Consider the following 57,671-nt stretch of genomic DNA (forward strand, 5'->3'; position numbering starts at 1 on the left):
TTGTGGTGAAACCGTACCACGACGCGGGGGTGAGCCTTTACCGGGTTACTCAGCCACCGCTGTCAGCGCCGGCCGGCTCGTCTCTCTTGTCGGCGCTGCCGGCCTTGTCGGCGCTGCCGGCCTTGTCGGCACCGTCCGCCTTGTCCGAGCCGCTCGCGCTGTTCGCGCTGCCCGGCTTCGGCTGGGCGGCCGCCGCACGCTGGAGCGCGTCCTGCAGATCCGCCTGGGCCTTGCCGTAGGCCGCCCAGTCCTGCTCCTTGAGGGCCGCCTCGCCCTCCGAGTAGGCCTTCTGCGCGTCCGCGATCGCCTTCTTCAGCGCCGCGTCACCGGTGGCCGGCGGCTGGGTGGTGCCCGGCGGCCTGGTGGTGTCCGGCGGCGGGGTGGTGCCGGAGTCCGTCACCCCGAAGACCGCGTTGAGCGCCTCCCCGAGACTGTTCTCGAAGACGGTCTTCGACCCGTACGAGGCGGCGACCTTGCGCAGCAGCGGATAGTTCTGCGTGCCACCCCGCGTGTACACCGGCTCGATGTAGAGGAAGCCCCCCTCCAGCGGCACGGTCAGAAGGTTGCCGTACTCGATGTCGGAGTCGGTCCCCTTCAGGTTTCTCACGAACTCGGCGACGTCGTCGTTGCCGTTGAGCTCACTCTGTACCTGCCCGGGGCCCTTCACCGTGGTGGTGACTCTCAGCAGCCTTATCGTGCCGTAGTCCTTGCTGGCCGCATCGGCGTCCACCGCCATGAACGCCCCGAGGTCGGGCCGCCCCTTCGGGGTGAAGGTCGTCGTCAGCGAGAACTTCTGAGCCTCCTGGTCCGGCATCTTTATGCTCAGGTAGTACGGCGGGACGGCGCCGGACTCCTTGTTGGTCGGGTCGTCCGGGACCTGCCACGCGTCACTGCCGCTGTAGAACTGCGCGGGGTTCGTGACGTGGTAGCGGGTGAGCAGCTCGCGCTGCACCTTGAACAGGTCCTGCGGGTAGCGCAGGTGGTCCATGAGCTCCTGCGGGATGTCCGCCCTGGGCTCCACGGTCCCCGGGAACGCCTTGCGCCAGGTCTTGAGGACCGGGTCCTCGGTGTCCCACTCGTAGAGCTTGACCTTGCCGTCGTAGGCGTCGACGGTGGCCTTCACCGAGTTGCGGATGTAGTTGACCTGGTTCTGCTGGGCGACGACCGCACGCTGGTTGGTGGTCAGCGAGTCGGCCGTGGTGTCACCGAGCGTCGTACGGGAGGCGTACGGGTAGCCGTTGGTGGTGGTGTACGCGTCGACGACCCACTGGATGCGGCCGTTCACCACGGCCGGGTAGGCGTCGCCGTCGATGGTCAGCCACGGGGCGACCGCCTCGACGCGCTCCTTGGGCGTGCGGTTGTAGAGAATCCGCGAGCCCTCGCCGATGGCTCCCGAGTAGAGGATCTGCGGCTCGCTGAACGAGACCGCGTACGCGGCGCGGTTGAACGCGTTGGAGAGACTGACCCCGCTGTCGCCCTTGTAGCTGGTGGTCTTCTCGCCGTCCTCCTCGTAGTCGAGCTCCTTCTGGGGCCCGCCGACGATGGAGTACTGCTCGGTCTTCTCGCCGTAGTAGATCTGCTGCTGGTACTCGGGGAACTCACCCGACGTCGGCAGCCCGGACTCGGTGAAGTCCGGGGAACCCTTCGGGTTCTTGCCCGTCGTCGTGCCCCGGGCCGCGATGGCGCCGTAGCCGTGGGTGTAGGTGAAGTGGTCGTTGATCCAGTTGCGCTTGGGGATGCCTTCGAGGTTGAGCTCGCGCAGACCGATGACCGTGTCCTGGTCCTTGCCTGCGGCGTCCTTGTAGCGGTCGACGTCCAGAGTCTTGGGGAACTGGTAGTAGTTCCTCTTCTGCTGGAGCTGCTGGAAGGCCGGGGAGACGACGTTGGGGTCCATCACCCGGTAGCTGGCGGCGTCGTTCGCGCTGGCGCGCAGCTTGGCGTCGTCGTCCGTCGTGCTCTTGCCGGAGTAGTCGTCGACCTTCGCGTCGTCGATGTCGTACGCGTCACGCGTCGCTTCGATGTTCTTCCGGATGAACGGAGCTTCCTTGGCCTGCTCGTTCGGCTGGACCTGGAACTTCTGCACGATCGCGGGGTACAGCCCGCCGATCAGGATCGCCGAGAGCACCATCAGGCCGAAGCCGATGACCGGGAGCTGCCAGGTGCGGCGCCAGAGCGTCGCGAAGAACAGCACGGCGCAGATCGCGGCGATGCAGAACAGGATGGTCTTCGCCGGCAGATAGGCGTTGGCGTCGACGTACCGCAGGCCCGTCCAGTTGTCCGTGGCCTTGAAGTCGCTGGACTTCACGGCCAGGCCGTACCGGTCGAGCCAGTACGCCACGGCCTTCAGCGAGACGAAGACGCCGAGCAGCACCGAAAGATGGCCGGTGGCTGCGCCCGTCGCCCGCGCTCCGGGGCTGGTGATGCGCAGCCCGCCGTACAGGTAGTGGGTCATCGCGGCGGCGATCAGCGAGAGCACCGTGGCCGCGAAGCCGAAGCCCAGCAGGAAGCGGTACCAGGGCAGATCGAAGGCGTAGAAGGACACGTCCAGATGGAACTGGGGGTCCTTCTGCCCGAACGCCACGCCGTTCACATACATCAGCCAGGTACGCCACTGGCCGGAGGCGGATGCTCCGGCGATCAGACCGACGAGCGCGGTGATCGCGAGCAGCACCCACTTCTTGTGCGGGGCGAGGCTCATCCGGTAGCGGTCCAGGCTCTGCTGTTCCAGCGACATCGCGCTCAGCGGCGGCCGGAGCCGGTGCGCGAGCCAGATGTTCAGGCCGACGGCGACGGCCATCAGCAGTCCGAAGACGAAGAACAGCCCGATCTTGGTCCACAGGGTGGTGGTGAAGACGGATGAATACGCGACCGACCGGTACCACAGCCAGTCAGTCCAGAACCCGGCGAACATGACGAACGCCATGGCGAGAACCGCCAGGACGCCCAATGTCATGAGCAGGGTACGGGCACGCCGGGACGGGCGGCCGACTCTGATCCGTGGCCCGGTCGGGCCTCCGCCGCGGTCCGGCATCTGGAAAGCCAACGTGCGCACCTCGAAGTTCGCGGGTCGTGTGAAGCGGGCCCAGCGATCGTAGAGCCCACCTATGCAACTTACTGAGGCTTTACCTAGTTCCCGCTCCCGGGGCGGAAGGAGGCAGGATATTGGCCATGTCCAACGTTTCCCCCTCAGGCCCCCCGATGGCCGCCAGCCCGCTCACCGTCGCCGTGCTCGAAATCGACGAGTACATCTCCGGCCTCGGCTGGGACCAGCCGGCCCGGCTCTTCGCCCTGGTCGACACCGCCAAGCTGCGGGTCCAGGAGCCCGGTCTCGCCGCCCAGCTCGGCCTGGACAGCTCCGAATCCACGACTGCCGCACTGACCCCCATCGAGCAGGACGAGCTGCCGCCGGGCACCGCCCTGGACGAGTTCCTCGCCACGATCGCCTGGCCCGACGCGGTGATCGGATGCGCGATGACGGTGGAGCGGCTGATGCTGCCGCCGTCCGCCGAGGCCTCCGTGCCCGAGGGGCTCAGCGACGCCCAGCTGACCAAGTGGGTCGCCAAGCACCCGGAGCGTCAGGAGGTGCGGATGACCGTGGCGGTCCTCCGGGACGGTACGCGCGAGTCGGCCGTACGGCTGCGCGCGAAGGACACTCCGAGCGAGGTGCGGACCGGCGCCGGTCTGGTGCCCGGTCTGGCCGACGCGCTGGCCGCGACCTTCGAGGCCTGACCCCCCGGCGTCTCCCCCGCGGGGGGCGCGGTCAGCCTGCCGAACAGCTCGGCAGCCCGGCCGTGTCCCCCGCCTTGATCTTCTCCAGCGACTTCTTCGCGTCGTCGATCGTCTTCACCCTCACCAGCGTGAGTCCGCTCGGGGTGTCGGAGGCTGCGGCCTTGCAGTTCTCGTCCGGCGTCAGGAAGTACCTGGCGCCCGCGTCGCGCGCGCCGACCAGCTTCATGTTGATGCCGCCGATCGGGCCGACCTTGCCCTTGTCGTCGATCGTGCCGGTGCCCGCGATGAACTTGCCGCCCGTGAGCTTGCCGGGGGTCAGCTTGTCGATGATGCCCAGCGAGAACATCAGACCGGCGCTCGGGCCGCCGACATCGGCGAGCTTGATGTCGATCCGGAACGGGAACGTGTGGTCCGTCCCGGCCTGGATGCCGACGATCGCGCGGTCCTCCTTGGGCGCCTTCACGGTGGTGATGACGATCTTCCGGCTGCCCTCGGGCTCCTTGCCCGCCTTCTCGGCGGCCTCCGCCGTCTTGGCCGGGATGACCGTGAAGGTGACCTTCTGGCCGGGGTCGCGGCGGGTGACGAGCTTCGCCACGTCCTCGGGCTGCTCGACGGGCGTGCCGTCGACCTGCTTGATCACGTCGCCGGCGTGCAGCTTGCCCTGGGCGGGACTGTCCTTGACGACCGTGGAGACCACGACGCGCGAGGTCACCGGGATCTTCAGCTCGGTCAGCGCGGCGACCTTGGCGCTCTCCTGGGACTGGCTGAACTCCTCGGCGTTCTCCTGCGTCGACTGCTGCTCGGTCTTGCCGCCGGGGTAGAGCGTGTCGTGCGGCACGACCACGCTGTCGTGGGCCAGCCAGCCGTAGACGGACTCGACGAGATTCATGCTGTAGTCGGCACCGGTGACCCGGACCGTCGTCATGTTGAGGTTGCCGGACGTCGGGTACGTCTTGTGCCCGGAAATCTGCAGGACGGGTTCGCCACCGACCTCGCCGAGGGTGTTCACGGTCGGCCCGGGAGACATCTCCGAATACGGCACTTTGATCAGCACGCCTGCGCAGAGCAGCGCGATGAGGACCAGGGTGGAGGCGAGCATCGTCGCGGTGCGGCGTGGCATGGAACGACAGTACGGGAAGGGTCTGTCAGTGCACCGCCGGGGCCGGTCCGTACGAGGCGGGGATCCGGGCGCGGGCTGTGCCGGAGGGCGTCGGCAGTCGGAGCCGCGATGCGGATTGGCGACTGCGTACGCGCGAGGAGACGTCAGACGATGTCGGAACCGGAGGGCGGCTTCTCCATCGCCTCGCGGAACCTGGCATAGCCGGCGAGTTCGGAGACATCGCCGGTCGTTCGATTGCGGGTGGCCCAGCTTCCCCATATCGCAGCACCGAACGCAGCGAAAAGCGGAATCAGCAACCAGGCAAGTGCTGCCATTACGACCTCCCTACCCATGAGCGACCGCAACTGACCGATCAGCAGATTAACCGTCTGGACAACCAACGCTCACGGCAGGGGTGGGGTTACGCAAATCGGACCGGACGGCCTCCCGTCCGGCTTGCGCTCAGCAGGCGCCGACCCATTCCTCGGTGCCGTCCGAGAAGCGCTGGTGCTTCCAGATCGGGACCTCGTGCTTGAGGTCGTCGATGAGCTTCCGACAAGCCGCGAACGCCTCGGCGCGGTGCGGGCAGGAGACGGCGACGACCACCGCGAGATCGCCCACTTGGAGGTCACCCACCCGGTGGACGGCGGCCAGCGCCCGGACCGGGAAATTCGCGACGGTCTTCTCGGCCACCCGGCGCATCTCGTCCTGCGCCGAGGGGTGGCAGGAGTACCCGAGCGCGCCGACGTCCTGCCCGCCGTCGTGGTTGCGCACCGTGCCGACGAAGAGCGCCGTGCCGCCCGCCGCGTCGTCCCCGACGGCCCGGAAGACCTCGTCGACGGAGAGCGGGGTGTCGCGAATGTCCAGCAGCCGGACGGGGTCGCCCGCCGCCCGCTCGCCGGGGTGGTCATAGGTGGGAGCCATGAGGCCCATGGTGCCGCACTGCGCCGACAAGGCGGAATAGCGTTTTCCACCGGCGGGCCGCCCCTGGCCTTGGAGCCTTCTACAGAAGCTCCCGCTCGGGCGGTCCCCGCCGGTCGGCCCTCAGATGCGGCGGCGGGCCTTGCGGGCGCGGCGGACCAGGGCGGCGGTGCCGAGAAGTGCCACGGTCGCGCCGGCGGCACCGGCCGCGGTGGCGTCCTTGCGGCCGAGACGGCGTCCGGCGACGGTGTGTCTGCCCTCGACCTCTTCGAGGAGCGCGGCGAGCACCTCCTCGTTGGTCCAGGCGGGGCGCCAGCCCACGTCGTGCAGCCGGCTCACACTGACCACCCAGGGATGCATCGTGTACGCCAGATCGCCCGCCGGGGACGGGGTGAGCCCGATCCGGTGCAGCCTGGCAGCGGCGCCCAGGGCCACGGCGGAGGGCAGCTCCATCCGGCGTACGCCGCTGAGCTCCTCGACCTCCTCCTGCTCCAGCCAGCCGTCGCAGCCGACCGCGAACTCGCCGTCGATCTTCTCCAGCGCGGCGTACTCCAGGGCCGTGACCAGGTCGTCGACATGGCAGAACTGCCAGGTCGGACGCGATCCGGCGACGACCAGGAGGCGCGGCGACTCGAAGTAGCGGGTCAGCGCGGTGTCCGTACCGCCGACCAGGACGGTGGGCCGGACCACGGTCACATTGAGTCCGGGGTGGGCGCGGGGCGCACGGCGGCCGAGCCGTTCGATCTCCAGGAGGTCGCCGACGCCGGTGGCCTCCGCCGTGGCGCGCAGCTCGGCGTCCTCGGCGAGCGGGACGTCGTTGTCGGGCAGCGCCCCGTAGACCATCGCCGATGTGCACAGCACGACGCGGTGGACGCCGACGGCCGCGGCGGCCGTCAGCACGGTCTGGGTGCCGCGCACGTTGTAGGCGGTGCGGGCTGCGGGGTCGGTCTCCAGGTCGAGATCGAGTGCGAGATGCACCACGACGTCCGCGCCGCGCAGCTTCTCCGCGATGGCGGGGTCGCGTACGTCGAGGATGTGCCAGGTCGCCTCGGAGACCTCTCCTCGGCGTTCATCGATGGCGATGACCTGCTTGATCTCCTCGGATGCCGCGAGGCGTGCGGTGAGCAGCTCGCCCACGCCCCCTGCCGCTCCGGTGACCGCGACGACGGGGCCACGGTTCCTGGAGCGGCTCTTTTCTGGTTTGTTCTCGGTCGAGGGGGCGGACAGGTTTCGCGCTGCGCGAACCTGAGGATCTGGGGAACTCACCGGGCGTCTCCAGCGGTTGTCTTCAGTACGTACCCGAATGACGCGTGCGTACCAGGTGGCGTCCATCCTGCCGCAGGCCGGGAGCCGGCGGAGCACTGAGGCCCTAAGCGGACTTTTGGTGTCTACGCTGGATGGTGATGTCGGGCAGTCGCCGTCGGTTCGAGCCGGCGGCCCTACGAGCCGAGGAAACCCGTGAGTGACACCCCATTCGGATTCGGCCTTCCGCCGGAGGAGCCGGAGAACGGCGACGAGGGCAAGAAGAAGGACCCCACCGGAGGTGGGCAGGGTTCGGGCGGGCCTGCGAACCCGTTCGGCTTCGGGCCCGGCGCGGGCGGGGACAACCCGTTCGCGGCGATGTTCGGCACGATGAACCCCAATGACCTGGGCGCCGCCTTCCAGCAGCTCGGCCAGATGCTGAGCTACGAGGGCGGTCCCGTGAACTGGGACATGGCCAAGCAGATCGCCCGCCAGACGGTCTCGCAGGGCACGCCGGACGGCACGAAGGACGCCAGTGTCGGCCCGTCCGAGCGGTCCGCGGTGGACGAGGCGCTGCGCCTGGCCGATCTCTGGCTGGACGGCGTGACGTCGCTGCCCTCCGGTTCGGTCTCGACCGTGGCGTGGAGCCGTGCGGAGTGGGTCGAGGCGTCTCTTCCGGCCTGGCAGAAGCTGGTCGACCCGGTGGCGGAGCGCGTCGGTCTCGCGATGGGCGATGTGCTGCCTGAGGAGATGCAGGCGATGGCCGGCCCGCTGATCGGCATGATGCGGTCGATGGGTGGCGCCATGTTCGGCCAGCAGATCGGGCAGGCCGTCGGGGTGCTCGCGGGCGAGGTGGTCGGTTCGACCGACATCGGCCTGCCGCTGGGCCCGGCGGGCAAGGCCGCGCTGCTGCCGCTGAACGTGGAGCGGTTCGGCAAGGACCTCAGCGTGCCGCAGGACGAGGTGCGGCTGTATCTCGCGCTGCGCGAGGCCGCGCACCAGCGCCTCTTCGCCCACGTTCCGTGGCTGCGCTCGCATCTCTTCGGTGCCGTCGAGGGCTATGCGCGCGGCATCAAGGTCGACACCAGCAAGCTGGAGGACGTGGTCGGCCAGTTCGACCCGTCGCAGCCCGAGCAGCTCCAGGACGCCCTTCAGCAGGGCATGTTCCAGCCGGAGGACACCCCGGAGCAGAAGGCCGCCCTGGCCCGGCTGGAGACGGCTCTCGCGCTGGTCGAAGGCTGGGTGGACGCCGTGGTGCACGAGGCCGCGAAGTCCCGTCTGACCTCGGCGGACGCGCTGCGCGAGACGATGCGCAGGCGCCGCGCCTCCGGCGGTCCCGCCGAGCAGACCTTCGCCACGCTCATCGGCCTCCAGCTGCGCCCGCGGCGGCTGCGTGACGCCTCGCGTCTGTGGGCCTCGCTCACCGACGCGCGCGGTCTGGACGGGCGCGACGCCCTGTGGGAGCACCCCGACATGCTGCCCACGGCCCAGGACCTGGACGATCCGGACGGCTTCGTGCACCACGAGCAGCTGGACTTCTCCGAGCTGGACAAGATGCTCGGCGAGGCCGCGAAGGGCTCGCAGAAGCCCGCCGCGGACGCGGACGACAAGGGCCCGGCCGGCAGCGCGGAGGCCGAGGACCGCGAGGACGACGGCAAGGGCGACAGCGACCGGTGAGCCTGCACGACGACGCCGTTCTCGTCCTTAAGGGGTACGAGAGCCCGGACCCGGCCCAGAGTGAGCTGCGCCAGGGCTACCTCGACCATCTGGCACAGCACCCCGACGGCATGTGGAAGGCCTGCGGGGCAGGCCATCTGACGGCCAGCGCGCTGGTCGTCGACCCGGAGCGCGGCCGGGTGCTGCTCACTCTGCACCGCAAGCTTCGGATGTGGCTCCAGATGGGCGGTCACTGCGAGCCGCAGGACGAGTCGCTCGCCGCCGCGGCGCTGCGGGAGGCGACCGAGGAGTCCGGCATCGCCGGTCTGACCCTGCTCGGTGGCGGCCCGGTGAGGCTGGACCGCCACCCGATCCCCGCGCCCTGCCACTGGCACCTGGACGTGCAGTACGCGGCGCTGGCGCCCTCCGGGGCGACGGAGCAGATCAGCGAGGAGTCGCTGGACCTGCGCTGGTTCGCCTACGACGAGGTCGCCTCGGTGGCCGACACCTCGGTCGTACGGCTGATGGAGCGGACCCGCGCCGAGCTGGAGCGGCGCCGGTAGGAACGGCCCGCGGCACGGGTGAGGGGCGGTCTCCGCGGAGACCGCCCCTCACCCGTGCTCGTCATGTCGGTGCTCGGTGGTTCAGTTCCAGGAGTTGTTCTGGTTCTGACCGTGGGCGCCCTGCTGGCCCATGCCGAACTGGGCGCGGGCGCCCTGGCCGATCTCGTGGTTCTGCGGGGGCAGCACCTCGCTCGGCTGCACCAGGGCGAAGCCCTGGCCGAGGAAGCTGAGCTCCCAGCCCTCGCCGGTGTTCCCGCGACGCCGCCAGACGCCCGAGGAGTGCGTCTGGGCCTGCATCTGCACCCGCAGCGAGCTGGACCAGGCGACGATCGCGTCGGCGTCGGCGTTGACGTACTTGTCCGGCGTGACCTGCATCATCAGCGGCTGGCCGGAGGTCATCAGGGCGACCTTGCCGGTGCCGGAGATGTTGAGCTGGTACTTCCCGGTGCCCGAGATGCCGTACTGGCTGTCCACCGCGATGACCTCGGTGTGCAGCGAGGAGTCCAGCGCCAGGACATAGGCGCTGTCCACCGTGATGCCGTCGTGGTCGACGTCCACGACGTGGATGTACTGCGCGAGGTTGGCGAGGTAGACGGTGCCCTGCCCGGAGCAGCGCATCAGGTCGAGGCCCTCACCGGTGCTCGCGCGGGCGCGGCGCTGTCCGTGCGACTGGTACTCGCCGTCGAACTCCATCAGTCCCTGGTACGCGACCATGGCGCCCTTGCGGGCGAGGACGTCGTCGTGGCCGGTCAGCGAGACCCGCAGGAGCTGCGGGTTCTGGACGGTGTACCGGTCCTGGGACTGCTGTTCGGTGTAGCTGAAGAGCGGACTCTGCATGGTGTGTTCTCCTCCCCCGTCAGTTCCGGACCCGCAGGCGGTCGGTACTGTCCTCGCTCGGCTGTACGACGACGATGCCCTGGCCGGAGAACGCCATCTGGTACGCCTCGCCGCTGCCCCGCCCGATGAGCGAGGAGGCCTTGAAGCTGCGCTTGCCCTTCACCTTGAGGTTCGGGGACCACGCCACGAGGGCGTCCGGGTCGACGTAGGTCTCGTCCTCGCCACGTCCGCAGTCGACGACGATCGGTGTGCCGCGCGAGGTGATCGCGACCCAGCCGGTGCCCGAGATGCAGACGTTCCACAGGCCCTGGCCGGCGAACTTGGCGAGGCCCTTGACGCGCTCCACGCCCCAGGTGAGATGCCCGTCGAAGGCCAGGACGTTGGTGCCGTTGACCGAGAGGGAGTCGTTGTTGAGGTTGATGACGATCACATCGGCGCCGTAGTCGGCGAGGTAGAGCAGTCCGTCGCCGGAGCACTTCATGATCGGTGCGCCCTCGCCGGTGATCCACTGGGAGGCGATCTGCCGGACGGCGGGCGGGTTGGGTTCGTACTGGATGAAGCCCTCGTACGCGACCATCGAGCCGGTACGTGCGTAGAGGTCCTGGCCGGTGGCCATGGCGACCTTGAGCATCGTGCGGCCGTGGTTCTCCATACGGGCCGTGACGGGGGTCGGGGCGTAGCCCGCGAGCTGCTGGTTCATGACGGGCTCCCTCAGACCTCGTAGGGCTGGACGACGATGAAGTTGCCGGGAGCGCCCCGGAACTGGAGGTTCACGGTCTCCCCGCTGTGTCCCGGGTACGCGTTGCGGCGCAGCCGGACCTGGCTGGAGATGATCACCTGGGACGCGGCCGACCAGGCCACGACGGCGTTGCAGTCGGCGAAGGTGGTCGGCGTGACCGGCAGGACGACAGGGACGCCGTGGGTCTTGACGATGACCGTGCCGGTGCCCTGGAACTGCATGGTGAACAGGGCGCCACCGGGGATGCCGTGGCCCTCGATCCGGCGGACCTCGTGCTGCAGCGACTCGTCGAAGGCGAGGACGTTCTCCGCCGAGACGCAGATGCCGTCGCCCTGGAGCTCGATGGCGTGCAGATGGGAGCCGTCCTCGGCGAGGAAGACCTGCCCGCGGCCGCTGCAGCGCATCAGCTGCATTTCCTGGCCGGTGGCGTTGCCGACGATACGGCCGGCGAAACCGGCGCCCTTGTAGCCGAAGTCGACCTTGCCCTGGTACATCACCATGCTGCCCTGGCGGGCGAGCACCGGCGTACCGCCCATGGTGAGGTCGACCCGCATGAGCTGCTGGTTCTGCGGGGTCCAGCGCTGTCCGGTGGGCGTCTCCTTGTACGGCTGGAGCGCCGCCTGGAGACCGGCACCGGCCTGCGGAACGCCTTGCGGCACGCCCTGGGGCATACCGGGCGGCTGCATTCCCGGCGGCTGCATGCCGGGAGGCTGCTGACCGTACGGAGCCGGGGCCTGCTGACCGTACTGGCCGGGAGGCTGCTGGCCGTACGGGGCGGCGGGGGGCACCTGGCCGGGGATCTGCCCGAACTGCGGCTGCTGGGGCGGCTGCCCGTACGGAGCGGGGGCGGGGGCGGGCGGCGGCACCGTGCCGCCCTGCGGTGCCAGCGGCGCCGCCATCGTCGGCGCGGCGTGCATCTGCTGCTGCGGCGTGGGCGGCGGGGCCGGGGCGGGCGGAGCACCGAAGGACGGCGCCGGCTGCGGGGGCTGGGGTGCCTGCGGTGCGGGCGGGGCACCGAAGGACGGGGCGGGGGCCGGTGCGGCAGCCTGGGCCGGCGGGGCGAACGACGGCGCCGCGGCCTGCGGCTGAGGTGCGGCGGGCTCCTCCTCGGCGACCTCGCCGCCGAAGTTCTTCAGCAGCGCGTCGAGGCCGCCGTCGAAGCCCTGGCCGACCGCGGCGAACCGCCAGACGTCCTTCAGGTAGAAGTCGCCCAGCATCACCGCGCGCTCGGTGGTGAACTCCGAACCGTTGAAGGCGTACCTGACGACTTCCTCGCCACCCGCGACGATCCGGATGTATCCGGGGCCGACCTGGGACATCTGTCCGGCCCCGTCGACCGTCGCGGTGAACGACAGCTTGTGGATGTTCGCCGGAATGCGGTCCAGGGTGACGCGGAACGACTCGGTGTCGCCGGCCTGGGCGCCGAGGAGCTGAATGGACTCCTCGGGCGATTTAGGCTGATTGAAGAAGATGAAATACCGGTCGTCGGAGAGCTGCTCATTGGCGTCGAGGCCGAAGCAGCTGATGTCAAAGGTCAGTCCCTGACCGGCGATCTGCACACCTACGTACAGATCCGTCCCCGGCGTGAGATCGCTGATCTTGGCCTTGTGGCCGCGTTGGAATTCCCTGGCCATGCGTAACGACCGTCCCCCATCCCGAATGTGAATGCGTCGCGTCAGGCTAACCGCAAAGTCCGACATCGAGCTAAGTCGGTACACACCCGGTACAGAATCGGTGGACGTCACTCACCGCGCGCGGCGGGCAGCTGGGGCAGCCGGTCGGCCGCCACCACGCCCTCCAGGTAACCGCGCGCCCGCTCGGTACGCGGGTACGCCTCCAGCAGCCGCCAGAAGCGCGGGCCGTGACCGGGAACGAGCAGGTGGGCCAGCTCGTGGACCAGCACGTAGTCGACGACGTACTCGGGCATGCCCTGCAAGCGGTGCGACAGACGGATGCTGCCCTCCGCCGGGGTGCAGGACCCCCAGCGGGTGTTCTGGTTGGTCACCCACCGCACCGAAGCGGGCCTGGCCCGGCCCTCGAAGTACTGGGCGGACAACCGCTCGGCGCGCTCGGCGAGTTCGCTGTCGCCGAAGACGCGTCTGCTCTCCTGTGCCGCGAGCTTGTCGAGCATCACGTTCACCCAGCGCTGCTCCTCGGCCTCCGACATCCGGGCCGGGATGAGCACGATGGTGCGGTCGCCCTCCCGGTACGCGGAGACCGTTCTGCTGCGGCGGTTGCTCCTGCGGACCTCGACCGCGCTCGTTGCCGAGGCGCGGGGCGGACGGTCCGTCGCGCTGCGCTGCGGGGTTCCGGCACTGCGCTGCGGGGTTCCGGCACTGCGCGCGGGGGTCTCCCCGGCGATTCCGGGTGACGGGTCGGCGGGCACGCCACGACGTTACCCGGTGGTGGCGGGGGAAGTCCCGTCTCCGGACGGTTCACGCTTGATCCACTCCATGGCATGCACCATTTGAACGACTAATACCCCATGCCTGTGGATAACTTTCTGCACGCTTCGGCGCCTGCCTGCATTCTGACAACGGATCTCGCGAAGATCACGGGCAGCGGCCCGCGAGCGGGGATCAGGGAACCGCAGGGATCAAGGAACTCAGACCGGGGGTAACCGTGCATCCGATGTTGAAGCCCGCACTGCGCCGCGCATGGCGCGGCCGGGGCACCGTGCAATTCGGTGTGACTCGCGCCCATGCCGTGAAGTTCGGCCCACTGGATATCGCCACGGGAAGTTTTCTGGAACTGCTCGACGGAACACGCGGCCTGCCGCTGCTGCGCGAGGAGGCCCGCGCACTGGACCTGTCGGACCATCAAGCGGAGATCTTGGTGCGCCGGTTGATGAACGCGGGGCTGGTCGACGACGTACGGGCCGGCGGCCCGGAGGCCGACGCGTTACGGAACAGGCCGGGCGCCCTGGACCGGCACCGCCCCGATCTGGCGTCGCTCTCCGTCGTCCATCCCGAACCGGGCGGCGGGATGCGGCGGCTGGCGGCCCGTCGGGCGATGCGGGTCCAGGTGCGCGGTGCGGGACGGGTCGGTGCCGCGATCGCGGCGGTGCTGTCCGGGTCAGGGGTGGGCCGGGTGGAGGTTCTGGACGGCGGGCACACCGAGCCGTGCGACATCTCGCCCGGCGGGCTTCCGCCGGCGTCCGTCGGGGAGCGCAGGGACACGGCCGCCCGGCAGTTGGTGCGCAGATCCGCCGCAGGTCCGGCTCCCCGGGCGGCGGAGACGGCGGGCTCCCCGGCCGGTGGCGAGCCGGGTCTGTCACTGATCGTGATGGCCCCTCGCGACAGCTTCACCGCGTACGTCCCCGACCCCCGTGCGGCCGAACCGTGGATCACGTCGGGAACGCCTCATCTCTACGCCGGGGTGATGGAGGCGACGGGGTTCGTCGGACCCCTGGTCCTGCCCGGGGGTACGGCCTGCGCGGGATGCCTGGCACTGGACCGCGCGGCCGGGGACGAGGACTGGACGAGGATGCTGTCCCAGTGGCAGTCCGGGCGGCGAACTGCCGTGCAGGCCTGTGACCTGGGGCTGGCGACGGCGGTCGCCGGGCTCGCGGCGGCCCACGCACTGTCCTTCCTGGACGGCGAACTGCCCGCGAGCACGGGGACCCGCTGGGAGGCCGCGCTGCCGCTGTTGGACTGGCGGGCCGAGCGGTTGGGGCCTCATCCCGACTGTTCCTGTGGAGCGGCTGGGCACACTGACCGGGAGGGCTCCTCCGGGACCGGAACGATGCAGGACACAATGGCCGGGTAACCGCCGCTCGCGGTACGGCAGTCTGGGATTTGGAGGGGCTCATGTCTGATCTACCCCGGAAAGCGGTCACCCGCACCGCCAAGTTGGCCGCCCTGCCTCTGGGCTTCGCCGGCCGTGCCACGTGGGGTCTGGGCAAGCGGATCGGCGGGAGATCGGCGGAGCTGGTCGCCCGGGAGGTGCAGCAGCGGACCGCGGACCAGTTGTTCAAGGTCCTCGGCGAGTTGAAGGGCGGGGCGATGAAGCTCGGGCAGGCCCTGTCCGTCTTCGAGTCGGCGCTGCCCGAAGAGGTCGCCGGACCGTACCGGGCGGCGCTCACCAAGCTCCAGGAAGCCGCGCCGCCCATGCCCAGCGGTACGGTCCACGCGGTGCTGGAGGAGCGGCTCGGCGAGGACTGGCGGGAGTTGTTCCTCGAATTCGACGACAAGCCGTCGGCCGCCGCCTCGATCGGCCAGGTGCACCGGGCGGTCTGGCACGACGGGCGGAACGTCGCGGTGAAGGTGCAGTATCCGGGCGCGGGCGAGGCGCTGCTCTCGGACCTGACCCAACTCAGCAGATTCGCCCGCCTGCTCGGCCCCCTGATTCCCGGGATGGACATCAAACCGCTGATCACGGAGCTGCGCGACCGGGTCTCGGAGGAGCTGGACTACGAGCAGGAGGCGGGCTCGCAGCGGGATCATGCCGAGGAGTTCGCGGACGACCCGGATGTCGTGATCCCCGGCGTGGTGCACCAGTCCGACCAGGTGCTGGTGACGGAGTGGATGGACGGTGTCCCGCTGTCCGACGTGATCGCGGAGGGCACTCCGGAGCAGCGGGACCGGGCGGGGCAGCTGCTGGCGCGCTTCCTCTTCTCGGGGCCCGCGCGCACCGGCCTGCTGCACGCGGACCCGCATCCGGGCAACTTCCGGCTGCTGCCTCCGGACGAGGAGACCGGCGAGGACGGGCAGTGGCGGCTCGGAGTGCTGGACTTCGGGACGGTGGACCGGCTGCCGGGCGGTCTGCCGCAGACCATCGGGGACTCACTGCGGCTGACGCTGGCGGGCGAGGCGGAGGCGGTGTACGAGCTGTTGCGCGAGGAGGGGTTCGTCAAGGACACGATCGACCTCGATCCGGACGCGGTGCTCGATTACCTCCTCCCGATCATCGAGCCGGCCCAGGTGGAGGAGTTCACGTTCACCCGGAGCTGGATGCGCAATCAGGCGGCGCGGATCGCGGATCCCCGCTCCCCCGCCCACCAGCTCGGCAAGCAGCTGAATCTGCCGCCCGCCTATCTGCTGATACACCGGGTGACGTTGAGCACGATCGGCGTGCTGTGCCAGCTGGGTGCGACGGTGCGGCTGCGCGACGAGCTCGAATCCTGGTTGCCGGGCTTTCTGCCTGAGGACGAGCAGGAGCCCGCGGTACGGGAATCCGCGGTGCAGGAAGCCGCGGTGCAGGAAGCCGCGGGCCTGGAACCCGCAGTCCGGGAGCCCGAGATGCAGGGGCCCGCAGTGCAGGAGTTGGCGGGCGACGCGCCTCTGGGAGCGTAGGTCCGGAGCTGCGTGGCTGGATGTCGTGCCGCCGGCCGGGTCACCACCAGCCGGAGTCCAGTCTGCTCTCGATCGACCTGATGTGGGTGCGGGCGCACTCTTCGCAGAAGTACTGGCGTCTGCCGTTCTCCACGGAGCAGATCCAGGTCGGCGGCGCGGTCTCGCTCTCGGCGGAGCTGCCGCACAGGGCGCAGGTGACGACCGCGGCGTCGCTCTGCGCGGGTCGCTCAATCCGGTGCCGGTTCTCCTCGTCCACCTCGTGACGATATCTCCGTCGCCGCCGCGCCGCGCGGCGCCACCGCACAGCACGACCGCGGGGCCGGTCCGTCTCGGACCGGCCCCGCGGAAGGGGTACTGACTGTGGGTACTGAGTGCTGCCGGGCAGAGCGGCTGCCCGGCAGCGGGTGCTGCTGGTGTTCGGCCCGGCTCAGTGCATGACGGCCATGGCCAGCGCCCGGCGGGCGCGCATCGAAGCGCGCTCGGCCCGGCGCTGCATACGGCGCGCGTTGACCAGGCGTACCGCCTGGCGCTCCGTGTCGGCCTCCCTCATGCGGTCGTGCATATGAGCACGAGCCAGGGCTTCTGGGATGAGTTGCATCTCGCGGGTCCTGTTCTGACGCGAGTCGTTCGCGCCGATGATCGTGACGTTCGGTGTTGCGGAGCCGACGGGCTCATTCGTGGGGACGGACATTGCTGCCTGATTTCGGGGATCGTGGGTGTGGGGGCGGTCGATGGTGCCGATGCGCTTCATGGGTTTGGGAGCCGCGGCCCCCAGTCCGGCGATCACGCCGCGACCGGGTTCTTACGCGGACGACCACGCGGCCGCTTGCGAGCGACGACGACGCCCTGGATGAAGAGCTCACCGCCCCAGACGCCCCACGGCTCGCGACGCTCCTTGGCGCCGGCGAGGCAGGCCTCGACGAGCGGGCAGGTGCGGCAGAGGGACTTGGCGTACTCGACGTCGGCGGGCGACTCCGCGAAGAAGACCTCCGGGTCGTAGGAGCGGCACGGGACGGGCACGCCGAGGTTCTCGATGGCGTCGTCGAGCGCGGTGAGCGCAGTGAGGGGGAACAAGGTGGAGTCCTCCGTGAGGCCGGGCGGCGGGATCGTGTCGGAAGGCGGTACGGACGGGGCGTGCGCTTCGAGTTGCACGGTGGGTGGTGTCCTCGTCTGGTCGTTCCGGCCTGTTGGCCGGGTGGCGGCTGGTACCGGGTGTTGCTTGTCCCGAGGCTCCTTCGCGCTGTCTCGTCCGTTCGGACAAAACAAAAGGGCCGCGGATCCCGAGTGGGGTTCCGCGGCCCTGAAGGCGCCGGCCTGATGGTGAATCAGGCTGGATCACTCCAGGGTTCAGGCCCACGGAAGGCCCACATCGTGTGGTGCTGCATCGTCTGCTTCTTGGCGCCGGATTCCGCTCCCGCACCGACGGCCGCAAAGGCATAGGCCTGGGCCTGCCCCTTCGCTACTGCTGCTGCCGGTGCCTGAGCCGGTCGCTCATTGCGCTCCTGCACGGGGAGGCTCGCCGGGGACAGCGGACGTGCGACAGAAATGCCGGACAGACCGGTGCCACGGAGCGAGGACTCGGAAGAGCAGGCGAGGCCGAGCGAGCAGGCGGAGACGACCGAAAGATCGGTCATTTTGTTGGTCTTGATGATGCTGATCACTTCAATCGCCTCCTCTCGGCGTCTCGGGCGGACCGGCGGGCCGGTCCTACGTATTCGGATAAGTACAGCACAGGACCAGGGCTTCAGAGAAGTCGCTGTTCCCGTGGTTAAGAACCTATGGTGATGACTGGGGCAGGCGCAAACTATTTTTTCGACGAGTTCTTCTCACATCTCGTCAGCTGCCTGACCGAGCACCTCCTCAACCGTCTCACCTGCGCAAATGGCCAGGACGGCAGTCCCGAACCGGCCCAGCTTCCGCGCGCCGACGCCGGAGATCACCGCCAGTTCGCCCTCGCTGCCCGGTACGGCCTCGGCGATCGCCATCAGTGTCTTGTCCGTGAACACGCAGAAGGCGGGCTGTCCGATCTCCTTCGCCCTGACCGCCCGCCAGTCGTGCAGCCGCTCGTACAGCGCCTCGTCCATGTCGGAGGGGCAGTCCTCGCAGCGCATCAGCTTCATCTCGCCGGCGTCGGTGAGGGTCCTGCCGCAGACCCGGCACCGGGCGGGGCCGCGGCGGCCGCGCTTGGCGACCGGTCCCGCCGGACCCCGCTCGATCCCGCCGCCACCGGCCGTGCCGCGCGCGCCGAGTGGCATCGAGCCGGGGCGCAGACCGTGGAGGAAGCGGCTCGGGCGCCGTCCGGCGCGGCCGCCGGGCGAGCGGGACAGCGACCACGACAGCGAGAGGTGGAGGCGGGCCCGGGTGACGCCGACGTACAGCAGCCGGCGCTCCTCCTCGATCTGCTCGTCGGTCCTGGCGTAGGTGATCGGCATCATGCCCTCGGTCAGGCCGACCAGGAACACGGCGTCCCACTCCAGGCCCTTCGCGGAGTGGAGCGAGGCGAGGCTGACGCCCTGGACCGTGGGGGCGTGCTGGGCGGCGGCCCGCTCGTCGAGCTCCGCCACCAGGTCGGAGAGGGTCGCGCCCGGCTTGGCCCGTTCGAAGTCCTCGGCGAGCCGGACCAGGGCCGCCAGGGACTCCCAGCGGTCGCGCACCGCTCCCGAACCCGCGGGAGGCTGCTGGGTCCAGCCCTTGGTGGAGAGCACCGCGCGCACTTCCGCGGGCAGCCCCTCCGCGTCGTCGAGCAGGGAGTCGTTGCCCCCGGCGCGGGCGGCGCCGCGCAGGGCGACTCCGGCCTCGCGCACCTCGGCCCGTTCGAAGAACCGCTCCGCGCCCCGCAGCTGGTACGGCACCCCCGCGTCCGCCAGTGCCTGCTCGTAGACCTCGGACTGGGAGTTGACCCGGTAGAGCACGGCGATCTCGCCGGCCGGGACTCCCGTGGCGATCAGATCGCGGATCCGGCGGGCGGTGCCCTCGGCCTCCGAGGGCTCGTCCGGGTACTCCGTGCAGGCGGGCTCGGGGCCGGGCTCGCGCTGCGAGACCAGTTCGAGCCGGTGCTCGGCGGCGCGGCCGCGGGCCTGGCCGAGCAGTCCGTTGGCCAGGTGGACGACCTGGGGGGTGGAGCGGTAGTCCCGGACCAGATTGACCACGGTCGCGTTGGGGTGGCGGGTGCGGAAGTTCAGCAGATGGTCGGGGGTGGCTCCGGTGAAGGAGTAGATCGTCTGGCTGGCGTCGCCGACGACGCACAGGGTGTCCCGGTCGCCGAGCCAGAGGTCCAGCAGCCGCTGCTGGAGCGGGCTGACGTCCTGGTACTCGTCGACGACGAAGTGCTGGTACTGGCGGCGGACGTGGTCGGCGATGTCGTGGCGGTCCTGGAGGATCGCGACGGTGAGGAGCAGCACGTCCTCGAAGTCGATCACCGAGCGGTCGCGCTTCAGCTCCTCGTACGTCGCGTAGATCTGGGAGATCTCGGCCGGATCGCGCGGGGCGTCGCGCTGGGTCTTCGCGACCACGGCCGGGTAGTCGCCGGGCACGGTCTGGGTGACCTTGGACCACTCGATCTCGCTGGTGACGTCGCGCAGCTCGTTGCGGTCGAGCCGGATCCGGCAGCGGGCCGCGGCCTCGGCGACCAGCTGGACCTTGCGCTCCAGCAGCCGGGGCAGGTTGCCGCCGACCGCTTTCGGCCAGAAGTACTGGAGCTGGCGCAGGGCGGCGGAATGGAACGTCCGGGCCTGGACCCCTCCCGCGCCGAGCTGGCGCAGCCGTCCGCGCATCTCACCGGCGGCCCGGTTGGTGAACGTGACGGCGAGCACACTCGTGGGCTGGAGTATCCCGGCGCGCACCCCGTAGGCGATGCGATGGGTGATCGCACGCGTCTTGCCCGTACCGGCTCCGGCCAGCACACACACCGGGCCGTGCAGGGCCGTGGCGACCTCGCGCTGCTCGGGGTCCAGGCCGTCGAGCACGGCGTCGGCCGACTCGGGGACCTGAGGGAAGAGGGAGGAATGCGTTGCTGCTGTCACCCCGCCATGCTGCCAGGTCGGGAGAGGCGGACGCGGAGGTTGTCCACAGGGGAGCCGTATCTGTCGTACTAATCCGGGGTGGCCTCAGCCTGATCCGGGGTGGCCTCGGCGTCCGCCCGCGGACCGGCCCGTGACTATGCCGGTGCGGGGCGGTGGCGGTGGTGGCAGGGCGGTGCCGGGAATGGTGGTTGCCTCGCGTACGTTCCCCTTCCGTGCGGTGACGCACGGTCCGGCTCTTCCGCGTGACGGAGGTCTCCGCGTGCCGGATGAGACGGACAGGTTCGGACGAGTTCGGACGAGTCCGAGAAGACCGACGAGACAGATGAGACAGAGGAGCGCCTAGACATGTCGGGCACTGTGACGATGTACAGCACCACGTGGTGCGGCTACTGCCGCCGGCTCAAGGGCCAGATGGACCGCGAGGGCATCGCGTACACCGAGATCAACATCGAGCAGGACCCGCAGTCCGCGGCCTTCGTCGAGAAGGCCAACGGGGGCAACCAGACCGTTCCCACCGTTCTCGTGGTCGGTGACACGGGTGCCGAGGCCGTCATGACGAACCCGTCCCTGGCTCAGGTGAAGCAGGCACTCGCCGCCTGATCCCCGGCGCTCCCGCGGTACGGCGACGCCCCCTCCGGTCGAGCACCGGAGGGGGCGTCCACGTATGCGCCGGGGCGCCGTCCCGCTCGGGCGTCAGCCGACGCTGCCCGGCTTCGGGAGCGGCTTGCCGTACCAGAGCTCGATCAGGCGCGCCGCGATCGAGATGCCGTACGGGGGCAGGATCTCGCCCGATTCGAAGGCGGCCTTCAGATCCTCGCGGGAGAACCAGCGGGCCTCCTCGATCTCCTCGCCGTCCACATTGATCTCGGACGAGGTGGCCCGGGCCATGAAGCCGAGCATCAGGCTCGACGGGAACGGCCAGGGCTGGCTGGCGATGTACTCGACCTCGCCGACCGTGACCCCCGCCTCCTCGAACACCTCGCGCGCCACGGACTGCTCGATCGACTCCCCCGGCTCGACGAAGCCCGCGAGCGTCGAGAAGCGGCCCTCGGGCCAGTGCACCTGGCGGCCCAGCAGCGCCCGGTCCTGGTCGTCCGTCACGAGCATGATCACCGCGGGGTCGGTGCGCGGGTAGTGCTCGGCGCCGCAGGCCTGGCAGCGGCGGATGTGGCCGGCCGCCGCGATGACCGTGCGTTCGCCGCAGCGGGAGCAGAAGCGGTGCAGGCGCTGCCAGTTCTCCAGGGCCACCGCGTGCACCATCAGCCCCGCGTCGCGCGGGCCGAGCAGCAGACCGGCCTCGCGCAGCCCGGCCGGGCGGGCAGGCTGGTCCATGCGGCCGGGCAGGGAGTCCTTCTGGAGCGCGAAGTAGCTGACGCCGTCCTCGTCGGTGCCGAGGAAGTAGCGGTGGGTCTCGGTGACCGGGGCCTCGAAGGCCGGGGTCATGACGATCTCCGTACCGCCGTCGGCGGTGTCGTCGATCAGCACCTGGCCGCCGGAGACGACGAACACGCGGGTGGTCGGGTGGCTCCACGCGGCGGACAGCCAGGCCTCGTCGAGGCGGTGGTGCGCGGCGCGGTCGATGCCGCTGGGCGCGGTGAGACCGATGGGCCGGTCTGCGGTGGCGTTGTCGAAGGTGCTCACAGGTGCTTCCTACTCCCCCGGGATGGATCGGGTGTTCAGAGGATTCAGCGGAGTGCGACGGCCAGCTCGCCCCACAGGTGGGCGGTTGTCTCCACGCCCTTGAGCAGAAGGCCGAGCTCGACCTTCTCGTTGGGGGCGTGCCAGCCGTCGGACGGTACGGAGATGCCCAGGAAGAGGACGGGTGCGCCGAGCACGTCCTGGAGGTCGGCGGCGGGCCCCGAGCCCCCTTCGCGGGTGAAGAGGATCTTCTGGCCGAAGGCCCGTCCCATGGCGCGGGCCACGGCCTGCAGGGCGGGGTGGTCCAGCGGGGTCAGGCAGGGGCGGGTGGCCGGGGAGAAGGTGATCCGGTGGCCGACACCGGCCGGGATCCGTGCTTCCGCCCATGCCCGGACCACCTGCTGGATGCGGTCGGGGTCCTGGCCGGCGACCAGCCGGAAGCTGATCTTCACCAGGGCGGAGGACGGGACGATGGTCTTGCTTCCGGCGCCCTGGTAGCCGCCGCCGATGCCGTTGACCTCGGCGGTGGGGCGGGCCCAGATGCGTTCCAGGGTGGAGTAGCCGGCCTCGCCCGATGCCGCGCGGGACTTGGCGGTGCGCAGCCAGGTGGCCTCGTCGAAGGGCAGCTCGGCGAAGAGCGCGCGCTCGGTGTCGGTGAGCTCGGCCACACCGTCGTAGAAGCCGGGGATCGCGACCCGGCCGTCCGCGTCGTGCAGTGCGGCGACGAGCCGGGCGACTGCGGTCGCCGGGTTGGGGACCGCGCCGCCGAACGAACCGGAGTGGATGTCCTGCTCGGGGCCGTACAGCTCGATCTCGCACTCGGCGAGGCCGCGCATGCCGGTGCAGACCGTGGGGGTCGACTCGTCCCACATGCCGGTGTCGGAGACGATCACCGCGTCGGCGGTGAGCCGCTCGGCCCGCTCCTCGACCAGGGCCCGGAAGTTCGGCGAACCGGACTCCTCCTCACCCTCGATCAGCAGCTTGAGGTTGACGGCGGGGGCGGTGCGGCCGGTGGTCGCGAGGTGGGCCCGGACGCCGAGGGTGTGGAAGAACACCTGCCCCTTGTCGTCGGCGGCGCCCCGCCCGTACATCCGGCCGTCGCGGATCACCGGCTCGAACGGGTCGGTGTCCCAGCCGTCCTCGCGGGCGGCGGGCTGTACGTCGTGGTGCCCGTAGACCAGGACGGTCGGGGCGTCCGGGTCGTCGGACGGCCAGTGGGCGAAGACCGCGGGGGCGCCGGGCGTCTCCCAGATCTCGGTGACCGGGAAGCCGGTCTCCTTGAGCTTGGCGGACAGCCACTCGGCGCTGCGCCGTACGTCCCCGTCGTGCTCCGGCTGGGCGGATACGGAGGGGATGCGCAGCCAGTCGGCGAGGTCGTCCAGGAAGGCTGTGCGGTGCTGCTCGGTGTACGTACGGACGGCGCTGTCCGGGGTGTCGCTCATGGCCTTGAGCCTAGTGCCTCGCCCGGCGGGGTCCTCCCGCCCGAGGTTCCCGGCCCTCCCCGCACCGCTGTGGCCGGATAGCTGTCGGTGCCGCCGCTCCTCCAGTCGAATGGCCTCCTGAACGGCCTTGCGGGGCGGCGGTCCGGGGAGACGGCCGCGTGGGTCTCGGCGGTCATCGCTGTCGTCGGTCTGCTGCTGGCGGTGCTGGGGATTCCGCTGGTACCGCGACACCGCCAGGTCGTCGATGGCCGACCTGAAGGCCCGTACCCACACCACCCGGCAGAACGGCCGGAGCGCCCTCTGGCCGGAGAGTGGCCGGGTCTAGTCCGGCCGTTCGTCCAGCAGGATGCGTTCCAGCTCCGCCCGGCCCGGGAGGCGCTTGGGGTGGACGGTCTCGCCGCTGCGCACGTACAGGAACGTGGCGGTCACGTCGGTGAGCGGCAGGTCGTGCAGCTCCGCCCAGGCCAGGCGGTAGACCGCGAGCTGGAGGGGGTCGGCGGTGTTGGCGCGGGTGGTTTTCCAGTCGACGATCTCGTACGTGTCCCCGGTGCGGTACACCGCGTCGATGCGGCCCCTGATGATCCGGCCGGCCAGGGTGATCTGGAACGGCGTCTCGACGCGGTACGGGGTGCGGCGGGCGTACGGGGTGCGTTCGAAGGCCTCCTTGAGTGCGGCGAGATCGCGCTCGTCGGCGATCTCGGCGTCGCTCTCGTCGCCGCCGGGCAGCTCGTCGGGCCCGAGCATGGGCAGCGGCAGCTCCTCGAAGCGGGACTCCACCCAGGCATGGAAACGGGTGCCCCGGCGGGCCGCGGGCTGCGGCGGCCGCGGCATCGGGCGGGCCAGCTCCTGGGCGAAGCCGTCGGGGTCGTCGGCGAGGCGCAGCAGCTGGGTGGCGGAGAGCGACGCTGGTACGAGGACGTCGCGCACGGTGGCGCGGGCGCGGCGCAGCTCGCCGGCGAGGGCGTCGAGGTCGCGGTCCCAGGAGGCGAGGGTGCGGGCTTCCTCGGGGGTGAGACGGTGCCGCCCGGGGTGGTGCTCGCCGGGGTGGTGCTCCCCGGCGAGCTCGGGGGTACGGGCGGCCGGGACGTGCGGCAGGGGGTTGGGGGGTGCGGAAGCAGGGGGCGCCGGGGGCTCCGTCGGCAGCGTGTCCCAGTCCCCGGCCCCGACGCCGGCCTCGTCGGGGAACGGGGCGTCGTCGTAAGGGGTGTCGTACCCGTCGTCGTAGGGCTCGTCGTACGGCTCCGGGGCGTCGGGCAGCGCCTCGTGCACGTCCGGCACGCCCCCCGCCGTGGCCAGGGCCTCCAGGTGTGCCAGCACCGTGTCCGCGGCGGCCCTGCGGCGGGTCAGCGCGGTGTCGTCGAGAGGGAGCGGCCACGCCCGGTCGGCGGACTGCCCGTCGAGCGCCGGATTCTCCTCGTCCTCGGCCGGCTCGTCGGCCCAGACCTCGATCTCGCCGTGTCCGGCCGCGCAGTGCTCGTACAGCGCGTGCAGGAAGCCGGACGGGCCGCGCGGCTTCTTCTGGGACGGGCCCCACCAGTGGCCGGAGCCGAGCAGCAGGGTGCGGGGTCTGGTGAAGGTGACGTATCCCAGGCGGAGCTCCTCGGTGTGCTGGTGCTCCTTCATCTCCTCCTTGAACGCCTTGAGCCCCTTGGCGTCCCAGGAGTGGACGTCGGGGAGGGTCGCCCGGTCCCCGCGCAGGGCGTGCGGGAGGACCTTCGACTGGGCGGTCCAGGCGTCGCGGGACTGGCCGCTGGGGAACTGGCCGGTGACCAGGCCCGGCACGGCGACGACGTCCCACTCCAGGCCCTTGGACTTGTGGGCGGTGAGGACCTTGACGGTGTTCTCGCCGCCGGGCAGGGCGTTGTCCAGGCCCTTCTCGTACTGGACGGCGGTACGCAGGAAGCCGAGGAAGGCGAGCAGGGTGGCCTCGCCGTCGACGGCGGCGAAGCGGGCCGCGACGTCGAGGAAGTTGGCGAGGGTCTCGCGGCGGCGGGCGGCCAGGGCCTGCGGCGACGCGGAGAGCTCGACCTCCAGGCCGGTGGTGGCCAGGACCCGGTGCAGCACGTCCATCAGCGGGTCGGCCAGCGAGCGGCGCAGGTCGCGCAGTTCGGCGGCGAGGCGGGCGAAGCGGACGCGGGCCTCGGCGGAGAACGGAAGCCCGTCGTCCTCCTCGCCGCCCGATTCGAGGAAGGTGTCCAGCGCGTCGGCGAGCGAGATCACTTCGGCCGGGTCGATGCCCTCGACGGCCTCGGCGAGCCGGCGGTCGGGGTCGAAGTCCTCGTCGTCGCCGTGGGCCGCGCGGTGCACGAGGAGCCGGGCCCGGCGGCCGAGCAGGGCCAGGTCGCGGGGGCCGATCCGCCAGCGGGGGCCGGTGAGCAGCCGGACCAGGGAGGCGTTGGCGCCGGGGTCCTGGAGCACCTCGCATACCGCGACGAGGTCGGCGACCTCGGGCAGGTGCAGCAGCCCGGACAGGCCGACGACCTCGACCGGGATGTCGCGGGCCACCAGCGCGGCCTGGATCTCCGGGAAGTCGCCCGCGGTGCGGCACAGGACGGCGATCTCGCCGGGCGCCTTGCCGGTCCGCACCAGGTGGGCGATCGAGTCGGCGAGCCAGCCGATCTCCTCGGCGTGGGTGCGCAGCAGGGCGCAGCGGACGGTGCCGTCGCGCTCGGCGCCGGGTGCGGGGCGCAGCGCCTCGACGCCCTCGTGCATGGCGCGCAGGGGTTCGGCCAGGCCGTTGGCCAGGTGCAGGAGCCGGCCGCCGCTGCGGCGGTTCTCGCTGAGGGAGTAGCGGGTGGCGGGGGTGCCGTCGGTGTGCGGGAAGTGGAGCGGGAAGTCGTCGAGGTTGGCCACGGAGGCGCCGCGCCAGCCGTAGATCGCCTGGCAGGGGTCTCCGACGGCGGTGACGGCGTGCCCGGTCCGGCCCTCGGGGCCGCTGCCGAAGAGGGCGGAGAGCAGCAGCCGCTGGGCGACGGAGGTGTCCTGGTACTCGTCGAGCAGCACCACCCGGAATTCGTCGCGCAGGATCGCGCCGACCTCGGGGCGGGTGAGCGCCAGCTCGGCGGAGAGCGCGATCTGGTCGCCGAAGTCGAGGAGGTCGCGGCTCTTCTTGGCCTCGCGGTAGCGCCGGGTCAGCCCGAGCAGTTCGCGTCGGGCCTCGGCGGTCTCGGGGATCCTGCGCAGCTCGGCGTTGCTGAGCCGGGCCGATTCGAGCGCGGCCAGGAGGGCGGTGTCGTACTCGGCGAGCTGGTCGGGGCGTACGAGGTGCTCGGCGAGCTCGGCGTCGAGCGCCAGCAGATCGCTGACCAGTGTGGGGAACGACCTGGTCAGGGCCGGGTACGGGCCGGGGGCCTCGCGCAGCACACGGGCGGCGAGCTGGTAGCGGGTGGCGTCGGCGAGGAGGCGGGTGGTGGGTTCGAGTCCGATGCGCAGCCCGTGCTCGGTGAGGAGCCGGCCGGCGAACGCGTGGTACGTGGAGATGCTGGGCTCGCCCGGGGGGTTGTCCGGGTCGATGGCGTCCGGATCGGTGACCCCGGCCGCGATCAGGGCCTTGCGGACGCGCTCGGCGAGCTCACCGGCCGCCTTGTTGGTGAACGTCAGCCCGAGGACCTGCTCCGGGGCTACCTGGCCGGTGCCCACCAGCCACACCACGCGGGCCGCCATCACCGTGGTCTTCCCCGACCCGGCTCCGGCCACGATCACCTGCGGGGCGGGCGGCGCGGTGATGCAGGCCGTCTGCTCCGGGGTGAACGGGATCCCGAGAAGCTCCTTGAGCTGCTCGGGATCGGTGATACGTGAGGACACCCCAGAAAGGCTAACCGGACGCACCGACAACCGGCGGCACCGAAGAACCTCCGCCCCCGCTCACCCGCTCACCCGCTCACCCGCTCACCCGCTCACCCGCTCACCCGCTCACTCCAGGATGTGGCGGCCCTCCGGCTGGGCGCTGCACGAGGCCCGGAAGGCGCAGTGTGTGCAGTGCTGGCCGGTGGTGGGGGTGAAGCGTTCGTCCAGGACCCGGCCGGCCGCGGTGGCCAGCAGGTCGGAGACCCACTCACCGGCGAGCGGTTCCTGTGCCTGCACCTTGGGCAGGGCGTCTCCGCCCTCCTTCTTGGGGGCGGGCTGGCGCAGCTGTACGAGTTCGGCGCCGCCGGGCTCGGGGCGCCTGCCGTCGAAGACGTCGTCGACCGCGCCTTCCCGGACGGCCAGCTGGTACACGGCGAGCTGGGGGTGGCGGGCGACCTCGTCCTTGGTCGGGGACTGTTTGCCGGTCTTGAAGTCGACGACGTAGGCCCGGCCCTCGGTGTCCTGTTCGACGCGGTCCATGGAACCCCGGATGCGCACCTGGTACTCCCCCGCCCCCAGCGTCACGTCGAAGTCGTGCTCGCTCGCGGCGGGGGTGCGGGCGGTGCGGTCCATGACGTGCCAGCGCAGGAAGCGTTCGAGGGCGGCCCGGGCCTGTTCCTTCTCCTGCCGGGACTTCCAGGGGGCGTCGAAGACGAGCCCGTCCCAGACCGAGTCCAGCCGCTCCATCAGGACGGCGAGATCGGCGGGGGTGCGTCCGGAGGCCACCTCGTCGGCGAGTACGTGGACCACGTTGCCGAAGCCCTGCGCGGCCGTCGCCGGGGCGTCCGCCTTCACCTCGCGGCCCAGGAACCACTGAAGCGCGCAGGTGTTGGCGAGCTGGTCGAGCGCGCTGCCGGAGAGGGCCACCGGCTGGTCCCGGTCGCGGAGCGGGACGGCGGAGCGGGTCGGTTCGTACAGGCCCCACCAGCGGTAGGGATGCGCGGCGGGTACGAGCGGCTGGCCGTCGTCGTCGGTGAGCGCGGCGAGCCGGGCGAGGCGGCGGGCGGCCTCCTCGCGCAGGGCGTCGGAGGCTTCGGGGTCGACGGTGGTGGCGCGGAGTTCGGCGACCAGCGCGGCGACGGCGAGCGGGCGGCGGGGCCGGCCGGTGACGTCGCGCGGCTCGGCGCCCAGTTCGGTGAGGAAGCGGGAGGGCTGGTCGCCGTCGTCGGCGGGCGCCTTGACCGCGGTGACGACGAGCCGTTCGCGGGCGCGGGTCGCCGCGACGTAGAAGAGCCGGCGCTCCTCGGCGAGGAGGGCGCCGGGGGTGAGCGGTTCGGCCAGGCCGTCGCGGCCGATCCGGTCCGCCTCCAGCAGCGAACCGCGGCGGCGCAGGTCCGGCCAGAGCCCCTCCTGCACGCCCGCGACGACGACGAGGCGCCACTGAAGGCCCTTGGAACGGTGCGCGGTCATCAGCCGTACGGCGTCGGGGCGCACCGCGCGCCGGGAGAGGGTGTCGGCGGCGATGTCCTGGGCGTCGACCTCTTCCAGGAAGTTGAGCGCCCCTCGCCCGCCGGTGCGCTCCTCGGCGCGGGCCGCGGTGTCGAAGAGCGCGCAGACGGCGTCGAGGTCGCGGTCGGCGTTGCGGCCGCCCGCGCCGCCGCGCAGCGCGGCGCGCTCCAGCCGGCCCGGCCACGGGGTGCCGGACCACAGTGCCCACAGGGCCTCCTCCGCGGTGCCGCCGCCTTCGAGGAGTTCGCGCGCCTTGCGCAGCAGCGCGCCGAGGCGCTGGGCGCCGCGGGCGTACGCCGGATCGTGCGTGACGAGCCGTTCGGGCTCGGCGAGCGCCCGCGCCAGCAGGTCGCCGGAGGGCGCCGGCACGCGTTTCCCGGCGGCTCGCTCCTCGTCGCGCAGGGCCCGGCCGAGGCGGCGCAGGTCGGCCGCGTCCATGGAGCCGAGGGGGGAGGCGAGCAGGGCCAGGGCGGTCTCGGTGTCCAGCCAGGAGGACGCCTCCGGGTCCTGAGCAACGTCCGCGTCTTCCGCGCCCGGCGCATGTTCCGGACCCACCGCGCCGTCTGCGCCTTCCGCGCCCTCCGGAGCTTCAGCCTCCGCGCCCTCCGTAGCTTCCGCCCCCGTGCCCTCCGCCCCCGAAGCCTCCTCCGCGCCCGGCGCACCCCGGCGCAGGGCCGCGGTCGCGACCGTGCGCAGGGCTGTCAGGAGCGGGGCCACCGCCGGTTCATGGCGCAGGGGAAGGTCGTCGCCGTCGACCTCCAGGGGCACGCCCGCCGATGTCAGGGCCCGGCGCAGCGAGGGGAGCGTACGGCCGCCGGCCCGTACGAGCACCGCCATCTCGTTCCACGGGACGCCGTCCTCCAGATGCGCCCGGCGCAGTAGATCGGCGATGTTCTCCAGCTCGGTGGACGCGGTCGGGTAGGTGTACACCTCCACGCTGCCGCCCTCGCGGACCGCGGCCAGTTCGCGGTGGGCGCGGACCTTGGCCGCGGGCAGCCGGGTCAGCGGCATCCGGCGGGTGAGCAGCCGGGTGGCGGCCAGCAGCTGTCCGCCGGAACGCCGCGAGGTGGTGAGCACGCCGACCGGGGCCGGGTCGCCGTCCGCCCGCCGGAACGTATCCGGGAAGTCGAGGATGCCGTTCACGTCGGCGCCCCGGAACGCGTAGATCGACTGGTCCGGGTCACCGAAGGCGATCAGGTCCCGGCCGCCCCCCGAACCCGGGGCGCTCCCCCGGTTGCCGGCCAGCGCGTGCAGCAGCCGTACCTGCGCCGGGTCCGTGTCCTGGTACTCGTCGACGAACACCGCGTCGTACTGCCCCGCGAGCAGCGCCGACACCTCCGGGCGCTCCGCGAGCAGCACGGCCCGGTGCACCAGCTCCGCGTAGTCCAGCACCCCCTGCGCGTCCAGCACGTCCAGGTACTCGGCCAGGAACTCGGCGGCGGCGCCCCAGTCGGGCCGGCCGGTGCGGCGGGCGAAGGCGGCCAGCGCGTCCGGGCCCAGGCCCAGCTCACGGCTGCGGGCCAGCACCGCTCGTACCTCGTCGGCGAAGCCGCGCGTGGTCAGGCAGGCCCGCAGCTCGTCGGGCCAGCGGATGTGCGCGAAGCCGTCCCGCTCCAGTTCGAGCTGGCCGGCGAGCAGGTCGCGGACGGTGACGTCCTGCTCCGGACCGGAGAGCAGCCGCATCGGTTCGGCGAAGAGGTCGGCGTCCTGGTGGGCGCGGACCAGCGCGTAACAGAAGGAGTGGAACGTGGTGGCCTGCGGTCCGCGGGCGGCGCCCAGCCGGGCGGCCATCCGGTCGCGCAGCTCCACGGCGGCCTTGCGGCTGAAGGTGAGGACCAGGACGCGCGCCGGGTCGCCGCCCCGCGCGATGCGTGCGGCGACCGCCTCGACGAGCGTGGTCGTCTTGCCGGTGCCGGGGCCGGCGAGGACCAGGAGCGGTCCGCCGGGGTGATCAACCACGGCGCGTTGCGCTGCGTCCAGGAGAGGAGGGTCCACGGAGCCCGGCGGAGTGCGCACCAGCCGGTACGCGCCCGCGGCCCGCTGCCGTGTCTGGCGGTGCGGACTGTGCCGGGTGAAGGAGGAGGAGCTCACGTGGTTCGCCGGTCCTGGTGGGTGTGCTGATGCCGAGGGTGCGGTGCGTGCCGCGAACTTACGAAGCTACGCCAGCAGGGGCGCGATCCGGGACGAGAGCGCTGCGTGCCTCGTCACGTTCCGGGGCGCGGATGCCGTCGCGGGTCGGGCCCGGGGCGCGGATGCGGTCACGGGTCCGCACCGGGATGCGGATGCGGTCACGGGTCCGCTCCGGGGTGCGGGTGCCTTCGCGAGCCGGCTCCGGGATGCGGATGCGGGCCGTGTCCCGCGCCGCTTGGCGGGTGCTGCCGAGCTCCTCGGCGCCACTGAACTCCGCGCCGCCGTGTTCCGTGCCGCCGTGTTCCGCGTCACGGTGTTCCGCGCCACGATTCGCCTGCCGTGCCCCGTCATTCCGTACGCCTCGGCCCCCGGACCCGGCCACTTCCCGCACCTCGTACGGCCCCGGCGCCGCCCGCTGTGCCGCCGGATGGCCGAAGCTGTCAGGTGTGAGCACCTCCGCCCTTGTCCCGGTCCGCGCCGCCGCCCGCGGTGACGCCGTCCCACCGCGCCCGCTTCATGTCGAGGCGCGGCAGATGGCCCTCCACGACGCGCGACGCCTCTCGCAGCGGGGTGCCCTCCGCGCGGTACTGGTCCAGCGCCCGCAGTTCGTGGCCGGGGAGCAGCGCCCCGTCGGCGCGCACCACGCGCCACCACGGCACCGCGGCCCCGTACAGCGACATGACCCGGCCGACCTGGCGCGGCCCGCCCTCGCCCAGCCACTCGGCGACATCGCCGTACGTCATGACGCGGCCGGGCGGGATCAGGTCGGCGACGTCGAGGACCCGCTCCGCGTACTCCGGCAATGCGTGGCTCATCGGGTCGCCGCCCGCCCCGTCGCCGCTCGTCCGGTGTTGGCTCATCCGCCCCATCCTGCCGTACGCCACCGACATCCCGGCCCGTCCCGTGTGCGCCCGATCACAGGGCGTGCACGCGGGAGCAAAGGAGCGTATCTTGCGCTTCGCGTGTCCGTGCAGTGCACCCTGATGCCCCCCTCCGTCGCCGGGCCGTGCCACCATCGTGCGGGCGGTGACCGGTGATACGAGAACACGAAGACCAATCAGAGGCGACGAAGGAGCAGGGCGTGCAGCCACCGAAGGCGGCGGACGCCCCTGACGCCGAGCCCCACCCGGACGAGACCCCCGCACCCGCCGGAAAGCCCGGTGCCGACCGGGACGAAGCCGGTGCCGACCGGGACGAGGCCGGCAAGACCCCCGGGTATCCGGCCGGCTCGACGCTCTCGTCCGCCGCGGAGGAGCAGGCCGAGCGCGTCTCGGGCGACGAACCGCTGCTCCCCGCCCGGGTGCACCGCCCCTCCGATCTCATGCGGCTCCTCATCGGGGTCCTGGCGATCGTCGTCCTGTTCTCGATCGCCGCGTTCGCCCACGGCACCACGACCGGTCTCGAACAGGACATCAACAAGGGCACCGGTCAGGCACCCGACGTCCTGATCAAGATGGCGGGCCTGGTCTCCAGCATCGCCGTGCTGCTGGTCCCGGTCGCCTTCGCCATCGAGCGGCTGATCAAACGCGACGGGCTGCGGATCGCCGACGGGGTGCTCGCCGCCGTACTGGCGCACGGCGTCACGCTCGCCGCCGACCTCTGGGTCGCCAAGTCCGCCCCCGGCACCATCCAGGACGCCCTGACCCAGCCGCAGCCGGGTGACGCGCTCACCGACCCCGTACACGGTTATCTCGCGCCGGTGATCGCGTACATGACAGCGGTCGGCATGGCGAGACGGCCGCGCTGGCGGGTCGTGCTGTGGGTGGTGCTGCTGCTCGACGCGTTCGCGATGCTGGTCGGCGGCTACACGACCCCGTTCTCGATCATCCTCACCGTGCTGATCGGCTGGACCGTCGCGTACGGCACGCTGTACGCGGTCGGCTCGCCGAACGTGCGGCCGACCGGTCAGCATCTGATGGCCGGTCTGCGCCATGTCGGTTTCCGTCCGGTCAGCGCGATGCGCGCCGACGACGCCCCGGACTCGGGCGACCAGAGCGACCGGGGACGGCGTTATCTGGTCTCCCTGGAGGACGGGCCACCGCTCGATGTCACGGTCGTCGACCGTGAGCAGCAGGCCCACGGCTTCTTCTACCGGGTGTGGCGCAGGCTCACTCTGCGCGGCATCACCCAGCGCCGCTCCATCCAGTCGCTGCGCCAGGCCCTGGAGCAGGAGGCGCTGCTCGCCTACGCGGCGATCGCCGCCGGGGCCAACGCGCCCAAGCTGATCGCCACCTCAGAGCTCGGCCCCGACGCCGTGATGCTGGTGTACGAGCACATCGGCGGCCGTTCGCTGGACGCGCTGGAGGACGCGGAGATCACCGACGAGCTGCTGCACGGCGCCTGGCGTCAGGTGAAGGCGCTCCAGTCGCGTCGGATCGCGCACCGCAGGCTCACCGGCGATGCCATCCTGGTGGATCGTTCCGGCAAGGTGTTCGTCACCGATCTGCGCGGCGGCGAGATCGCGGCCGGTGATCTGGTGCTGCGGATGGACGTCGCCCAGCTGCTGACCACGACCGGACTGCGGGTGGGTGCCGAGCGGGCCGTCGCCGGTGCGCTGGCGGTGCTCGGACCCGACGCCGTCGCGGACTGTCTGCCGCTGCTCCAGCCGATCGCGCTGAGCCGCTCCACCCGCGCGGCGCTGCGCCGGCTCGCCCGGGAGCGCTCGCAGCGGGAGCGCGAAGCGGTGCTGGAGGCTTCGGACGCGGCCAAGCGGGCCAGGGCACACGAGCACGGAGCGGCGTCCGGAACGCCGGACGACGACGGGCGCAGGGCCGACCGCAAGAAGCTCCGCAACGAGAAGCAGGCCGAGAAGCGCGCCCTGGACGACGCCCTGGAAGGGGCTCGCGAGGAGGACCTGCTTTCCCAGATGCGGCAGCAGGTGCTGCTGATCCGCCCGCAGGCCCCGGTCGAGCCGGTGCGGCTGGAACGCATCAAGCCCCGTACCCTGCTCAGCTGCATCGCCGGTGCGATCGCCGCGTACTTCCTCATCTCCCAGGTCACCCAGGCCGACTTCGGAACCGTCGTCGAGCAGGCGGAATGGGGCTGGGTGGCGGCCGCGGTCGGCTTCTCCGCCCTCACCTACGTGGCGGCGGCGATGAGCCTGCTGGGCTTCGTGCCCGAGCGGGTGTCGTTCGGCAGGACGGTGCTGGCCCAGGTCGCCGGCTCCTTCGTGAAGATCGTCGCCCCGGCCGCGGTCGGCGGCGTGGCGCTGAACACCCGCTTCCTCCAGCGGGCCGGGGTGCGTCCGGGGCTCGCCGTGGCGAGCGTCGGCGCCTCGCAGCTGTTCGGCCTCGGCTGCCACATCCTGCTGCTGGCGGCCTTCGGCTATCTGACCGGTACGGAGAAGACCCCGTCCTCGCTCACCCCGTCCAGGACGGTGATCGCCGGACTGCTGACCGTCGCCGTGCTGGTGCTGGTGGTGACGGCGGTCCCGTTCCTGCGGAAGTTCGTGGTGACCCGGGTGCGGTCGCTGTTCGCCGGAGTCGTGCCGCGCATGCTCGACGTGGTGCAGCGGCCGCAGAAGCTGCTGACCGGCATCGGCGGAATGCTGCTGCTGACCGGCCTGTTCGTGATGTGCCTGGACGCTTCGGTACGGGCCTTCAGCGGTCCCGACGTGCCGCATCTCAGCTACGCCAGCATCGCGGTGGTCTTCCTCGCCGGCAACGCGCTGGGGTCGGCGGCGCCCACACCGGGCGGAATGGGCGCGGTCGAGGGCGCGCTGACGCTGGGTCTGATCGCGGTCGGTCTGCCGAAGGAGGTCGCGGCGCCCGCCGTGGTGCTGTACCGCCTTCTGACGCTCTGGCTGCCGGTGCTTCCCGGCTGGCTCTGCTTCACCCGTCTGACCCGCAGGGGCGAGCTCTGACGACCCGCAGGAGCGAGCTCCGACAACCCGCAGGGGCGAGCTCTGACGACCCGGCGGGGCTAGCTCCGACAACCTGCCGGGCCGGCTCTGACGACTCGTCGGGACCGGCACTGACCTGCCCTCAGCCGCCGTACGGGGCGGCCCGCAAGTCCGGTCGGGGGACGGCCGGGGGTTCCGCCACCCGCTTGGACCGGTGCCCCGTGCAGCGACCGGGTTCCCACCGCACCATGGGGCCATGAGGACCTCCCCTGCCCTGCGCGCCGCCGCACTGGCCGCCGCCGTCACCGTGCTCCTGCCCATCACCGCCTGCTCGGAGAGCGGCAACAAGGAAGGCCCGGACGGGCCGCTCGCGGCGAACGCCGCCGAGGCGAGCAGCTCCGGCGACCTCGCTTCCCAGAAGCTGACGTGGAAGCCCTGCCCCGCCCCGTCCGCGGCACAGGGCGGCGGACAGGCGCCGACCCCGCTGCCCGGTGGGACCTCCTGGGAGTGCTCGTTCATGAGGGCCCCGCTCGACTACGCGAAGCCCGGGGGCGGGACGATCGAGCTGGCCCTGATCCGGGCCAGGGCCAAGAGTCAGGACAAGCGGATCGGTTCTCTCATCTTCAACTTCGGCGGCCCCGGCGCCTCCGGCGTCGCCACCCTGCCCGCCTTCGGCAGCGACTACGACAAGCTCCGCGCCCGCTACGACCTGGTCAGCTTCGACCCGCGCGGCGTGGGCCGCAGCGACGGCGTGGAGTGCGAGAGCGACAAGCAGCTCGACGCCCGCTTCGAGACCGACGGCACCCCGGACACCAGCGCCGAGGTGGACGCCTTCGTCAAGGACACCAAGACGTTCGCGCAGGCCTGCGAGAAGAACTCCGGCAAGCAGCTCCCCTACGTCGGCACCACCGACGCCGCCCGCGACATGGATCTGATGCGCCAGGTGCTCGGCGACAAGAAGCTGTACTACTTCGGCATCTCGTACGGCACCGAACTGGGCGGTGTCTACGCCCACTTGTTCCCGAAGAATGTCGGCAGGTCGGTGCTGGACGCGGTGGTGGACCCGACACAGGACTCCGAGCAGTCCTCGCTCGGCCAGGCCAAGGGCTTCCAGCTCGCGCTGGACAACTTCACCCAGGACTGCGCCGACCGCGGCGACGAGTGCAAGCTTCCCGGTTCCTCCTCGAAGGAGGTCGAGCAGGGGATCTCCGAGCTGCTCACGAAGCTGGAGAAGAAGCCGATCGAGGGGCTCGGTTCGCGCCGGCTGACGGAGACGCTGGCGACCACGGGCATCGCCGCCGCCCTCTACTCCAAGCAGACCTGGTCGCTGCTGGAGCAGGGGCTGGACGAGGCCGACGGCGGCAACGGGGCGCTGCTCCTCGCCCTGGCCGACTCTCTGAACGGCCGTTCCGACAACGGTCAGTACGACAACTCGATGGCCGCCAACACCGCGATCAACTGTGCCGACTCCAAGCAGCGGTTCACCGCGGACCAAACCGAGGCCAAGCTCCCCGAGTTCCGCTCCGCCTCGAAGATCTTCGGCAACTACCTGGGCTGGTCCCTGATGGCCTGCACCGGCTGGCCGGTGCAGGGCACCTGGAACACCCCGGACGTCAGCGCCCCGGGCGCGGCCCCCATTCTCGTCATCGGCAACACCGGCGACCCGGCGACGCCGTACGAGGGCGCCAAGGCGATGGCCGACGCGCTGGGCGAGGGCGTCGGCGTGAAGATGACGTACGAGGGCCAGGGGCACGGCGCGTACAACAGCGGCAACGCCTGTGTGCAGAAGGAGGTGGGCGGCTACCTGCTGGACGGCAAGGTCCCGGCGGCCGGAACCGTCTGCAAGTAGCGCGGTGCGCCGGGCGGAACCCCCTAACATGAGCGGACTTTCTGTACGTCACAGGTACGGGCACATCTGTACGTCGTGAGTGCAGGCACATCGGGGAGGACGCACACGTGGTCGCACACGCACGAGCCGGGGCTCTGGCCGGCGCCGCACTTCTGCTGACGGGGCTGCTCGCCGGCTGCGGCGGGGGTACGGACGACAAGCCGGCCGAGGGAACGGACCGCGATCCCGCGTCCTCGGCCGGCCGTCCGTCCACCGAGCCGAGCGGGCAGCCGGGCACTCCCCGACTGCCCGCGGCCCTCACCTCCCAGCGGCTGGACTGGAAGGGCTGCGAGGCCCGCGCGGGCGAGAGCGCACCCGGTTCCGAGTGGCGCTGCTCGACGGTCCGGGTGCCGCTGGACTACGCGAAGCCCGACGGCGCGACGATCGGGATCGCACTGATCCGCAAGAAGGCCGGAAACACGGGCCGGCGCCTCGGCTCGATGCTGTTCAACTTCGGCGGCCCCGGCGGTTCGGGCGTATCGATACTGCCGCGCGCCGCCGGCTCGTACGAGAACCTCAACTCCCGCTACGACCTGGTGGGCTTCGACCCGCGCGGGGTCGCCCGCAGCGAAGGGGTGAGCTGCCGCACCGACAAGGAGCAGGAGACCGCCTACCGGAAGGTCGACATGACCCCGGATACGGCGGCCGAGGAGACGGCGTTCATGAAGGACGGCGCGGACTTCGGCGCCGGCTGCGAGCGCCGCTCCGGGAAGGTCCTGCCCTACGTCGGCACGACGAACGCCGCCCGGGACATGGACCTGATCCGTGCGGTGCTCGGCGACAAGAAGCTCACGTACTTCGGGATGTCGTACGGCACCGAGCTCGGCGGCACCTACGCGCACCTCTTCCCCTCGAACGTCGGACGCACCGTGCTGGACGCCGTGGTCGACCCGACCGCGGACACCATCGGGCACGCCCGCAACCAGGCGACCGGCTTCCAGCGGGCGCTGGAGAACTACCTCAAGGACCGCGGCCAGGACCCGAAGGCGGGCACGCAGCGGATCGCGAAGCTGCTGGGGCGGATCGACAAGAAGCCGCTGCCGACCCGTTCGGGCCGCGAGCTCAACGAGTCGCTGGCCGTCACCGGCATCGTCATGCCGCTCTACTCCAAGAGCGACTGGCCATTCCTGACGCAGGCGCTGGACGAGGCGGAGAAGAGCGGCACCGGCAACATGCTGCTCCAGCTGGCCGACTCGTACAACGGGCGGGACGAGAAGGGGCACTACGACACCCAGAACCATTCGCAGCGCGCCATCTCCTGCGCGGACAGCAAGCTCCGGCCGACGGCGGACGAGGCCAGGGCGCTGCTGCCGGAGTTCCGGAAGCTGTCCCCGGTGTTCGGCCCGTTCCTGGCATGGGACACGGCCGGCTGGTGCGCGCAGTGGCCGGTGGAGGGTGAGCACGACACCCCCGAGACGAGCGCTCCGGGCGCCGGTCCGGTCCTGGTCGTCGGGACGACCGGTGACCCCGCGACGCCGTACGAGGGTGCCCGGAAGATGGCGGACGAGCTGGGCAAGGGCGTGGGCGTCCTGCTCACCAACAAGGGCGAGGGACACGGCGCCTACGGCGGGAACTCCTGCGTGACCTCGGCCGTGGACGCGTACTTCCTGGACGGGATGGTCCCGGAGGACGGTAAGACCTGCTCGTAGCTCCGGTCCGGGGACACGAACGACGAAGGGGCCGGTCCGCAGTCGCGGACCGGCCCCTTCGAAGCGTTCGTGCCGGGCGTTGTTACTAGTAGACCGGCTTCTCGGGCTCGATCTGGTTGACCCAGCCGATCACGCCGCCGCCCACGTGCACCGCGTCGGCGAAGCCCGCCGACTTGAGGACCGCGAGGACCTCGGCACTGCGGACGCCCGTCTTGCAGTGCAGGACGATGCGCTTGTCCTGCGGGAGGTCCTGGAGGGCGCTGCCCATCAGGAACTCGTTCTTCGGGATCAGCTTCGCGCCCGGGATCGAGACGATCTCGTACTCGTTCGGCTCACGGACGTCGATGATCTCGATCTTCTCGTCCGCGTCGATCCACTCCTTGAGCTGCTTGGGAGTGATCGTGGAGCCGAGCGCCGCCTCCTGGGCCTCCTCGGACACGACGCCACAGAAGGCCTCGTAGTCGATGAGCTCGGTGACGGTGGGGTTCTCGCCGCAGACCGCGCAGTCGGGGTCCTTGCGGACCTTGACCTGGCGGTACTGCATCTCCAGGGCGTCGTAGATCATCAGCCGGCCGACCAGCGGGTCGCCGATGCCGGCGAGCAGCTTGATGGCCTCGGTGACCTGGATGGAGCCGACGGACGCGCAGAGCACGCCCAGCACGCCGCCCTCGGCGCAGGACGGAACCATGCCCGGCGGGGGCGGCTCCGGGTAGAGGCAGCGGTAGCAGGGGCCGTGCTCGGACCAGAAGACGGACGCCTGGCCGTCGAACCGGTAGATCGAGCCCCAGATGTACGGCTTGTTCAGCAGTACGGCCGCGTCGTTGACCAGATAGCGGGTGGCGAAGTTGTCCGTGCCGTCCACGATCAGGTCGTACTGGGCGAAGATGTCCATCACGTTGTCGGCTTCGAGCCGCTCCTCGTGAAGGACCACGTTCACGTACGGGTTGATGCCCAGCACCGAGTCCTTGGCGGACTCGGCCTTGGAGCGCCCGATGTCGGACTGACTGTGGATGATCTGGCGCTGCAGGTTCGACTCGTCGACCTCGTCGAACTCCACGATGCCGAGCGTGCCGACACCGGCCGCGGCCAGGTACATCAGGGCCGGCGACCCGAGACCGCCGGCGCCCACACAGAGCACCTTCGCGTTCTTCAGCCGCTTCTGTCCGTCCATCCCGACATCCGGGATGATCAGGTGGCGGGAGTACCTGCGGACCTCGTCGACGGTGAGCTCAGCAGCTGGCTCGACCAGGGGTGGCAGCGACACAGGAACCTCAACAATGCAGGTGGTCGGTTTCTACGTACTTCAGCTACGTACGGTTGTTCTTGCCGTAACACTGCCACGCCCCTTCTCATTCCGAGATACCAGGTCCGATCCGCGAGACAATTTCGTCCCAGTACCTGGGCAGCGCCGCGAATGGATCGGTTTGTCCCTGCTGGCCGTCTCGATCCGTGAAGAAGATCGTGCCCGCGCCCTGCCAGCGAGCGATGCGCATGGCCTCGTCGAGGTGGGTGCGCGGAACGCCGTGGACGAAGTGCGCGAACCGCTCCGGCGGGTAGGAGGCGGTCCACTCCGCCACCTGCGACCAGCGGTAGTCCGTCCACGGTCCGCAGAAGGTGACCAACTGGTCGGCGGCCTCCGCGTAGCCGGGGTGCGGGTGGGTGCCGAGCCCGAGCACCAGCTGCCCGCTCCCCTCCCCGTACGGGGGCTCGCCGTGCTCCAGGAGCGTGGCGAGCGTGGCGGTGAGACGGCGCACCGCCGGGAGCTCGGGGCGCCCGGCCGGGCAGCGGCCGAGGTAGAAGCCGTCGACGCGGTACCAGTCGAGGAACGACTGTGCGTCGGCGATCAGTTCCCCGAAGGGGCGGCTGCCGAAGGCCAGATCGAGATGGCCGAGCAGCCGGCCGCCCGCCGCGCGGGCCGAGTCCCGCGGGTCCTCGCCGTGCACGGCCCGCTCCCGCGCGTTGCGGAGCCGGCCCGCGGCCTCCAGGCAGTGCGGATCGGGGCGGGCGCCGGGGCCGTTGTCGATGTTGAGGACGGCCCAGTGCAGCGGGGTTCCGGGGCGGGCCAGCTCGGCCCATTCGGTCGGGGCGAGCAGCGGATGCGCGTAGCCGGGCACGCCGAAGCCGAGCTGCTCGGCGCCGCCGGTCCGGCGGGCCGTTCCGGTGCTGGTCAGATACGGCACGCCGCCTCCATCCAGATGTCGGCGAGGGACTCCTCCAGATTGATCCGGGGGCGCCAGCCGAGCCGGTCCCTGGCGGTGCGGACGTCGGCCTGCTGCCAGGCACCGCAGCCGTCCGGGTAGGGGGACGGGGTCGCCGAGAGGTGCTCGATGACCGACTCGGTCGAGGTGCGCGGGGCGCCGATGGGCAGCCGGGGCGGGGGCGCGTCGAGCTCGTGGAGCGCGCCGGCGTATCCGGCGACCCTGGCGAGTACGGCGGCCGCGTCCCGCAGGCGCACGGCGCGGCCGGTGCCGATGTTGACGACGCCCTGGGCGGCGGAGAGCGAGGCGGCGTGCACGGCGCGGGCGACATCGCGTACGTCCACGAAGTCGCGCTGCACGCCGAGGCCGCTGAGCTTCAGCTCGCCGTCGCCGGACTGCATGGCCCGGCGCATCGCCTCGGCGAGCCTGCCGAGCGGGGATCCGGCCGGGGTGCCCGGACCGACCGGGGAGAAGACCCGCAGCACGACCGCGTCGAGGCCGGAGCCGAGGACGAGTTCGGTGGCGGCGAGCTTGCTGACGCCGTACGGGCCGCCGGGGCGCGGGACGGCGTCCTCGGCGGTGGAAGAGCCGGGCTGCGAGGGCCCGTACTCCGAGGAGCAGCCGACCTGGACGAGCCGGGCCGTGCAGCCGCTGCGCCGCATCGCCTCGCAGACCGTGGCGACGGCGACGGTGTTGTGGCGGGTGAGATCGCGGGCCCCGCCGCGGGTGGCGCCCGCGCAGTTGACGACCACTCCGGGATGGACGGCGTCCAGGAAGCGGGTCAGTGCTCCGGGGCTCCCGCTGGCGAGGTCGAACCGTACGTCGGCGTCGTCGCCGCGGCCGAGCGCCGTGAGGTGCACGGCGGGGTCGGCGAGCAGGCGGTCGGCCACGAACCGGCCGAGGAATCCGTTGGCTCCGAGCAGCAGCACCCTCATCGCGCGCCCCCTCGGCGCCGACGGCGAGCTGCCGGTGAAGGGGATTGGGGGGTCATGTCCGGTGTCTCCTTGGGAAGTGAGGTGCGGTTGGGCAATGACCCGCGGCGTCGGCTCCGCGGGGCGTGCGATGGCAGTGGTACGGCTGTGGTTACGCGACGACCGGGCCTTCGTCGACCGGCCGGGCGGTTGTGTGGGCGGACGCCCGGGAGAGGACGACGGTGGCTGCGACGAGCAGCCCGAGCGCGGCTCCTCCGCACGCGATGGCGGGTACGGATCCGGTGCCGGACGTCATGACGAGAAGGTCTACGGGGCGGGCGAGGAAGTGCAGGCCGGGCAGCCGCCCGGCAAGGACCAGCGCGGGGGCCAGCGCCTCGGCCGCGCAGGCGAAGGCGAGTCCGCCGGCCGCGAGCCCGGGGAACCCGTGCACGGTCAGCAGCCGGGCCAGCAGGAGCAGTACCCCGAGCGCGGCCGCCCCGGCGAACGCTCCGCCGCCCCCGTACCCCAGGTGCGCGAGGTACAGCAGACCGGCGAGGGCACACAGATGAAGCGCGATGGCCCCGAACAGCAGGGGGCGCACGCCCGCGGCGAACTCCTCCAGCGCGCGGCTGCCGATGAGTCTGCGCTGCGCGTGCACGGAGAAGAGGTGGGCGCACCAGGTGGCCGGGGCGAGCGCGAGGGCCAGGCCCAGCAGCGGCGCGGGGGTGATGTCCCAGGGGCCCTCGGGGCCGCCGCTGAGCACCTGGTCGAGCAGCGGTTCGCCGTACAGGACGTAGCCGAGGAGCCAGCAGCCGTACACGCGGGCGGCGCCCGAGGAGCGGCCCTCGGCGTGCAGGGGGCCGCTGCGCAGCGCGAGCGCGAGCCCGGCGGCGGCGAGGAGCGCCCCGGCCAGGGCGACGGCGAGCCGGGCCCGGCCCTCGAGCGTTCCCTCGGTGAACCCGAGTGCGCCGACGGTCGCGAGGCAGGCGGCGCCCGGCAGCAGCGCGCGGAGCGACCAGGCGGCGCGGGTCGCGATGTCGCGCTCCGGCGCTTCGGGGCCGGTCGCGGGGTTCGCGGCCACGCCGGGTACCCGTGCGAACAGTTCCTCGGCGAGCGAGAAGACGTCGCGGTGCCGGTAGCGGGCGGCGGTGCGGTCGGTGACGCCGTGGGCTTCGAGCCCGGCGGCGACCTCCAGCGGGTCGACGGCCCGTTCGCACAGCTCGCGGTGCCGGTGCATCAGTGACTTCACCGGATCGGCGGGGCCGCGGCGCGAGGCACTGAGCCGGCGCGCGGATGCGGTGCGGGCGATCTCGGGGGCGCGGGCGGGGACCCCGGAAGGACCGGCGGCGCCCGCCGGGTCCGCCGCATCCCGCTGCGGCCCCGGTTCCGGCTCTCCGGCGGCGGACGGCCCGGAGACCAGGGCCCGGGAGCGGAGGTCCCAGCTTCCGCCGGTGCTCGGTGCGGCGGGTGCGTCGGACACCTCGGTCGGGCGGCCCATGGTGGTTCCTCCGTGATCGTCGTCGGCCGCTTCGGACCGCTCCGGTCCGCCGCGTCCCGGCCCGGCCGGCTCCTGCCCCTGCCCCTGCCCTTGTTCACGCATCGCCGCCACCCGCTCCCCGCGCTCCCGCGCAGACGGTCCGGGGTCCGGCGGCGGCCCAGCTGGGGGTGCGGCCGGCCGGGGCGGCGCCCGGGCCGGCCCACGGGCCCAGGACGTGTGCCTCGGGCGGGGTGGCGAACGGACGCGGTCCGCCGTCGGCGTCCACCGCTTCGGCCTCCCTGCGCACCGGGGAGTGCGAGATCAGCTCCAGGTAGATGCCGCGAAATGCCGCGAGGTTCTGTTCGACGGTGAAGAGTTCGAGTGCGCGGGCGCGCGCCGCCGCTCCGAGCCGTGCACGGCGCTCGGGGTCCCGCAGCAGCGCGAGGCAGGCATCGGCCAGCGCCCGGGGGTTGCGCGGGGGCACCACGAGCCCGGTGCCGCCGATGACCTCGACGACCGCGCCGACGTCCGTGGACACGGTGGCCCGGCCGCAGAACATCGCCTCGACGAGACCGGCCGGAAAGCCCTCCGTCACGCTGGAGAGGACGACGACCCCGCCCGCCGCGTAGGCGTCCGGCAGTTCGGGCACCTCGGCCCCGCCGATGTCCTCGAAGGAGACCGGGTTGTCGCCGACGGCGTGCGCGTCCGTGGCCTCGTCGGGGAAGAGCTGGGCGGCGAGCGCCCGGCAGTGTGCGAGGTGGGCGGCGCCTTCCGGGCCCGGTGCCGGCGCGCCGATGATCCTCAGCCGGGTGTCCGGCTCGGCCTTCCGTACCTCCGCGAAGGCATGCAGCAGCGCGATCAGATCCTTGGCGGGCTCGATCCGGCCGACCCAGACCAGGGTGTCGTCGGGGCCGCTGTCGCCGCTCTCCCCCAGCGCCGTGAAGCGCTCGGACTCCATGCCGGGGTGGACGGTGCGCAGCTTCTCCCGCTCGGCGCCGCACCGCTCCTGCCAGCGGCGGGCGTGGGCGTTGCCCTGGGTGACGACGGCGGCCTGCCGGTACACCTCGGTGGCGAGCCGTCCGTGGAAGCCGGCGAGCAGGGCGCGCACCGGCGCGTTCAGCTCGGTGCCGGTCGCCGCGAGGTAGTGCGCCCGCAGCTGCACGCCGTACTCGGTGACCAGCAGCGGCACCCCGAAGAAGCGTTTGGCCAGCAGCCCCGGCAGAGCGGCGGCGCCACCGGACGTCGCATGACAGAGGTCGACCGCGCCGAGGCCCTCCTCGTCGTACCAGTCGAACGAGAGCGGGCGGAGCACCCGGTCCAGCTCCCGGGCGAAGGCGAGGAGGTCGGGGACGGTGGCGGTCTGGACGGTGCGCCCGGTGCCGGGGGCGCGACAGGCCGCTTCGAGCACCCGCACGGCGGTCTCGGAGCGGAGGGCCGCGGTGAGCCCGCCGTGCTCACGGGCGAGTTCGGCGAGGCCGTACAGACCCTGGGTGAACCGCGCGTCCGCGGTTGCGGACGTACGCCCGTCGCCGCCCGGCCCGCCGGCGGCCGCTTCCCCGCCCGAGGCGTCGCGCTCGCCGCCGGCCGCGCCCGCCGCGCAGACCGAGGCCGCGAGAGCCGCGAGGTGGGCCGTGAAGCGCTGCCGTTCGCGCCGTCCGTACGGGCGGGCGTGGCCGCCGGTCACCATCCGGGCGAGCAGCCCCCTGGGGGCCCGGGTGCCCGGCACGTCCTCGTCGGCCGTCCAGAGCGGCGCCGTCCGCACCCGGCCGACCTGGATCGGGAGCGGCACCCAGCCCCGCTCCTCCTGTTCGGCGGAGCGGCTGAGCGCGAAGAGATCGAACTCGTGCTGTGCGAGCCCGCGTACCAGGCGGTCGCACCAGAGCCCGGACTCACCGTTCGCATGCGGATATCCACCGTCGGTGAGCAGTCCGATCCGCACGAGTACACCCCCGATCTCCCTTGTGGGCGGCCGCCGTTGAAATGGCGGCTCACAGCGGGACGACCGTAAGCGGATACGCCGGTGGTGCGACGGACGGTTGTCCGTCGCACCACCGAAAGGGGTGAACCGTCGTAACTTTCCCGCCCCGATAGCGTTCTGTCGCGCTATGGGAGCGAACGGTCACCGAGCGTCAGGCGGCGGCCAGCTCCTTGCGGGCCGCGCGGCGCACCGCCGCGAGCGCCGGATCGAGCGCGGGAACGGCCGCCAGCAGCTGCTTGGTGTACGGGTCCTGCGGGTCGCCGTACACCTGGTCCACCTCGCCCTCCTCCACGATCCGGCCCTGCCGCATGACGGCGACCCGGTCGCTGACCTGCCGTACGACGGCGAGGTCGTGCGCGATGAAGACCAGGGCGAGGCCCAGTTCCCGCTGGAGTTCCGCGAGCAGGGCGGTCACCTGGGCCTGGGTCGTCACGTCGAGCGCGGAGACCGCCTCGTCGCAGACGATCAGCTCCGGCTCGGCGGCCAGCGCCCGGGCGATCCCGACGCGCTGGCGCTGCCCGCCGCTGAACTCGTGCGGGTAGCGGTCGTAGCTGTCCGGGTCGAGCCCGACCCGGGCCAGCAGGTCCCGCACCCGCGCCCTGATCGCGGCCCCGTCGCGCTGCCCGGAGGCGCGCAGCGGGTCGGCGACCGACTCGCCGATCGAGCGGCGGGGATTGAGGGAGGAGACGGGGTCCTGGAAGACCATCTGCACCCGGGCATCCCGGGTGAGCCGCCCCTCGGTGGGCTCCAGCAGTCCGACGAGCATCCGCCCGAGGGTGGTCTTGCCGCTGCCGCTCTCCCCGACGACGCCGAGGGTCTCGCCGCGCCGGACGGTGAGGGAGACCCCGTCGACGGCGGCGAGGGCGGACTTCCCCCTGCCGAACACCTGCCGGACGCCGTCGGCCTCGACGAGCACCTCGCCGTCGTCCGCCGCCGTATCGGACGGAACGCGCGGCTCCGTCACCCGGGGCACCGCGGACAGCAGCGCCTTCGTGTACGGCTCGCGCGGTGCCACCAGCACCTCGCCCACCGGCCCACGCTCCACCGCCCGGCCCGACTGCATGACCAGCACCTCGTCGACCGACTCCGCCGCCACGCCCACGTCGTGCGTGACCAGCAGCAGCCCCATGCCCGTCTCGCGGCGCAGATCGTGCAGCAGGTCCAGGATCTGGGCCTGGACGGTGACGTCCAGGGCGGTCGTCGGCTCGTCGGCGATGAGCAGCTGGGGCTCGCAGGCCAGCGCCATGGCGATCAGCGCCCGCTGGCGCATACCGCCGGAGAACTCGTGCGGCCTCGACCGGGAGCGCCGTGCCGCGTCGGGAATCCCGACCCGGTCCAGCACCTCCACCGCCCGCGCCCGCGCCGCCCGGCGGGAAGCCCGGTTGTGCACCCGGTACACCTCGGCGATCTGGTCGCCGACCGCGTAGTACGGGTCCAGTGAGGACAGCGGGTCCTGGAAGACCATCGCGGCCTTCGCGCCGCGCAGCGCCCGCAGTTCCGCGTCGTCCGCGGCGCTCACGTCCACCCCGGCGACCCGGATCGAGCCACTGACCTTCGCGCCGGTCCCCCGGTGGAGTCCGAGCAGGGCGTACGCCGAGGCGCTCTTGCCGGAGCCGGACTCGCCGACCACGCCGAGCGCGCCGCCGGCCTCCAGCGAGAACGACAGCCCGTCCACGGCCCGTACGTCGCCGAACGAGATCGAGAGATCGGAGACTTCGACCAGGCTCATGCCAGTACCACCCGTCGGTCGGCCATCGCCTGGAGAATGTCCGCGACGGCATTGGCGAGGACCACGAAGAAGCCGGTGACCAGCACCAGACCGACGACCACCGGAAGGTCCACGTGCTTCACGGCGTCGACGAGTTCACGGCCGACCCCCGGAATCCCGAAGAGCGACTCGGTGAGGACGGCGCCGCCGAACATCGAGCCGATGTCGAGTGCGCCGAGCGCGATCACCGGCGCCAGCGCACCGCGCAGCGCGTGCCGCCCGACGAGCGCCCGTTCGCCGACCCCGTACGCCCTGAAGGTGCGCACATGGTCCTCGGCGAGGGTCTCCATCATCGAGGCCCGGGTCATCCGGGCGTACGGGGCCGCGGACACCAGGGCCAGCGAGATCCAGGGCAGCAGCAGGTTCCAGGCCCACTGCTCGGGGTCCTCGGTGAGCGGTACGTAGTCCGGGAACGGCAGGATCTGGAGCGCCGTCACCAGGACGATGATCAGCAGCAGTCCGATGACGAAGACCGGGGTCGCCATGCCCGCCAGGGTGATCCAGGTGAGGACGCGCTCGGTCAGCCGGCCGCGCCGCCACACCGAGAGCAGTCCGGTGCCGACGCCGAGCAGCATCCACAGCACGAAGGCGCCGACGGCGAGCGAGGCGGTGGCCGGGAGCTTGGCCAGGATGAGCTCGGTGACCTGCTGGTCGCTCTGGTACGAGAGCCCCAGGCAGGGTGCCTGGCAGTGCAGCACCCCGGTGCCGGTCGAGTAGTCGCGGCCGGCGAAGAGCCCCTGGAGGAAGTGCCAGTACTGCGTGTACAGCGGGTCGCCCAGGTGCAGTTGTTCGCTGACCTGCGCCACCTGTGCGGGCGAGCAGCGCGGACCGCAGGCGATCTGCGCGACGTTGCCGGGGGCCACGTAGAAGGCGGCGTAGACGACGACGCTGAGGGCGAGCAGCACGAAGAGTGCGCCGCCGAGGCGTCTGAGCAGGAACCACTTCACGCGTCGGCCTCCTTCTTCCGTCCGGTGCCGATCCGCAGCCGGGACTCGGCGCGCGGGTCGAGCGCGGTGCGCACGCCCTCGCCGAGGACGGTCAGCGCCAGCACGGTGACGAAGAGCAGCAGGGCGGGGATCAGCAGATAGGTGGGTGCCGCCTGGTACCAGGTGTCGGCGTCGCTGAGCATCTGTCCCCAGGACGGCGTGGGCGGCTTGATGCCGACGCCGAGGAAGGACAGGGCCGCCTCGACGACGATGTTGGACGGGAAGAGCAGCACCGCGTAGGTGATGACGGGGGCGGCGAGGGCGGGCAGCAGTTCGCGCCTGGCGATCTGCCAGGAGCCCCAGCCGCTGAGCCGGGCGGCGGCGACGTGGTCGCGCGATTTCAGCGAGAGCGTCTGGGCGCGCACGATCTTCGAGGTGCCGGACCAGCCGACCAGGCCGATGATCACGGCGATCAGGACCGGGCGGGGGAAGCTGGTGGGTACGACGGCGAGCGCGCCGAGCGCGGTCACCATGACGGGCAGCGCGACCACGACGTCGGTGATCCGGCTGAGCGCCTGGTCGACGAAGCGGTTGCCGAGCCCGGCCGCCAGCCCGATGCCGACGCCGATGATCACCTGGAGCAGGGTGGCGCCGAGCGCGACGCCGAGCGAGACCCGGGCGCCGTACACGATGCGGGCGAACAGGTCGCGTCCGGTGAGCGGTTCGACGCCGAGCCAGTGCTCGGCGCTGATCCCGCCGAAGGAGCCGATGGGCACCCCGCCGGAGGCGGAGTCGACGAGATCCGGGTGGTAGGTGGTGGGGTCCTGGCCCTCGATGCCCGCGAGCAGCGGGGCCGCGAGCGCGGCCAGGACCAGCAGGGCGACGATCGCGGCCGCCACGAGGGCCGAGCGCCGGGCGCGCAGCCGCCGCCAGAACGGATGGGCCCCGGGGGCGGGGGCCTCGACGGCCCCCGCCCCCTCGGCCGGCAGTACTTGCGACATGACTACTTGACCGCGACCTGCGAGATGTCGAGCACGCCGGTCCAGTCGCTGATCACGACGTTCTTGACGGACTCGCCGTACAGACGCTTGTAGACCGGGTGGAACAGCGGCACGGTCAGTGCCTGCTCGCCGACCTTCTTGTCGAGCGCGCCCCAGCGCTTCGCGGCGGCGTCCAGGTCGGTCAGCTTGTTGATCTCGTCGATCTCCTTGTTGACCGCGGCGTCGTTCAGCTGACCGGAGTTGAAGTTGTAGCCGGACTTGACGATCTGGCGCCCGTCGAAGATCGGCGCGAAGAACGGGCCGCCGGACGGCCAGTCGGCGCCCCAGCCGCCGAGGAAGAAGCCGGGCTCGCTCTTCAGGTTGTAGACCGTGTCGGAGTAGTCGTTGCTCTCCAGTCCCTGGAGCTTGACCGTGATGCCGGCCTTCTTCAGCGCCTCCTGGAGCGCGGTGGCGATCTCCGGGCTGGTGGCGAAGTCCTTGTCGTTGGAGTGGGTGAGGGTGACGGTCAGCCCCTTGGGGTGACCGGCCTCCTTCAGCAGCTCCTTGGCCTTGGTCGCGTTGCCGTTCTTGCCGGCCGGGAAGTGGTCGTACGGCGTGTGGCCGAAGGCCGCCTGGTCGGGCAGGAAGGTGGTGGCGGGCTCGGCGAGCGAGGAGCCGCCGGCCGCGTTGACCACGGAGGAGCGGTCGACGGCGTACGAGATCGCCTGACGCACCTTCGGGTCGTCGAAGGGCTTCACCTTCGGATTGAAGGCGATGTAGTTGGTGTAGCCGAAGTGGCCGGTGCCGACGCGGGCGGCGAGCTTCTTGTCGCCGGTGACCTTGGCCAGCTCGGCCGGGCCCAGGTTGGTGTCGGTGGTGACGGCGGCGGCGTCGGCGCCCTGCGAGGCGGACAGCCGCTGGTTGATGACGGCGGAGTCGAGCCCGGAGCGCACGTCGATCCGGTCGGGGTACGCCTTGCGCTCCTCGTCGGTCGACGCCGACCAGTGCGGGTTGCGCTCCAGGATCAGGCGCTCGCCGTCACCCTCGTTCTTGACGACCTTGTACGGGCCCGAGGAGATCGGGTGCTCCTCGTACTTGGTGCCGTTGTCCTTGGCCCTGGGCACCGGGGTGGTCTGGGTCTGGGTGGCCAGGAAGGGGAATTCGCCCTCCGGCTTGTCGAGGTGGAAGACGATCGTCTTCGCGTCGGGCGTCTCGATCGAGTCGAGGCCCTTCTTGTCCTTGTACGGGCCCTGGTAGTCGGCGCCGCCGATCAGCCAGTCGCGCAGGTAGGGCGCACCGCCGGAGAGCTCGGCGGCGAAGGAGCGCTCGATGCCGTACTTGATGTCGGCACTGGTGATCGCCGTGCCGTCCTCGTACTTCAGGCCGTCCTTGAGGGTGTACGTCCACACGGTGGCGTTCTTGCTGGGCGTGCCCAGGTCGGTCGCGAGGTCGGGGACGACCTTCGCGCCGGCGGCGCCGTCCTCCCGGTTGCGGGTGGTGAGCGTGCGGAAGACCAGGGACGGGACGTTGCCGCCGCCGGAGGTGTAGAGCCGCGCGGGGTCGAAGTCCTCCTGCGGCTTGCTGTTGAGGACGGTGAGCGTGCCGCCCTTCTGCGGCTTGCCCGCCGCGCCGGAGCTGCCGTCGCCGCCCTTGTTGTCCTTGGGCCCGCAGGCCGCGGCACCCGCCGCCACGACGAGTACTGCGGTGGCCGCGGCCACGCGGCGCGATATGACGGACGGTTGACGCATCGGAAGATGACCTCTCGGGTGTACTGCCTGGAGAAAACGGGACGAAATGGTTCCGCGCAGGCAGCGACGAGAGCGAGTGCACACAGCCGGTCGGTGAGTGGGGAAGGTGACCGGAAACAGCGAACTGCCGCGCCTGCGGACGGAATGCGCCCGGCGCGGCGGTCATGCGTGGCGGCCCGGCCCGTTCAGGGCTCGGACCGCGGGCGGACGCGCGCTCGGGCAGGCGTCAGCAACAGTCGATGTCGGCGACACTGTGCCCGGTCACACCGATGAGCGCCAGCTCTATGACTGCGCGATCGGGGAGGACGGGGCCGTGTGACATGCCGAGAAATATGGATCACCGCCCAGGGGATGTCAACGCGAATTGAGACGCCCGTCTCACCATTCGGACAGCCCATGGGCATGCGCGTGCCGGTTCCACGTACGGCCACGGGGCCCGGCAGGCCCGGGAGGCGGCCCGTCGCACCTGCGGGGCCGCCCCTTCCCGGATCAACTGGGCGGATGCACCCAGGCGTTGGGGCGGCACTTGATTCCGTCGATGTTCAGCGACTTGGTCTGCTGCTGCATCACCGGGGCGAGGGCACCGGGCGTGCCGCAGCTCACATGGTTGTGCCCCAGCCGGTGACCGACCTCATGGTTGATCAGCATCTGGCGGTAGGCGAAGAGTTTGTCCGGACCGAAGGTCGAGGACCCCTGCGCCCAGCGGTAGGCGTTGATCATCACGCGCTCGGTCGCGGCGGAGTCGCAGCTGACGTTGTCCACCGTCGTGTCCAGCCCCGACTTCTCGCACCACTCGCCGGTGGTCCCGGGGCTGGCCAGGGTGATCACGAAGTCGGGGTCGCCGGAGGAGATCCGCTCGAAGGTCATCTCCCCGTCGTGCGCCCAGCTGCGGTCGTCGTTGAGCGTCTCCTGGACGGCCCTGGCGAAGAGCGCGGCGTCGAGGCCGAGGCCCTTCTCCACGTCGATCCGGTACCTGTACTTGTGTCCCCTGCCCGGGGCCTTCGCCGTCCCCGGAACCGCCTCGAACTTCCCCGAAGCCTTCAGCTTCGGCGCGAGCGGATAGGCCTTGGCCATCTTCTGCTCGTACGAGAGCGGCTTGACCCGCACCGGCTTCGGGGTCTCCCGGTCGTCCGAGCGGGAGGTACCGTCGCGCCCTTCCCGGTCGACGCCCGCGGGCTGCGCGGCGGTGGTCCCGCCGCCGTTGTCCTGGGCGACCTGCCCTGCCACGACCACCGCGAGCACGGTGGTCACCGCGGCGGCCGCGATCCCGGTGAAGGTGCGCCCCTTGGCGCCCTTGCCGTCCTTGCCGTCCTTGCCGTCCTTGGCGGGTGCCGGGCCGTCGGTGCCTCCGGGCGGCCGCTCGTCCCCTCCTGTCGCCGGGACGTGCGGATCGGCGGTGCGGGCCGGCGGGACGGAGGGCCCGCGCTGTGCGGGCGCCGAGTCGAATGCCTCGACGAACTCGCGGCGCGGTCCCGGTATCAGCGGCCGGGTGCCGGTCTGCGGCTGTTGCCGGGGCGCCCCCTGCGGCCGGGCCGAGGTCTGCCGCCCAGCGGTCCGGTGGTCCTCGGCCCGGAACCGGGGCTGCGGCCCGGTCCCCCAGCCGCCGCCGGGTTCGCGCTGCTCGGGGTGGCCGCCGCGGACGTGTCCGGCCTGCTGGAACGGGGCGTGCCCGTCGGAGCCTCCCGGCGCGTCCGCCGCCCTGCGGCGCCGACCGGTGCCGGGGCCCGGCTGCCTGGCTGCCTCGCGGTCGCCGCCTGCGGTCGCGGCGGCGGCCTCGATGTCGGGCCCCGAGGGTTTGGGGCCCTTTCGACTATGTCGTCCCACGCCCCGGATCAGCTCCCGCCGCGTTCGTCGAGCAGTTCCCGGAAGGCCTGGGCGACCACCTCCGGGTACTCCATCATCGCCACGTGCCCGGCGTCGGGCAGCGTCAGCAGCCGTGAGTCCCGGTAGGCCGCGGCCGCCTTGCGTGCCATCCGGTACGAGACGAGCTGGTCCCGTCCGCCGTACACGAGTTGGGTCGGTGCGAGCACCCGCTCGGCCTGGCGCCACAGTCCGTGCTGGCCGCCGAGCGTGTACGCATCGACAATGCCACGTGCCGAGCGCGCCATCGCGTCCCAGAAGTACGGCAGCTCCATCCGGCGCTCCATTTCGGCCACCGCGGCGCGGAAGCCCGGTTCGGAGACGCGGCCCGGATCGCCGTAACAGAGCGCGGTCACCCCGCGGGTGCGGTCCTCGGCCGACCAGTCCCTGGTCAGCCGGGCGAACAGGCCGGCCACACCGGGCACCGCGAGCAGCCCCGTCGGCACGGCGGAGCGCTGTACCCGCAGCTCCGGGAGGGCGGGCGAGACGAGGGTGAGGGTGCGCACCAGGTCCGGACGGACCGCGGCGACCCGGGTGGCCACGGCACCGCCGAGCGAATTGCCGAACAGATGTACCGGTCCGCGCCCGTCCGCGTCGAGGAACCGGATCACGGCACGGGCGTGCCCGGTGACCGAGTAGTTCCCGTCGTCCGGGGGCGGGGAGTCGCCGAAGCCGGGCAGGTCGACGGCCTCGCCGTCCACCACGTCCTGGAGCAGCGGCATCAGCGCCGACCAGTTCTGCGAGGAGCCGCCGAGCCCGTGCACGTAGAGCGCGGGCGGCAGTCCGGTCCGCTCCGGCGGCCGGGACCGGACGGTCAGCGTCAGCCCGGGCAGCGCGACGGAGCGCAGCTCCTCCCCCTCCGCGACCCCGACGGTGCCCACCGCGGGGGACACCGCGGCGGCGACGGCACGGACTCCCGGCAGTTCGGTCGAAGACATGCGGCAATGTTACGAGACGATCACACCCCGATTGATGTGTTCGCGGTCACAGACCGCGTAGCGGCCCACGGACGCAGCTCCTACGCTCGAAGCAAGGAAGGGAGTCACCATGACGGTCGACCCCAGCGACCCGGAGACCTTCGAGGACATCCAGCCGGACGAACCCGACCAGGAGACGCCCCGGGCGGACGCCGCCGAGCAGCGGGCCGATCTCCAGCAACGCAGCGACGAACCGCTCACCGAGATCGACCGGGACGGTGCCGACGAGGCGGATGCGGCGGAGCAGGCCCGAGTCGTCGCACAGGATGAGGACGAATACCGCTGATACAACCTGATTTGTTCCGGTGGCCGCGGAATCTGTGGCTACCGCAGCCGTCCGGTCCATGAAATTCTGCGTCCGCGCCGCGCATACCCGGGTTACCCAAAAGTACGATGGCTGTACGGCGCAGCGTGCACGGAAAAGCTGTGTCCGATCACAAATTTGGGAGGCGGCGTGACAGCCATCGAGCAGACCGAGGCGGCGCGTCCGCGAGGCACTCGCCTGCCTCGCCGCGCCCGACGCAATCAGCTGCTGGGCGCCGCGCAGGAAGTCTTTGTGGCGCAGGGCTACCACTCCGCCGCGATGGACGACATCGCCGAGCGGGCCGGGGTCAGCAAGCCGGTGCTCTACCAGCACTTCCCGGGCAAGCTGGAGCTCTATCTGGCCCTTCTCGACCAGCACTGCGAATCGCTTCTGCAGGCGGTCCGTACGGCCCTGGCGTCAACCACCGACAACAAGCTGCGGGTCGCGGCGACCATGGACGCGTACTTCGCGTACGTGGAGGACGAGGGCGGCGCCTTCCGGCTGGTCTTCGAGTCCGACCTGACCAACGAGCCGGCGGTGCGCGAGCGCGTCGACCGGGTCTCGCTGCAGTGCGCCGAGGCGATCTCCGACGTCATCGCCGGTGACACGGGGCTGTCCAAGGACGAGTCGATGCTACTCGCGGTCGGCCTGGGCGGGGTCTCCCAGGTGGTCGCCCGCTACTGGCTCTCCAGCCGTTCGGCCATTCCGCGCGACACCGCGGTCCAGCTGCTCACGTCGCTGGCCTGGCGGGGCATCGCGGGCTTCCCGCTGCACGGCATCGATCAGCACTGACGCGGGCCGCCCGGCGCGGCCGCGCCCGTGTTCGCTGCGGGCGTTGCCCGCCGACCACTGGCGGTCCCCCTCAGCGGGCTAATGTGTGCTGCGTACGGCGCGGCTCACCGCGCAGGGACTGACCGTCGGAGGGACATAGCCGTGGAGGTCAAGATCGGGGTGCAGCACACGCCCCGGGAGATCGTTCTGGAGAGCGGGCTTTCCGCCGAAGAGGTCGAGAGCGCGGTCGCCGAGGCTCTCACCGGTAAGGCGCAGCTGCTCAGCCTCACGGACGAGAAGGGCCGCAAGGTCCTGGTGCCGGCCGACCGGATCGCTTACGTGGAGATCGGCGAGCCCAGCACCCGTCGGGTGGGGTTCGGCGCGCTGTAGCCCAGCACGCTCTCAAGCAGTGACCGAGGCAGCGGCCCGGTGGGACTTCCCACCGGGCCGCTCCCCGTTCCGGCCGGTGCCTGCGCTCCCTGCGTGAAGGCTGTGCCCAGGAGGGTTGCGTTCCGCACCCCACGGGTAGGACCGCTAACGACCGATTTAGGGCCTGACCTGCCGGAGAGGCCCTAGCCGCCCCGCAACTCGCGAGGTGATCATCTGTGATCCTGGAACCGCTCGGCTCCGTACTGCTCGGACTCGCCCTCGCCTGGCTGGCGCTCCGCTCGCTGCCGGACCGGCTCCCGTCCCGCCGTGCCGTCTTCACCACCGGCGCTCTGGGAGGCCTGTTCGGCGCGTATCTCATGCACTCGGTGCTGGGTCCGGGCCATGTCGTGGCCACGCTGGTCGGCTCGGCGCTGATCGGGGCCGTGACGCTCTCGCTGCTGATCCGCCCCCGCAGCCGCCCTCTGAGCCGATCAGCGGCGGCCTGAGGCCGGCCCGGCGGGCCGGCCCCGATGATCCGGCTACGCGGCCAGTCCCAGCGCGGCCATCCGCTTGGTGTGCGCCTCGGTGATCCGCGAGAACATCCGCCCGACCTCGGCCAGGTCGAAGCCGTCGGCCACGCCGCCGACGAGCATCGTCGACAGCGCGTCGCGGTCGGCCACCACCCGCTGGGCCTGGGAGAGCGCCTCGCCCATCAGCCGGCGCGCCCAGAGCGCGAGCCGGCCGCCGACGCGCGGGTCCGCCTCGATCGCGGCGCGCACCTTCTCGACGGCGAAGTTGCCGTGCCCGGTGTCGTCGAGCACGGCCAGGACGAGGGAGCGGGTGTCCGAGTCGAGCCGGACCGCGACCTCCCGGTAGAAGTCGCTGGCGATCGAGTCGCCGACGTACGCCTTGACCAGACCCTCCAGCCAGTCCGACGGCGCGGTCTGGCGGTGGAAGTCGTCGAGTGCCTTGGCGAAGGGCTCCATGGCGCCGGTCGGCTCCACGTCGACCGCGGTCAGCCGGTCGGTCAGCCGCTCGAAGTGGTGGAATTCGGCGGAGGCCATCTTCGCCAGTTCCGCCTTGTCGGCCAGCGTCGGCGCGAGTTTGGCGTCCTCGGCGAGCCGCTCGAAGGCCGCCAGCTCCCCGTACGCGAGTGCTCCCAGCAGGTCCACGACCGCTGCCCGGTACTGCGGCTCCGCGGAAGCGGTGGCCCAGTCCTGGGCGGCGATTCCGGTGGGTTCGGAGGTTTCAGTGGCGTTGTCAGGCGTCTCCATGAAGCGCAGAATAGCCCGCCCGGCGGGGGACGGAAGGGCCTGGTCAGCCAGTGACATCACACCGTTCCGATGAATTCGCCCAACACACATGCGCGAATCCGGGGTACAGTGGTATTGCGCCTACTGAGTATTTTGGACGTACCGGTGGCGTGAAAATGGTGAAAACGAATGAGGATGCCCGGTCGGTGGCCCGATCGGCTCCGACCCGACAGCCCTCCACGCGGGGCGTACGACACGTACGACCGCAGATGAGGGGCCCCCTCAGCGGCACGAGCGCTCGAGCGACGGCAGTGGTCCCGCGCCACCCGGCCCATCCACGGCCGGATGACCAACCCCGGCACGGTACGACCCCCAGCGTTCGCCTCGGGCCGCGTCTCACAGAAGAGGCAGCACCCTGACTACGTTTCGTGAACTCGGGATTCTTCCCGAGACGGCCGAGGCCCTTGAGGCCGTCGGCATTGTGTCCCCGTTCCCCATCCAGGAGATGACGCTCCCCGTCGCGCTCTCCGGCTCCGATGTCATCGGCCAGGCCAAGACCGGCACCGGCAAGACCCTCGGTTTCGGTCTGCCGCTGCTGGAGCGCGTCACCGTCCCCGCCGACGTCGAGGCCGGCCGGGCGAAGCCCGAGGAGCTGACCGAGGCGCCGCAGGCGCTGGTCGTCGTCCCCACCCGTGAGCTCTGCCAGCAGGTCACCAACGACCTGCTGACCGCCGGCAAGGTGCGCAACGTCCGCGTTCTCGCGATCTACGGCGGTCGCGCGTACGAGCCGCAGGTCGAGGCCCTGAAGAAGGGCGTCGACGTGATCGTCGGCACCCCGGGCCGCCTGCTCGACCTGGCCGGACAGCGCAAGCTCGACCTCTCGCACGTCCGTGCGCTGGTGCTCGACGAGGCCGACGAGATGCTCGACCTGGGCTTCCTGCCCGACGTCGAGAAGATCATCACGATGCTTCCGGCGACGCGCCAGACGATGCTGTTCTCGGCGACGATGCCGGGCGCCGTCATCGGCCTCGCGCGCCGCTACATGTCGCAGCCGACGCACATCCGCGCCACCTCGCCCGACGACGAGGGCGCGACCGTCGCGAACATCTCGCAGCACGTCTTCCGGGCCCACTCGATGGACAAGCCGGAGATGGTCTCCCGCATCCTGCAGGCCAACGGCCGCGGGCTCGCGATGATCTTCTGCCGTACCAAACGCACGGCGGCCGACATCGCCGAGCAGCTGGAGAAGCGCGGCTTCGCGTCCGGCGCGGTCCACGGCGACCTCGGCCAGGGCGCCCGTGAGCAGGCGCTGCGCGCCTTCCGCAACGGCAAGGTGGACGTGCTCGTCTGCACCGACGTCGCGGCACGCGGCATCGATGTCGAGGGTGTGACCCACGTCATCAACTACCAGTCGCCGGAGGACGAGAAGACGTACCTCCACCGCATCGGCCGGACCGGTCGCGCGGGTGCCAAGGGCATCGCGATCACGCTGGTCGACTGGGACGACATCCCGCGCTGGCAGCTGATCAACAAGGCGCTCGACCTGAAGTTCCCGGACCCGGTCGAGACGTACTCCACCTCGCCGCACCTCTTCGAGGAGCTCGACATCCCGGCCGGCACCAAGGGTGTCCTGCCGCGCGCCGAGCGGACCCGGGCGGGTCTGCGGGCCGAGGAGATCGAGGACCTCGGCGAGACGGGCGGCCGCGGCCGCAAGTCCGCCGCGGCCCCGGCGCCCGCCGTCCGCGAGGAGCGTGCGCCGCGCACGCCGCGTCAGCGCCGTCGCACCCGGGGCGGCTCCGCCGTCTCCGACGCGGTGGCCGCCGCCGCGGTGCCGGCCCCGGCCACCGAGGCCGACGACGCCCCGGCGGAGCCGCGTACGCCGCGTCGCCGTCGCCGCACCCGGGTCGGTGCGGCGGAGGCCGCCGCCGAGGCCGTGGTGAGCACGGTGGAGGCCGTGGTCGAGGTCGTGGTGGAGCCGAAGGCGGCCAAGGCCGCCAAGGCCGCGCCGGTCGAGGCCGAGCCCGTGGCCGAGACCAAGCCGCGCCGCCGCCGGGCCCGTGTGGTCAAGCCGGCCGAGGACGAGGTCGACTTCCAGATCGCCCCGGTCTCCGAGCCGGTCGCCGAGACGAAGACGGTGACCAAGCCGCGTCGCCGGGCCCGTGTGGT

The 57,671-nt window shown here is 71.7% G+C and carries 47 protein-coding genes (1 of these 47 running past the window's edge); 14 read left to right on the plus strand and 33 right to left on the minus strand.

Features of this window, described 5'->3' with window-relative positions; genetic code table 11:
* Positions 1–49: 49 nt before the first annotated feature.
* A complete protein-coding gene (locus EES42_RS02920) occupies positions 50–3,031 on the minus strand; it encodes a UPF0182 family membrane protein (protein WP_206433397.1) in 2,982 nt (993 codons plus the stop codon).
* Positions 3,032–3,168: 137 nt separating this feature from the next.
* Here EES42_RS02920 and EES42_RS02925 point away from each other — a divergent pair, with 137 nt between their 5' ends.
* Complete coding sequence (locus tag EES42_RS02925; RefSeq protein ID WP_241196216.1) at positions 3,169–3,729, plus strand: PPA1309 family protein; 561 nt, start codon at positions 3,169–3,171, stop codon at positions 3,727–3,729.
* A gap of 31 nt (positions 3,730–3,760) precedes the next feature.
* Here EES42_RS02925 and EES42_RS02930 read toward each other — a convergent pair whose 3' ends face one another.
* From EES42_RS02930 to EES42_RS02940, 4 genes are all read right to left on the minus strand, one after another.
* A complete protein-coding gene (locus EES42_RS02930; RefSeq protein ID WP_124716500.1) occupies positions 3,761–4,849 on the minus strand; it encodes a YlbL family protein in 1,089 nt (362 codons plus the stop codon).
* Positions 4,850–4,992: 143 nt separating this feature from the next.
* A complete protein-coding gene (locus EES42_RS44550; protein ID WP_164495151.1) occupies positions 4,993–5,163 on the minus strand; it encodes a hypothetical protein in 171 nt (56 codons plus the stop codon).
* Between the two features lie 127 nt (positions 5,164–5,290).
* Positions 5,291–5,752: a molybdenum cofactor biosynthesis protein MoaE gene (locus tag EES42_RS02935; RefSeq protein ID WP_124716501.1), complete on the minus strand. Its 462-nt coding sequence runs from the start codon at positions 5,750–5,752 to the stop codon at positions 5,291–5,293.
* A gap of 120 nt (positions 5,753–5,872) precedes the next feature.
* Positions 5,873–7,015, minus strand: coding sequence for an SDR family oxidoreductase (locus EES42_RS02940; RefSeq protein ID WP_124716502.1), 1,143 nt, complete (start codon positions 7,013–7,015; stop codon positions 5,873–5,875).
* Positions 7,016–7,207: 192 nt separating this feature from the next.
* On the opposite strand from EES42_RS02940, the gene EES42_RS02945 reads away from it, so the two are divergent.
* Together EES42_RS02945 and EES42_RS02950 are read left to right on the plus strand one after the other, a co-directional pair.
* Positions 7,208–8,668: a zinc-dependent metalloprotease gene (locus EES42_RS02945; protein WP_124716503.1), complete on the plus strand. Its 1,461-nt coding sequence runs from the start codon at positions 7,208–7,210 to the stop codon at positions 8,666–8,668.
* Positions 8,665–9,210, plus strand: a complete 546-nt coding sequence (locus EES42_RS02950) for an NUDIX hydrolase (RefSeq protein ID WP_124716504.1) — start codon at positions 8,665–8,667, stop codon at positions 9,208–9,210. Before EES42_RS02945 ends, EES42_RS02950 begins: the two co-directional genes overlap by 4 nt.
* Before the next feature lie 81 nt (positions 9,211–9,291).
* Here the strand turns inward: EES42_RS02950 and EES42_RS02955 are convergent, their stop codons facing one another.
* The 4 genes from EES42_RS02955 to EES42_RS02970 form a co-directional block, all read right to left on the minus strand.
* Positions 9,292–10,047 carry an AIM24 family protein gene (locus tag EES42_RS02955; protein ID WP_124716505.1) on the minus strand — a complete coding sequence of 252 codons (756 nt, stop codon included), beginning with the start codon at positions 10,045–10,047 and terminating at the stop codon, positions 9,292–9,294.
* A 19-nt stretch (positions 10,048–10,066) separates the two neighbouring features.
* The gene (locus tag EES42_RS02960; protein WP_124716506.1) at positions 10,067–10,747 is read right to left on the minus strand and encodes an AIM24 family protein; all 681 of its coding nucleotides are present in this window, start codon (positions 10,745–10,747) and stop codon (positions 10,067–10,069) included.
* 11 nt (positions 10,748–10,758) lie between these two features.
* Positions 10,759–12,420, minus strand: a complete 1,662-nt coding sequence (locus EES42_RS02965; protein WP_124716507.1) for a TerD family protein — start codon at positions 12,418–12,420, stop codon at positions 10,759–10,761.
* 107 nt (positions 12,421–12,527) lie between these two features.
* The gene (locus EES42_RS02970) at positions 12,528–13,172 is read right to left on the minus strand and encodes a M48 metallopeptidase family protein (protein ID WP_124716508.1); all 645 of its coding nucleotides are present in this window, start codon (positions 13,170–13,172) and stop codon (positions 12,528–12,530) included.
* Between the two features lie 236 nt (positions 13,173–13,408).
* On the opposite strand from EES42_RS02970, the gene EES42_RS02975 reads away from it, so the two are divergent.
* Together EES42_RS02975 and EES42_RS02980 are read left to right on the plus strand one after the other, a co-directional pair.
* Positions 13,409–14,554 (plus strand): ThiF family adenylyltransferase, encoded by a 1,146-nt coding sequence (locus tag EES42_RS02975; protein WP_124716509.1) that lies wholly within the window; start codon positions 13,409–13,411, stop codon positions 14,552–14,554.
* Positions 14,555–14,595: 41 nt separating this feature from the next.
* Positions 14,596–16,080 carry an ABC1 kinase family protein gene (locus tag EES42_RS02980; protein WP_241196217.1) on the plus strand — a complete coding sequence of 495 codons (1,485 nt, stop codon included), beginning with the start codon at positions 14,596–14,598 and terminating at the stop codon, positions 16,078–16,080.
* Between the two features lie 40 nt (positions 16,081–16,120).
* Here EES42_RS02980 and EES42_RS02985 read toward each other — a convergent pair whose 3' ends face one another.
* From EES42_RS02985 to EES42_RS03005, 5 genes are all read right to left on the minus strand, one after another.
* A complete protein-coding gene (locus EES42_RS02985; RefSeq protein ID WP_124716510.1) occupies positions 16,121–16,336 on the minus strand; it encodes a hypothetical protein in 216 nt (71 codons plus the stop codon).
* 171 nt (positions 16,337–16,507) lie between these two features.
* The gene (locus EES42_RS02990) at positions 16,508–16,831 is read right to left on the minus strand and encodes a hypothetical protein (RefSeq protein WP_124717384.1); all 324 of its coding nucleotides are present in this window, start codon (positions 16,829–16,831) and stop codon (positions 16,508–16,510) included.
* A 32-nt stretch (positions 16,832–16,863) separates the two neighbouring features.
* On the minus strand, positions 16,864–17,232 hold the full coding sequence (locus EES42_RS02995; RefSeq protein ID WP_124716511.1) for a WhiB family transcriptional regulator: 369 nt from the start codon (positions 17,230–17,232) through the stop codon (positions 16,864–16,866).
* Positions 17,233–17,405: 173 nt separating this feature from the next.
* A complete protein-coding gene (locus EES42_RS03000) occupies positions 17,406–17,741 on the minus strand; it encodes a hypothetical protein (protein ID WP_124716512.1) in 336 nt (111 codons plus the stop codon).
* Between the two features lie 165 nt (positions 17,742–17,906).
* Positions 17,907–20,102, minus strand: a complete 2,196-nt coding sequence (locus tag EES42_RS03005; protein ID WP_124716513.1) for an ATP-dependent DNA helicase UvrD2 — start codon at positions 20,100–20,102, stop codon at positions 17,907–17,909.
* A gap of 345 nt (positions 20,103–20,447) precedes the next feature.
* Between EES42_RS03005 and EES42_RS03010 the strand changes: the two genes are divergently transcribed.
* The gene (locus EES42_RS03010) at positions 20,448–20,702 is read left to right on the plus strand and encodes a mycoredoxin (protein ID WP_124716514.1); all 255 of its coding nucleotides are present in this window, start codon (positions 20,448–20,450) and stop codon (positions 20,700–20,702) included.
* 93 nt (positions 20,703–20,795) lie between these two features.
* On the opposite strand, the gene nudC is transcribed toward EES42_RS03010, so the two are convergent.
* The 6 genes from nudC to EES42_RS03040 all read right to left on the minus strand — a co-directional run bounded on the left by nudC (position 20,796) and on the right by EES42_RS03040 (position 31,467).
* The gene (gene nudC / locus EES42_RS03015; protein ID WP_124716515.1) at positions 20,796–21,743 is read right to left on the minus strand and encodes an NAD(+) diphosphatase; all 948 of its coding nucleotides are present in this window, start codon (positions 21,741–21,743) and stop codon (positions 20,796–20,798) included.
* Between the two features lie 44 nt (positions 21,744–21,787).
* Positions 21,788–23,182, minus strand: coding sequence for a dipeptidase (locus EES42_RS03020; protein ID WP_124716516.1), 1,395 nt, complete (start codon positions 23,180–23,182; stop codon positions 21,788–21,790).
* A gap of 321 nt (positions 23,183–23,503) precedes the next feature.
* Positions 23,504–26,986 carry a UvrD-helicase domain-containing protein gene (locus EES42_RS03025; protein ID WP_124716517.1) on the minus strand — a complete coding sequence of 1,161 codons (3,483 nt, stop codon included), beginning with the start codon at positions 26,984–26,986 and terminating at the stop codon, positions 23,504–23,506.
* A gap of 108 nt (positions 26,987–27,094) precedes the next feature.
* A complete protein-coding gene (locus tag EES42_RS03030) occupies positions 27,095–30,568 on the minus strand; it encodes an ATP-dependent helicase (RefSeq protein ID WP_124716518.1) in 3,474 nt (1,157 codons plus the stop codon).
* 58 nt (positions 30,569–30,626) lie between these two features.
* Positions 30,627–31,061 carry a hypothetical protein gene (locus tag EES42_RS03035; protein WP_124716519.1) on the minus strand — a complete coding sequence of 145 codons (435 nt, stop codon included), beginning with the start codon at positions 31,059–31,061 and terminating at the stop codon, positions 30,627–30,629.
* Entirely contained in the window at positions 31,048–31,467 is a 420-nt protein-coding gene (locus EES42_RS03040; RefSeq protein ID WP_277426098.1) for an MGMT family protein, read from the minus strand. The genes EES42_RS03035 and EES42_RS03040 overlap by 14 nt, the downstream gene beginning before the upstream one ends.
* A gap of 221 nt (positions 31,468–31,688) precedes the next feature.
* Here EES42_RS03040 and EES42_RS03045 point away from each other — a divergent pair, with 221 nt between their 5' ends.
* The 3 genes from EES42_RS03045 to EES42_RS03055 all read left to right on the plus strand — a co-directional run bounded on the left by EES42_RS03045 (position 31,689) and on the right by EES42_RS03055 (position 37,985).
* Complete coding sequence (locus EES42_RS03045) at positions 31,689–34,469, plus strand: lysylphosphatidylglycerol synthase domain-containing protein (RefSeq protein WP_124716521.1); 2,781 nt, start codon at positions 31,689–31,691, stop codon at positions 34,467–34,469.
* 235 nt (positions 34,470–34,704) lie between these two features.
* Positions 34,705–36,297, plus strand: a complete 1,593-nt coding sequence (locus EES42_RS03050) for an alpha/beta hydrolase (protein WP_124716522.1) — start codon at positions 34,705–34,707, stop codon at positions 36,295–36,297.
* A 107-nt stretch (positions 36,298–36,404) separates the two neighbouring features.
* Positions 36,405–37,985, plus strand: a complete 1,581-nt coding sequence (locus EES42_RS03055; protein ID WP_124716523.1) for an alpha/beta hydrolase — start codon at positions 36,405–36,407, stop codon at positions 37,983–37,985.
* Positions 37,986–38,070: 85 nt separating this feature from the next.
* On the opposite strand, the gene moeZ is transcribed toward EES42_RS03055, so the two are convergent.
* From moeZ to EES42_RS03110, 12 genes are all read right to left on the minus strand, one after another.
* The gene (gene moeZ, locus EES42_RS03060) at positions 38,071–39,249 is read right to left on the minus strand and encodes an adenylyltransferase/sulfurtransferase MoeZ (RefSeq protein ID WP_124716524.1); all 1,179 of its coding nucleotides are present in this window, start codon (positions 39,247–39,249) and stop codon (positions 38,071–38,073) included.
* Positions 39,250–39,334: 85 nt separating this feature from the next.
* On the minus strand, positions 39,335–40,165 hold the full coding sequence (locus tag EES42_RS03065) for a spherulation-specific family 4 protein (RefSeq protein ID WP_124716525.1): 831 nt from the start codon (positions 40,163–40,165) through the stop codon (positions 39,335–39,337).
* Positions 40,153–41,118, minus strand: a complete 966-nt coding sequence (locus EES42_RS03070; RefSeq protein ID WP_124716526.1) for an NAD-dependent epimerase/dehydratase family protein — start codon at positions 41,116–41,118, stop codon at positions 40,153–40,155. Before EES42_RS03070 ends, EES42_RS03065 begins: the two co-directional genes overlap by 13 nt.
* 148 nt (positions 41,119–41,266) lie before the next feature.
* The gene (locus tag EES42_RS03075) at positions 41,267–42,592 is read right to left on the minus strand and encodes a hypothetical protein (RefSeq protein WP_124716527.1); all 1,326 of its coding nucleotides are present in this window, start codon (positions 42,590–42,592) and stop codon (positions 41,267–41,269) included.
* A gap of 94 nt (positions 42,593–42,686) precedes the next feature.
* Complete coding sequence (locus tag EES42_RS03080; RefSeq protein WP_124716528.1) at positions 42,687–44,510, minus strand: glycosyltransferase; 1,824 nt, start codon at positions 44,508–44,510, stop codon at positions 42,687–42,689.
* A 190-nt stretch (positions 44,511–44,700) separates the two neighbouring features.
* Positions 44,701–46,278, minus strand: coding sequence for a dipeptide ABC transporter ATP-binding protein (locus EES42_RS03085; protein ID WP_124716529.1), 1,578 nt, complete (start codon positions 46,276–46,278; stop codon positions 44,701–44,703).
* Entirely contained in the window at positions 46,275–47,264 is a 990-nt protein-coding gene (locus EES42_RS03090; RefSeq protein WP_124716530.1) for an ABC transporter permease, read from the minus strand. The genes EES42_RS03085 and EES42_RS03090 overlap by 4 nt, the downstream gene beginning before the upstream one ends.
* Complete coding sequence (locus tag EES42_RS03095; RefSeq protein WP_124716531.1) at positions 47,261–48,244, minus strand: ABC transporter permease; 984 nt, start codon at positions 48,242–48,244, stop codon at positions 47,261–47,263. The genes EES42_RS03090 and EES42_RS03095 overlap by 4 nt, the downstream gene beginning before the upstream one ends.
* 2 nt (positions 48,245–48,246) lie before the next feature.
* The gene (locus EES42_RS03100; RefSeq protein WP_124716532.1) at positions 48,247–49,971 is read right to left on the minus strand and encodes an ABC transporter substrate-binding protein; all 1,725 of its coding nucleotides are present in this window, start codon (positions 49,969–49,971) and stop codon (positions 48,247–48,249) included.
* A 226-nt stretch (positions 49,972–50,197) separates the two neighbouring features.
* Positions 50,198–50,293 (minus strand): Ms4533A family Cys-rich leader peptide, encoded by a 96-nt coding sequence (locus EES42_RS47530; RefSeq protein WP_323138501.1) that lies wholly within the window; start codon positions 50,291–50,293, stop codon positions 50,198–50,200.
* Positions 50,294–50,460: 167 nt separating this feature from the next.
* A complete protein-coding gene (locus EES42_RS03105; RefSeq protein WP_124716533.1) occupies positions 50,461–51,795 on the minus strand; it encodes a DUF3152 domain-containing protein in 1,335 nt (444 codons plus the stop codon).
* A gap of 8 nt (positions 51,796–51,803) precedes the next feature.
* Positions 51,804–52,769 carry an alpha/beta hydrolase gene (locus EES42_RS03110; RefSeq protein WP_124716534.1) on the minus strand — a complete coding sequence of 322 codons (966 nt, stop codon included), beginning with the start codon at positions 52,767–52,769 and terminating at the stop codon, positions 51,804–51,806.
* 109 nt (positions 52,770–52,878) lie between these two features.
* Between EES42_RS03110 and EES42_RS03115 the strand changes: the two genes are divergently transcribed.
* From EES42_RS03115 to EES42_RS03130, 4 genes are all read left to right on the plus strand, one after another.
* Positions 52,879–53,094: a hypothetical protein gene (locus tag EES42_RS03115; protein ID WP_124716535.1), complete on the plus strand. Its 216-nt coding sequence runs from the start codon at positions 52,879–52,881 to the stop codon at positions 53,092–53,094.
* A gap of 168 nt (positions 53,095–53,262) precedes the next feature.
* Positions 53,263–53,904, plus strand: a complete 642-nt coding sequence (locus EES42_RS03120; RefSeq protein ID WP_018105511.1) for a TetR/AcrR family transcriptional regulator — start codon at positions 53,263–53,265, stop codon at positions 53,902–53,904.
* Positions 53,905–54,045: 141 nt separating this feature from the next.
* Complete coding sequence (locus tag EES42_RS03125; protein WP_164495152.1) at positions 54,046–54,273, plus strand: DUF3107 domain-containing protein; 228 nt, start codon at positions 54,046–54,048, stop codon at positions 54,271–54,273.
* Between the two features lie 215 nt (positions 54,274–54,488).
* Complete coding sequence (locus EES42_RS03130) at positions 54,489–54,758, plus strand: hypothetical protein (RefSeq protein ID WP_124716537.1); 270 nt, start codon at positions 54,489–54,491, stop codon at positions 54,756–54,758.
* 33 nt (positions 54,759–54,791) lie between these two features.
* Here EES42_RS03130 and EES42_RS03135 read toward each other — a convergent pair whose 3' ends face one another.
* On the minus strand, positions 54,792–55,526 hold the full coding sequence (locus EES42_RS03135) for a ferritin-like fold-containing protein (RefSeq protein ID WP_124716538.1): 735 nt from the start codon (positions 55,524–55,526) through the stop codon (positions 54,792–54,794).
* A gap of 484 nt (positions 55,527–56,010) precedes the next feature.
* On the opposite strand from EES42_RS03135, the gene EES42_RS03140 reads away from it, so the two are divergent.
* Positions 56,011–57,671: the 5' portion of a DEAD/DEAH box helicase gene (locus tag EES42_RS03140; RefSeq protein ID WP_206433350.1), read on the plus strand. Its footprint extends 205 nt past the window's final position; 1,661 of the gene's 1,866 nt are visible here — the first part of the coding sequence; it begins with the start codon at positions 56,011–56,013; its stop codon lies beyond the right edge, outside the window.

Origin of the sequence: Streptomyces sp. ADI95-17 (genome assembly GCF_003846175.1) — a bacterium.
In the GTDB taxonomy this organism is placed as follows: domain Bacteria; phylum Actinomycetota; class Actinomycetes; order Streptomycetales; family Streptomycetaceae; genus Streptomyces; species Streptomyces sanglieri.

What these genes read in the sequence shown, in the direction of transcription:
- EES42_RS02920 (WP_206433397.1), bottom strand. Translation starts at nt 3,031, where the DNA reads ATGCCGGACCGCGGCGGAGGCCCGACCGGGCCACGGATCAGAGTCGGC.
- EES42_RS02925 (WP_241196216.1), top strand. Translation starts at nt 3,169, where the DNA reads ATGTCCAACGTTTCCCCCTCAGGCCCCCCGATGGCCGCCAGCCCGCTC.
- EES42_RS02930 (WP_124716500.1), bottom strand. Translation starts at nt 4,849, where the DNA reads ATGCCACGCCGCACCGCGACGATGCTCGCCTCCACCCTGGTCCTCATC.
- EES42_RS44550 (WP_164495151.1), bottom strand. Translation starts at nt 5,163, where the DNA reads ATGGCAGCACTTGCCTGGTTGCTGATTCCGCTTTTCGCTGCGTTCGGT.
- EES42_RS02935 (WP_124716501.1), bottom strand. Translation starts at nt 5,752, where the DNA reads ATGGCTCCCACCTATGACCACCCCGGCGAGCGGGCGGCGGGCGACCCC.
- EES42_RS02955 (WP_124716505.1), bottom strand. Translation starts at nt 10,047, where the DNA reads ATGCAGAGTCCGCTCTTCAGCTACACCGAACAGCAGTCCCAGGACCGG.
- EES42_RS02960 (WP_124716506.1), bottom strand. Translation starts at nt 10,747, where the DNA reads ATGAACCAGCAGCTCGCGGGCTACGCCCCGACCCCCGTCACGGCCCGT.
- EES42_RS02965 (WP_124716507.1), bottom strand. Translation starts at nt 12,420, where the DNA reads ATGGCCAGGGAATTCCAACGCGGCCACAAGGCCAAGATCAGCGATCTC.
- EES42_RS02980 (WP_241196217.1), top strand. Translation starts at nt 14,596, where the DNA reads ATGTCTGATCTACCCCGGAAAGCGGTCACCCGCACCGCCAAGTTGGCC.
- EES42_RS02990 (WP_124717384.1), bottom strand. Translation starts at nt 16,831, where the DNA reads ATGAAGCGCATCGGCACCATCGACCGCCCCCACACCCACGATCCCCGA.
- EES42_RS03010 (WP_124716514.1), top strand. Translation starts at nt 20,448, where the DNA reads ATGTCGGGCACTGTGACGATGTACAGCACCACGTGGTGCGGCTACTGC.
- EES42_RS03020 (WP_124716516.1), bottom strand. Translation starts at nt 23,182, where the DNA reads ATGAGCGACACCCCGGACAGCGCCGTCCGTACGTACACCGAGCAGCAC.
- EES42_RS03040 (WP_277426098.1), bottom strand. Translation starts at nt 31,467, where the DNA reads ATGAGCCAACACCGGACGAGCGGCGACGGGGCGGGCGGCGACCCGATG.
- EES42_RS03050 (WP_124716522.1), top strand. Translation starts at nt 34,705, where the DNA reads ATGAGGACCTCCCCTGCCCTGCGCGCCGCCGCACTGGCCGCCGCCGTC.
- EES42_RS03070 (WP_124716526.1), bottom strand. Translation starts at nt 41,118, where the DNA reads ATGAGGGTGCTGCTGCTCGGAGCCAACGGATTCCTCGGCCGGTTCGTG.
- EES42_RS03075 (WP_124716527.1), bottom strand. Translation starts at nt 42,592, where the DNA reads ATGGGCCGCCCGACCGAGGTGTCCGACGCACCCGCCGCACCGAGCACC.
- EES42_RS03085 (WP_124716529.1), bottom strand. Translation starts at nt 46,278, where the DNA reads ATGAGCCTGGTCGAAGTCTCCGATCTCTCGATCTCGTTCGGCGACGTA.
- EES42_RS03095 (WP_124716531.1), bottom strand. Translation starts at nt 48,244, where the DNA reads ATGTCGCAAGTACTGCCGGCCGAGGGGGCGGGGGCCGTCGAGGCCCCC.
- EES42_RS03100 (WP_124716532.1), bottom strand. Translation starts at nt 49,971, where the DNA reads ATGCGTCAACCGTCCGTCATATCGCGCCGCGTGGCCGCGGCCACCGCA.
- EES42_RS47530 (WP_323138501.1), bottom strand. Translation starts at nt 50,293, where the DNA reads ATGTCACACGGCCCCGTCCTCCCCGATCGCGCAGTCATAGAGCTGGCG.
- EES42_RS03110 (WP_124716534.1), bottom strand. Translation starts at nt 52,769, where the DNA reads ATGTCTTCGACCGAACTGCCGGGAGTCCGTGCCGTCGCCGCCGCGGTG.
- EES42_RS03115 (WP_124716535.1), top strand. Translation starts at nt 52,879, where the DNA reads ATGACGGTCGACCCCAGCGACCCGGAGACCTTCGAGGACATCCAGCCG.
- EES42_RS03135 (WP_124716538.1), bottom strand. Translation starts at nt 55,526, where the DNA reads ATGGAGACGCCTGACAACGCCACTGAAACCTCCGAACCCACCGGAATC.